Source organism: uncultured Methanobrevibacter sp. (assembly GCF_947170395.1).
Classification (GTDB): domain Archaea; phylum Methanobacteriota; class Methanobacteria; order Methanobacteriales; family Methanobacteriaceae; genus Methanocatella.
In genome coordinates, this window is sequence record NZ_CAMVTE010000013.1 from 1 (window position 1) to 57,671 (window position 57,671).

At 37.0% G+C, this 57,671-nt stretch carries 50 protein-coding genes (1 of these 50 running past the window's edge); 37 read left to right on the forward strand and 13 right to left on the reverse strand.

Annotation, left to right across the window (positions count from 1 at the left end; genetic code table 11):
• Positions 1-221: 221 nt before the first annotated feature.
• From Q0W04_RS04900 to Q0W04_RS04935, 8 genes are all read left to right on the forward strand, one after another.
• Complete coding sequence (locus tag Q0W04_RS04900) at positions 222-1,145, forward strand: SseB family protein (protein ID WP_298500937.1); 924 nt, start codon at positions 222-224, stop codon at positions 1,143-1,145.
• Positions 1,146-1,217: 72 nt separating this feature from the next.
• The gene (locus tag Q0W04_RS04905) at positions 1,218-2,117 is read left to right on the forward strand and encodes an SseB family protein (protein WP_298500938.1); all 900 of its coding nucleotides are present in this window, start codon (positions 1,218-1,220) and stop codon (positions 2,115-2,117) included.
• Between the two features lie 36 nt (positions 2,118-2,153).
• Positions 2,154-2,699, forward strand: a complete 546-nt coding sequence (locus tag Q0W04_RS04910; protein WP_298500939.1) for a hypothetical protein — start codon at positions 2,154-2,156, stop codon at positions 2,697-2,699.
• 9 nt (positions 2,700-2,708) lie between these two features.
• Positions 2,709-3,038 carry a zinc ribbon domain-containing protein gene (locus Q0W04_RS04915; RefSeq protein WP_298500940.1) on the forward strand — a complete coding sequence of 110 codons (330 nt, stop codon included), beginning with the start codon at positions 2,709-2,711 and terminating at the stop codon, positions 3,036-3,038.
• Between the two features lie 5 nt (positions 3,039-3,043).
• Positions 3,044-4,168, forward strand: coding sequence for a zinc ribbon domain-containing protein (locus Q0W04_RS04920; protein ID WP_298500941.1), 1,125 nt, complete (start codon positions 3,044-3,046; stop codon positions 4,166-4,168).
• An 88-nt stretch (positions 4,169-4,256) separates the two neighbouring features.
• Positions 4,257-4,622 (forward strand): GNAT family N-acetyltransferase, encoded by a 366-nt coding sequence (locus tag Q0W04_RS04925; RefSeq protein ID WP_298500942.1) that lies wholly within the window; start codon positions 4,257-4,259, stop codon positions 4,620-4,622.
• Positions 4,619-4,909, forward strand: coding sequence for a hypothetical protein (locus Q0W04_RS04930; RefSeq protein ID WP_298500943.1), 291 nt, complete (start codon positions 4,619-4,621; stop codon positions 4,907-4,909). Before Q0W04_RS04925 ends, Q0W04_RS04930 begins: the two co-directional genes overlap by 4 nt.
• Entirely contained in the window at positions 4,906-5,202 is a 297-nt protein-coding gene (locus tag Q0W04_RS04935) for a hypothetical protein (RefSeq protein WP_298500944.1), read from the forward strand. Before Q0W04_RS04930 ends, Q0W04_RS04935 begins: the two co-directional genes overlap by 4 nt.
• Positions 5,203-5,220: 18 nt before the next feature.
• Here Q0W04_RS04935 and Q0W04_RS04940 read toward each other — a convergent pair whose 3' ends face one another.
• The 3 genes from Q0W04_RS04940 to Q0W04_RS04950 form a co-directional block, all read right to left on the reverse strand.
• Complete coding sequence (locus Q0W04_RS04940) at positions 5,221-5,574, reverse strand: hypothetical protein (protein ID WP_298500945.1); 354 nt, start codon at positions 5,572-5,574, stop codon at positions 5,221-5,223.
• 34 nt (positions 5,575-5,608) lie between these two features.
• Complete coding sequence (locus Q0W04_RS04945) at positions 5,609-6,709, reverse strand: cation diffusion facilitator family transporter (RefSeq protein ID WP_298500947.1); 1,101 nt, start codon at positions 6,707-6,709, stop codon at positions 5,609-5,611.
• 97 nt (positions 6,710-6,806) lie between these two features.
• On the reverse strand, positions 6,807-7,745 hold the full coding sequence (locus tag Q0W04_RS04950) for a phosphorylcholine transferase LicD (RefSeq protein ID WP_298500948.1): 939 nt from the start codon (positions 7,743-7,745) through the stop codon (positions 6,807-6,809).
• Positions 7,746-7,863: 118 nt separating this feature from the next.
• Between Q0W04_RS04950 and Q0W04_RS04955 the strand changes: the two genes are divergently transcribed.
• The 16 genes from Q0W04_RS04955 to Q0W04_RS05030 all read left to right on the forward strand — a co-directional run bounded on the left by Q0W04_RS04955 (position 7,864) and on the right by Q0W04_RS05030 (position 24,946).
• Positions 7,864-8,295 carry a universal stress protein gene (locus Q0W04_RS04955; protein WP_298500949.1) on the forward strand — a complete coding sequence of 144 codons (432 nt, stop codon included), beginning with the start codon at positions 7,864-7,866 and terminating at the stop codon, positions 8,293-8,295.
• Between the two features lie 9 nt (positions 8,296-8,304).
• On the forward strand, positions 8,305-8,694 hold the full coding sequence (locus tag Q0W04_RS04960; RefSeq protein ID WP_298500951.1) for a hypothetical protein: 390 nt from the start codon (positions 8,305-8,307) through the stop codon (positions 8,692-8,694).
• A 23-nt stretch (positions 8,695-8,717) separates the two neighbouring features.
• On the forward strand, positions 8,718-9,743 hold the full coding sequence (locus tag Q0W04_RS04965; RefSeq protein ID WP_298500953.1) for a glycosyltransferase: 1,026 nt from the start codon (positions 8,718-8,720) through the stop codon (positions 9,741-9,743).
• A 50-nt stretch (positions 9,744-9,793) separates the two neighbouring features.
• The gene (locus tag Q0W04_RS04970) at positions 9,794-10,885 is read left to right on the forward strand and encodes a glycosyltransferase (protein WP_298500955.1); all 1,092 of its coding nucleotides are present in this window, start codon (positions 9,794-9,796) and stop codon (positions 10,883-10,885) included.
• 19 nt (positions 10,886-10,904) lie between these two features.
• Complete coding sequence (locus Q0W04_RS04975; RefSeq protein WP_298500957.1) at positions 10,905-12,011, forward strand: glycosyltransferase family 2 protein; 1,107 nt, start codon at positions 10,905-10,907, stop codon at positions 12,009-12,011.
• A gap of 15 nt (positions 12,012-12,026) precedes the next feature.
• Positions 12,027-14,360 (forward strand): glycosyltransferase, encoded by a 2,334-nt coding sequence (locus tag Q0W04_RS04980; protein ID WP_298500959.1) that lies wholly within the window; start codon positions 12,027-12,029, stop codon positions 14,358-14,360.
• Entirely contained in the window at positions 14,350-15,426 is a 1,077-nt protein-coding gene (locus tag Q0W04_RS04985) for a glycosyltransferase (protein ID WP_298500961.1), read from the forward strand. Before Q0W04_RS04980 ends, Q0W04_RS04985 begins: the two co-directional genes overlap by 11 nt.
• A gap of 62 nt (positions 15,427-15,488) precedes the next feature.
• Positions 15,489-16,811: a UDP-glucose/GDP-mannose dehydrogenase family protein gene (locus tag Q0W04_RS04990; RefSeq protein ID WP_298500964.1), complete on the forward strand. Its 1,323-nt coding sequence runs from the start codon at positions 15,489-15,491 to the stop codon at positions 16,809-16,811.
• A 2-nt stretch (positions 16,812-16,813) separates the two neighbouring features.
• A complete protein-coding gene (locus Q0W04_RS04995; RefSeq protein ID WP_298500966.1) occupies positions 16,814-18,097 on the forward strand; it encodes a glycosyltransferase in 1,284 nt (427 codons plus the stop codon).
• Between the two features lie 160 nt (positions 18,098-18,257).
• A complete protein-coding gene (locus Q0W04_RS05000) occupies positions 18,258-19,088 on the forward strand; it encodes an amino acid ABC transporter substrate-binding protein (RefSeq protein WP_298500968.1) in 831 nt (276 codons plus the stop codon).
• A gap of 32 nt (positions 19,089-19,120) precedes the next feature.
• Positions 19,121-19,771: an amino acid ABC transporter permease gene (locus Q0W04_RS05005; RefSeq protein WP_298500970.1), complete on the forward strand. Its 651-nt coding sequence runs from the start codon at positions 19,121-19,123 to the stop codon at positions 19,769-19,771.
• Between the two features lie 12 nt (positions 19,772-19,783).
• The gene (locus Q0W04_RS05010) at positions 19,784-20,467 is read left to right on the forward strand and encodes an amino acid ABC transporter ATP-binding protein (protein ID WP_298500972.1); all 684 of its coding nucleotides are present in this window, start codon (positions 19,784-19,786) and stop codon (positions 20,465-20,467) included.
• Between the two features lie 247 nt (positions 20,468-20,714).
• Positions 20,715-21,371 (forward strand): zinc ribbon domain-containing protein, encoded by a 657-nt coding sequence (locus tag Q0W04_RS05015; RefSeq protein WP_298500974.1) that lies wholly within the window; start codon positions 20,715-20,717, stop codon positions 21,369-21,371.
• 95 nt (positions 21,372-21,466) lie between these two features.
• Entirely contained in the window at positions 21,467-22,636 is a 1,170-nt protein-coding gene (locus Q0W04_RS05020) for a glycosyltransferase family 2 protein (RefSeq protein ID WP_298500975.1), read from the forward strand.
• Positions 22,637-22,649: 13 nt separating this feature from the next.
• A complete protein-coding gene (locus Q0W04_RS05025; RefSeq protein ID WP_298500977.1) occupies positions 22,650-23,786 on the forward strand; it encodes a polysaccharide pyruvyl transferase family protein in 1,137 nt (378 codons plus the stop codon).
• Positions 23,787-23,791: 5 nt separating this feature from the next.
• A complete protein-coding gene (locus tag Q0W04_RS05030) occupies positions 23,792-24,946 on the forward strand; it encodes a polysaccharide pyruvyl transferase family protein (RefSeq protein WP_298500979.1) in 1,155 nt (384 codons plus the stop codon).
• Here the strand turns inward: Q0W04_RS05030 and Q0W04_RS05035 are convergent, their stop codons facing one another.
• Positions 24,947-26,818 carry a glycosyltransferase gene (locus Q0W04_RS05035; protein ID WP_298500981.1) on the reverse strand — a complete coding sequence of 624 codons (1,872 nt, stop codon included), beginning with the start codon at positions 26,816-26,818 and terminating at the stop codon, positions 24,947-24,949.
• 102 nt (positions 26,819-26,920) lie between these two features.
• Between Q0W04_RS05035 and Q0W04_RS05040 the strand changes: the two genes are divergently transcribed.
• The 3 genes from Q0W04_RS05040 to Q0W04_RS05050 are packed head-to-tail and all read left to right on the forward strand — an operon-like array spanning position 26,921 to position 30,483.
• The gene (locus tag Q0W04_RS05040) at positions 26,921-28,015 is read left to right on the forward strand and encodes an acyltransferase (protein WP_298500983.1); all 1,095 of its coding nucleotides are present in this window, start codon (positions 26,921-26,923) and stop codon (positions 28,013-28,015) included.
• Between the two features lie 8 nt (positions 28,016-28,023).
• Positions 28,024-28,986: a glycosyltransferase family A protein gene (locus Q0W04_RS05045; protein ID WP_298500985.1), complete on the forward strand. Its 963-nt coding sequence runs from the start codon at positions 28,024-28,026 to the stop codon at positions 28,984-28,986.
• A gap of 39 nt (positions 28,987-29,025) precedes the next feature.
• Positions 29,026-30,483, forward strand: a complete 1,458-nt coding sequence (locus tag Q0W04_RS05050; protein WP_298500987.1) for a glycosyltransferase family 39 protein — start codon at positions 29,026-29,028, stop codon at positions 30,481-30,483.
• Here Q0W04_RS05050 and Q0W04_RS05055 read toward each other — a convergent pair.
• Complete coding sequence (locus Q0W04_RS05055; RefSeq protein ID WP_298500989.1) at positions 30,471-31,352, reverse strand: hypothetical protein; 882 nt, start codon at positions 31,350-31,352, stop codon at positions 30,471-30,473. The genes Q0W04_RS05050 and Q0W04_RS05055 overlap by 13 nt on opposite strands.
• Before the next feature lie 36 nt (positions 31,353-31,388).
• Between Q0W04_RS05055 and Q0W04_RS05060 the strand changes: the two genes are divergently transcribed.
• From Q0W04_RS05060 to Q0W04_RS05075, 4 genes are all read left to right on the forward strand, one after another.
• Complete coding sequence (locus tag Q0W04_RS05060; protein ID WP_298500991.1) at positions 31,389-31,967, forward strand: flavin reductase family protein; 579 nt, start codon at positions 31,389-31,391, stop codon at positions 31,965-31,967.
• Positions 31,968-32,035: 68 nt separating this feature from the next.
• Positions 32,036-32,494, forward strand: a complete 459-nt coding sequence (locus Q0W04_RS05065) for a flavodoxin (RefSeq protein WP_298500993.1) — start codon at positions 32,036-32,038, stop codon at positions 32,492-32,494.
• Positions 32,495-32,503: 9 nt separating this feature from the next.
• Positions 32,504-32,977, forward strand: a complete 474-nt coding sequence (locus tag Q0W04_RS05070; RefSeq protein WP_298500995.1) for a MarR family winged helix-turn-helix transcriptional regulator — start codon at positions 32,504-32,506, stop codon at positions 32,975-32,977.
• A complete protein-coding gene (locus tag Q0W04_RS05075) occupies positions 32,970-34,355 on the forward strand; it encodes an MATE family efflux transporter (protein WP_298500997.1) in 1,386 nt (461 codons plus the stop codon). Before Q0W04_RS05070 ends, Q0W04_RS05075 begins: the two co-directional genes overlap by 8 nt.
• 40 nt (positions 34,356-34,395) lie before the next feature.
• Here Q0W04_RS05075 and Q0W04_RS05080 read toward each other — a convergent pair whose 3' ends face one another.
• The gene (locus tag Q0W04_RS05080; protein ID WP_298500999.1) at positions 34,396-35,871 is read right to left on the reverse strand and encodes a hypothetical protein; all 1,476 of its coding nucleotides are present in this window, start codon (positions 35,869-35,871) and stop codon (positions 34,396-34,398) included.
• Between the two features lie 228 nt (positions 35,872-36,099).
• Between Q0W04_RS05080 and Q0W04_RS05085 the strand changes: the two genes are divergently transcribed.
• Positions 36,100-44,694 carry a right-handed parallel beta-helix repeat-containing protein gene (locus Q0W04_RS05085; RefSeq protein WP_298501001.1) on the forward strand — a complete coding sequence of 2,865 codons (8,595 nt, stop codon included), beginning with the start codon at positions 36,100-36,102 and terminating at the stop codon, positions 44,692-44,694.
• Positions 44,695-44,791: 97 nt separating this feature from the next.
• A complete protein-coding gene (locus Q0W04_RS05090; protein ID WP_298501003.1) occupies positions 44,792-45,235 on the forward strand; it encodes a hypothetical protein in 444 nt (147 codons plus the stop codon).
• On the opposite strand, the gene Q0W04_RS05095 is transcribed toward Q0W04_RS05090, so the two are convergent.
• The 3 genes from Q0W04_RS05095 to Q0W04_RS05105 form a co-directional block, all read right to left on the reverse strand.
• Positions 45,220-46,260: a tRNA-dihydrouridine synthase gene (locus Q0W04_RS05095; RefSeq protein ID WP_298501006.1), complete on the reverse strand. Its 1,041-nt coding sequence runs from the start codon at positions 46,258-46,260 to the stop codon at positions 45,220-45,222. The genes Q0W04_RS05090 and Q0W04_RS05095 overlap by 16 nt on opposite strands.
• Positions 46,261-46,336: 76 nt before the next feature.
• Positions 46,337-47,173: a hypothetical protein gene (locus Q0W04_RS05100; protein WP_298501009.1), complete on the reverse strand. Its 837-nt coding sequence runs from the start codon at positions 47,171-47,173 to the stop codon at positions 46,337-46,339.
• Positions 47,174-47,315: 142 nt separating this feature from the next.
• Positions 47,316-48,641 (reverse strand): NCS2 family permease, encoded by a 1,326-nt coding sequence (locus Q0W04_RS05105; RefSeq protein WP_298501011.1) that lies wholly within the window; start codon positions 48,639-48,641, stop codon positions 47,316-47,318.
• A gap of 228 nt (positions 48,642-48,869) precedes the next feature.
• On the opposite strand from Q0W04_RS05105, the gene Q0W04_RS05110 reads away from it, so the two are divergent.
• Positions 48,870-49,421 carry a manganese efflux pump MntP family protein gene (locus tag Q0W04_RS05110; protein WP_298501012.1) on the forward strand — a complete coding sequence of 184 codons (552 nt, stop codon included), beginning with the start codon at positions 48,870-48,872 and terminating at the stop codon, positions 49,419-49,421.
• 48 nt (positions 49,422-49,469) lie between these two features.
• On the opposite strand, the gene Q0W04_RS05115 is transcribed toward Q0W04_RS05110, so the two are convergent.
• Positions 49,470-50,465 carry a hypothetical protein gene (locus Q0W04_RS05115; RefSeq protein WP_298501014.1) on the reverse strand — a complete coding sequence of 332 codons (996 nt, stop codon included), beginning with the start codon at positions 50,463-50,465 and terminating at the stop codon, positions 49,470-49,472.
• Positions 50,466-50,827: 362 nt separating this feature from the next.
• Between Q0W04_RS05115 and Q0W04_RS05120 the strand changes: the two genes are divergently transcribed.
• From Q0W04_RS05120 to Q0W04_RS05130, 3 genes are all read left to right on the forward strand, one after another.
• On the forward strand, positions 50,828-51,580 hold the full coding sequence (locus Q0W04_RS05120; RefSeq protein WP_298501016.1) for a DNA polymerase beta superfamily protein: 753 nt from the start codon (positions 50,828-50,830) through the stop codon (positions 51,578-51,580).
• Positions 51,581-51,584: 4 nt separating this feature from the next.
• On the forward strand, positions 51,585-51,719 hold the full coding sequence (locus Q0W04_RS05125; RefSeq protein WP_298501018.1) for a hypothetical protein: 135 nt from the start codon (positions 51,585-51,587) through the stop codon (positions 51,717-51,719).
• 238 nt (positions 51,720-51,957) lie between these two features.
• Positions 51,958-53,361, forward strand: coding sequence for a hypothetical protein (locus Q0W04_RS05130; protein WP_298501020.1), 1,404 nt, complete (start codon positions 51,958-51,960; stop codon positions 53,359-53,361).
• Positions 53,362-53,968: 607 nt separating this feature from the next.
• On the opposite strand, the gene Q0W04_RS05135 is transcribed toward Q0W04_RS05130, so the two are convergent.
• The 3 genes from Q0W04_RS05135 to Q0W04_RS05145 form a co-directional block, all read right to left on the reverse strand.
• A complete protein-coding gene (locus tag Q0W04_RS05135; RefSeq protein WP_298501022.1) occupies positions 53,969-54,976 on the reverse strand; it encodes a hypothetical protein in 1,008 nt (335 codons plus the stop codon).
• 83 nt (positions 54,977-55,059) lie between these two features.
• A complete protein-coding gene (locus Q0W04_RS05140; RefSeq protein ID WP_298501024.1) occupies positions 55,060-56,142 on the reverse strand; it encodes a tyrosine-type recombinase/integrase in 1,083 nt (360 codons plus the stop codon).
• A 646-nt stretch (positions 56,143-56,788) separates the two neighbouring features.
• On the reverse strand, positions 56,789-57,671 hold the 3' portion of the coding sequence (locus Q0W04_RS05145; protein ID WP_298501026.1) for an ATP-binding protein. Its footprint extends 569 nt past the window's final position; the window shows 883 of its 1,452 coding nt (coding positions 570-1,452); the start codon falls outside the window, past its right edge; its stop codon occupies positions 56,789-56,791.

A 57,671-nucleotide genomic window follows, 5' to 3' on the forward strand; every position in this document is an offset into this window, starting at 1 on the left:
CCATAGTTCTTCTTGTGTGAGTTTAGCCATACATTGTTATTTATATATCGCTTATTTAGTACTTTTATACCAGTTTTAACTATTTATATTGTGTTATCAAGTTTTTCACAGTTTTTTACATTTTTTCATCGCTTTGACCACTCATTAACTATATCATAGATATACTTTAATAGAAATCGTTTAATACTATGAATTTGATATTTAATAATTAAGTGATTATTATGACTTCAGGTGTTTCAAATAATTATCTGGGACAAGCGATTGTTGAACTTAAAAGGGCATTGGAAAACGATGACAATGCGGCTGAAAAAATGACTGACTTCATTTTAGAGCTTAAAGTGTCAAATCTGTTTATTCCAGGTATCGATGAGGGAGAAGAACTTGTTTACGAAACATTCATTTTCGAAGAGGATGATTTGAACGTGCTTCCGCTTTTCACAAGCGAGGAAGAGTTCTTCAAACACTACGATGATAACTCAGAATTCAAACCTGTTTCAAACGAGTTTGAAATCTATGCTGGAATCTCAGATGACATTGACGCAATTGTTATAGACCCTGAAGGGGAATCATTTTTCGTCACACCTGAAATGATCGAGTTTGCAGCCGAAGACTTCTCCATTTCCTATGATGACATCAAGGCCCGTTCCGTTAATGAAATAAGACAGGTATATGACAGCGTTTCAAACGAATCCCTTTGTCAGTTCATACGTGACGAGTCAAATGATGATGATTTGGAAGGCCTTATGGCCGAACTGTCAGGCTCATGGCTTATAAATCTCGTCGTAAGCGAAACTTCACTTGATGAGTTTGCCGATGACGGCATCATCAAAGCCGATGACGTTGACGGATTCAGCCTTTGCGTGATGGAAGATGACGATTCAGGCTATGGAATAGTGTTCACCGACAAAGATGCAATATCTAAAGCTCTTGATGAAGACGGCCTTTTCTACTACGCTCAGCTTACAAGGCTAAGTTCACTGTTTGAGTTTGTCCTGAGAAACGACATGGACGGGGTAATCATCAACCCTGAAAGCGATGATTATCTTATCGAAAGAAGCGCAATACTCGCCCAGGCAAGCGGAATCGACCTTGTGGCTGAAGACGCAAGCTTTAAAAACTGCCTGGATTATGCATTCATATTATAATTTGTCTTTGACAAATTCTTTTTTTATTTTTTTTCAAAACCCTTTTAAGCTTTCAAAACAAAACTACTTTTGATGATAACACACAAACACCTCAGAACTGTCATTGAAGACATATATCTAAACGGCAATGAAATAACCGAGGATTTGCTTTTAAGGCTTATAAATGAATTCAGATACTCCAACCTATACATTCCGGCCAAAAGGCAAGACGGAAAGCTCAACTTCATAATCTATGAGGATGATGATTTGATGATAACTCCCCTTTTTACAGATCTTGACGAATTTCACAAGTTTTTTAAAGGCGATGACGTTGAGGTTTTAAACAACACCTTCGAGCTTTACCAGAACATTTTAAAAAACTCCGAAATCGAAGGATATATCCTCAATCCAGCATCGGAAAAGTATCTCTTCAAAAAGGAGTTCATCTTATCGATTGAAAACCTTCCAAAAACATTTTTCTACTCACAGAATCCTTACACTCCCGGTGAGCTTAAGGCAATCTATGATGCAATAGATAATTCCGACTTGGAGGAGTTTGCAGCAAACCGCCAGAACATCGGTGACTATGAGGGGCTCTTTGAAAGGCTTGCATCATCAGACATTCTCTGTCTCATGGAGTCTGAAAGCAGCCTGGAGGCGTATATGAAAGACGGCATCATCGACATGCAGAAAACCGGACCTCTTGCAAGCATGTTTACCGACAATGTCGGCGGAGTATATGCAACCATTTTCTCATCCCGTGAAAAAATATCAAAAATAAATACCTCAAAGTTCCGCTACGCCCAGATTGTAAACCTTGCAACCCTTGTCAATTTCGTTTTAACCGAGGACATGGACGGCATCATACTCAATCCCGGCTCGGATGACGTTCTAATTTCAAGAACCAAGCTTTTGAACTATTCACTTGGCTTTGAGAGATTTGCAAACGACGAAAGGCTTTCCACATCAATGTACTATCTTTTCAGTGTATGAAAATTTTTAATACTCACAAAATATAAACTATAAACCATGTCTGAATTATCCGAGTTAATAGAAATAAACAGAAACATCGAAAAGCAAAACGAGGAAATCATCCGACTTTTAAAAAAGATTGCAGGTGAGGATGGTTTCACCTACGTAAAGATGGAAAAGGAAGAGGTCGTTTTTGATGAAATCGAAGCCGTTGATCTTTTGAAGACAACACCTGATGTCGGCGAGGTATACTTTGTTGATAATGGTGAGGTTTTTTTCCTAAAAATCGAAAACGGCGAGACTGTAGTTAGAAATCTTTCAGGTAAAGGCGAACCAAGTGATTTTGAAATCCAGGAGCTTGTTGCAGGTGAAACAATAAAAAGGGATGAGGCCATAGGTGAAAACATCGTCGTTTTGGGCGTTGAAAACTCCCAGAACCTGCCGCAGATACTTCAGGTCTGCCATGAACAGGGTGCAGAGAAGGTATACATCCCATGGTATGAGATGAAACAGCTCATAGGAGCTCCTGAGACACTGATGACCCTTTTGAAACTTGACTTTTACAGAACAGAAGAGGAACTCTTGATGAAACTCTTCGCATAAGGTGATAAAATGACAAAATACTGTCCGAACTGTGGAGAGCATCTCATAGACGATGCAAAATTCTGCAAAAGCTGCGGAATGAAACTGGATGGAAGCCAAAAAACAAACCCGTCCGAGTACAAGTTCACACCTCCTGTTGTTGAAAAGGATTATAAATTAATATCACTCATAGGTGGGGCGATAGGATTTCTGATTTTTCCTTTAATCGGAATTATCATTGGAATTTACATTTATACCCGAAAGGACAGCTCAAGGGCTAAAACCTATGGTTCGGCAGTAATAGGGGTATCAGTTTTAAAGGTAATTTTTAACTTCCTTAGAATAATTTTTTACATATGATTTAAATGACTTTTGAAATTCTTGAAAAATATGCAAAAGAAGATGTGGAAAAAACACGGCTGATAGATTCGCTTTTAAATCCTCCACACCTTAATTATTGTCTTAAAGAAATCAGTTTTTCTGATATGGCTTTCGAGCCAAAGTTCGAAGAGCCGCTGATGCAGTGTCCAAGCTGCGGGGAAAAATATCCCGAAAGCGAAATGTTCTGCATGAAATGCGGCGTAAAGCTTACAGACATCGAAGATGTCAATATATATGAGCTTGAAGTATCACATGTCTTTGATGTTGCCGGCGAAAATGTCTATGAAAGCTTTGAGGAAATATTTTCTGAGAACAACATTAAAGCAGTCAGAAAGTTTAATCTGAGGGTAGCCCATTTCAAAAAGATAATCGATGAAATCAGAATGGCCGCAATCGCAAACGTCGATAAAGCCATCAAGGAAAACGACATCAATTTAAAGGAGTTGTCTGTTCTTGAGAAGATTTTGCTTTTTTCAAAGTCATTTGTTGATATCGAATACAAATCACAGGGCTCAGAACTCGGATATTACGAATTCAACAGGATTTATGTTGATGACAGACAGCTTGACGCCCTTCAGATTACAACGCTTCTCCATGAACTTACACATTTTCTAATAAAAGAGATAGTTTGCCGCATTCTCTGTCTGCTTTTGGACTGCGCCAAAACAGCCCAAATCGAATCGGTTGCAACATATATTCTTTCATACTCACAGATAAATCAGTTGATTGACGAGTATGCAGCACACACAGTCGAGGGACGCTTCACACTTATGGGCTATCAGGACTATTCATCATTTCTAAACATCCAAAATTCAATAGACGCACCGGACGAGGAAATAGAGATGATCAAGGCAATCGGAAATACTCTTGCAGACCATATCAAAAAAATCATCGAGGCATACGTTGACCGTGACATGCTTGAAGAGATAAAAAGGCAGTTTAAATCAGACATAATGGAAAGGCCTGATTACTCCAATCTTGAACATGAAAACTGTATGCTTTTAAACGGCAGGGGACTGATTCAGGCACTGAGGCTTGTCATGGCAGATGGATTTGAAATCGCCTGCGATAACATTGACACATTAAAGAAATACAACATGCAATGGTGATATCATTAGGCATATACTTAAGAAATTTGATGAACTGTCATTATATGAGCTTTATGGGATTTTACGCCTTAGAAGTGAAGTCTTTGTTGTGGAGCAGGACTGCCCATATCAGGACCTTGACGGCAAGGATTTGTGCGCATGGCATATGTTTTTAATGGACGGAGACGAGGTGGTTTCTGTTTTGAGAATACTTCCCGAAGGCGTTTCATATGATGAAATGGCAATCGGAAGGCTGATCGTTAAAAAGGACTATAGGGGTCAGGGCATTTCACAGCAAATGATGAAAAAGGCAATCTGTTTCATTACAGATTATTTGGGAAAGGATAAAATCAGACTGTCCGGTCAGGCATATCTTTTGGATTTCTACTGCAGTTTAGGTTTTAGGAAAGTCTCTGACGTCTATCTGGAAGACGGAATTGACCATTACGAATTCTTATATGAGGTAAAAAAATGAACATCAAACAAAAGGTTTTGGAACTAAACTCACAGTACAAAAACGAAAACAAAAACATTGAAGATTTTCTTTTGACAATAATTACAAGATACCAGCTTTTCGAGCCGTGCAGATACCTGGCAGAAGACGACGAATGGGTAAACGTCGCAATGGAATCATTTGAGGATGAAAGCGTTGCCCAGGCAATGTCAATCAGAAAATCCGAAATCGTGATGTTTGCAATATTCAACCGTGAGGAAATCGAGGTTGTCGAGCCTAAACAGGAATCAGAGGTTTTTTATCAATGAAAGAGATTTTCATAGCCGAAGACTTTGACGTTGAGGATGTCTCATCCAGACTAATTTCCATAATGGCATCATGGTCTTCAAGGCTTTTAGACATAAACGGACCAAGCTGGGTTGTCTATAGCTGGGATATGGAAGTCAAATATCTGTTTTTCTTTGAAGTGGACTTCAATGACATTGAAACACGTATAAAATTAGAGGATTTAAAGCTTAATGTCATTCACGCAATCGAATCGCTTAAAGACGAGACCACATACCGCGATAATCTGATAAACGAAGTTTTTCTAAAAAAATAAAAAAAGAAAGAATTAACCCTATTTGTTAATTCTTGTATTGTAGTATCTTACACCTTCATCATCATATGTATACCATCTTTGTACTTCTTCATCGAACTTTTCGCCGATTACGGTAACATATGAATCGGTTTGAGGGTTGTAAACTTTATAAGTTGCATTGGTATTGTTTGTTTCATTGACTCTAGTTGAATTGTCTCCAACAACATTTGTATTTGTAATGTTGTCTGCGTTGATTACAGTTTTTTGAGTTGTATTGTTGGTGATGTCCATTGCGGTATTGTCTGAAGTGTAGACGTATGCTGCAACGCCAACCAGTGCAATGACCAAAATTGCAATGGCAACCAAAATAATGTTTTTCTTATCGAGTGCCATAAAATATCACCTGTTAATATATTAGTATCTTATCCTATTTATTAATATCACTCACGTCGTAGTCATCTATGATTAGATAGTCATATTCGGAATGTTTTTGCTTGATTTCGCCGATTACCTTTGCCTTGATATCTTCCCGGTCATAGTCAAAGTCAACAATCATGTCAACAGTAACGAGCTTGTCCTCCTCATAGACAATAAATCCGTGGGTTTCAATGATTCCTTCGTATTTGGCACATATTTCAGCCAAGTCATCCTGAATTTCGCGATATCCTTCCTGCTTTGCATAGATTCCGACGGTTACAGCGATTGTAAACTCCTCATAGATTTTACCGGAAATAAGTCTTGAAAGCTTCTGGATTTCAACGGCCGTAAGTGAATCGTCAACCTTTACGTGGATAGATCCGTTCATGCTTTCAGGTCCGTAGTTGTGAAGCACCAAGTCATATACTCCATAAACCTGCGGAAACTCCATAATTGATTTTTTGATTTTTTTACTTAATTCGGTATCGATTCTTTTGCCTATGAGGCTGTCGACGGTTTCGCGAAGCATGTCAATACCTGCCTTGATAATGACGGCTGAAATTATTACGCCTAAAATTCCCTCAACGGAAATTCCCCAGATGTATGATATTATTGCTCCGACGAGTGTTGCAAAGGAAAGTATAGCATCAAAGTATGCATCGCTTCCGGATGCCACAAGTGCCTGTGAGTTTATGGTCTCACCAACGCTCTTGACATATCTTCCCAAAACGAATTTCACGCCAACTGCAACAGCAATGATTATAAGTGAAACCACTGAATAGCTTGTAACGTCAGGATTCCATATCTTTGGAGCGGACTCAAGCAATGCTGTAACTCCAGCCCAAAGCACGATTGCAACGATAATGACTGAAGAGAAGTATTCTATTCTTCCGAATCCGTAAGGATGGTCCTTGTCAGGGGCCTTGTTTGCCAGCTTTGTACCTATGATTGTTATTATGGAAGACAAGGCATCGGTCAGGTTGTTTACTGCATCCAATGTAATCGCAATTGAATTTACCAGAATTCCGATAGTTGCCTTAAATGCAACCAGAACCAGATTGACAGCAATTCCGATTATACTGGTTTTAATGATTTTTTCCTGTCTTGTCATAATGTAATGTCTGTTGGGCAATGGTTAAAAATATTGTTATTAAATTCGAAAAAAAGTATGATTGTATTCATTCTCCAATAGATTTTTGGTGATGGGTTTATTCAAAATTTTCATTGATTTTGTGGAGTCTGTCGATTTCACGCTCAAGGATTTCATGAATGTTTTCGGTCTTTAAAAGACGGTGGTGGAAATCATGTATCTCCACTTTCTTTGGAACCTTGAGATAGTCCCCGTATCTGTATTCAAGATAATGAACAGGGTTTTTGGGACATGGGTATTCTCTTGACTCGAAGCCGATTGTGGAGAGCGGAAACATCTCGTCTGTTTCATATACTCCGAATGAAAAGTCGCTGTCCTCGATTGATGTCATTACATGGTCGCACTTTTCGGTTGTAAGGTTAAGCTTTTGGAATGTGGATTTTAGGAGTTCACGTCTGTCGGCTCCGGCGTTTATCTCAACTCTGAAGCGTTTGTGCTCTTCAAGGTATTTTTCCTTTAAATCATCGGTAATCTTTTCAACGTAATCTGTCGGGAAAACGTCAACAAAACCTATCAAATCATCTTCGACCCAGTAGTCGAGCTTGGTGAATGGAGTAATCTTTCCGCCGGCCTTTGCGGTATTTTTCACAAGTAGATTGTCCTCAAGACCGTATGATTTGACCTCCGCTCTGACGACATCGAGGAATTTCTCATAGTCGCATCTCATCATGTTGATGTCGCAGTCATCATCCCACGGGATGAATCCGCCGTGCCTGTATGCTCCAAGAAGGCTTCCTCCGTAAAGCCACCATTCGATGCCGTGCTTTTTGCACACGTTGTCGATAAAGTCAAGCATTTCCAAAACCAGTTCACGTGACTGAACAACCAGTCTTTTTGGGGTAAGTTCATGGAAAACGTAAAGGTTATTGAAAAGAATGTTGTAGGAGTCCAAAATTTCGGCGTTTTCCCTCTCCAACTTTCTGATTCTCATTTCAAGCTCTCTGTTTCCCCTTATGAGTCTGCCTACCTTTGATTTAATTTTTCTTACCTTGTTCATTAAAGACATTGAAAACCACAATCCTTTTTATGATATTCTTTTATGCAGTGAAAATATTTAAATTTATTTAGTATGACATTTAAATATTATATTATAGTAAATTCAAGGTGTATGATTAATGTATCAGAAAATTTTATTACCTACCGACGGATCAGGTTATGCCGAACAGGAAGTTGACAGGGTCACCAAGCTCATTGCAGATGACGGTGAGATAATAGTGCTTTCTGTAGCTGGAAAACTGACTTCCAGTGCATTTCAAAGTAGAAATAAGGTAAGAAAGGTCAATGAAAGACTTTTGAAGGAAGCAAAAACTGCTGTCAAAAGCATGGCCGACAAGTTCGACGATTCCCTTAACGTCAAGACAATCGTAAGGACAGGTTTTCCGGCAGAAACAATCAATGAGGTTGTAGCCGAGGAAGGCGTTGAGCTTATCGTGATTTCAGCTTCAGGTAAAAGCGGTCTTCACAGGCTGATTATTGGAAGCGTTGCAGAAAAGGTTTTGAAAACCGCAGACATTGACGTTTTGCTAATCCACAACAACGAAATCTAAGGTGTATCTATGGACAGAAGACGTACAATTATTATAGCTGTTGGCGTAATAGCCGTATTGGCGATTGCATCATTCATCTTCATTTCAGCAAACAGCCACAATACCAAAATAGAAGTGACAAGCAACTCCACACTTAAAAACGGTGACATTCTGGAGCTTGTGCTTACCGATGAGTACAGAAACGTCTATCCGAATGAAGTCATTGACGTAAAGATATTGGATGATTCAGGATGGGCAAACAAATATCAGGCAACAACCGACGATAACGGTAAGGCAACTGTGGAACTTCAGACATTTGAAAACGGAAACTACACAGTTCACTGCAACTATAACGGTACATTGTTTAACAAACCATCAAGCAGCGTCACAAACCTTGCAATTGATGACGGCCTGCACTGATTTTATTTTTTTTGAGGTTTTGGATGACTAAGGTATCTGTAATAATGCCTGTTTACAATGCAGCCGACTATCTGGTGAAATCCGTTGACTGCATTTTAAACCAGACACTTGAGGATTTGGAACTGATTTGCGTTGATGACGGCTCAACAGATGACTCCTTAGACATTTTAAACGACATTGCTTCTAAAGACTCTCGCGTAAGTGTCTACCACCAGACCAACCGTGGCGGCGGCGCTGCAAGAAACAGCGCACTGAAGCATACCACAGGTGAGTATCTCTATTTTATGGATGCCGACGATGAGCTGGATTTAAATGCATTTTCTGATTTTTATGAAATATCTCAAAAAAACAGTCTTGATTTTATTATTTTCAAGGCAATAAACTATGCCGATGATACCGGCGAGTACTTTGAAACCGACTACTACAACATGGCAAAAATTGCGGAATTCGCACAAGATAAAGTCTTCAGCCCGGATGATTTGGGTGAGCTTATATTCAACATCAGCGTTACTCCGTGGTGCAAGTTCTACAATCTTGAATTTGTCAAAAGAAGCGGCGCAAGGTTTCTTGAAGGATCCATTTTCCACGACAACCAGTTTTTCTGGGAAGTGCTTTTCAATGCAAAAAGAATGTATTTTATTGACAAGGCCTACTACACAAGAAGAAGGCACTCAGCATCATCTACCGGAGCCGGCGATGAGAGATACGTAAACATCATAAATGTGGTCAACAACATCATACTGCTTTTTGAAAAATACGAAAAGCTTGATGATTTCAAACATATCCTCTACAACAAGAAGGTATTGTGGACATATACACGCTACGTTGAAATCAAGGATGAATTCAAGGATTTATTTTTTAATGAACTTAAAAAAGACTACTCAAAAACACCAGAGGATTTCACAGCCTATCTTGACGGTGAAAACCTTTTCATTTTCAAAAGCGTTCTCGACTCAAAAACACCGGCCGAATTTGACAAAACCATCGAAAGCCATAGGAATAATTTCTCAAGAAAACTCAAAAATAAGCTTAAAAGCCTTTTAAAATAACATTTAACTTTAAATACTTTTTAAAACATAATTATTAAATGAGGATTTATATGGTTAAAGTATCTGTTGTTATTCCCGTTTATAATGTAGAAGAATTTTTGGGCGAATGTCTTGACAGCATAACAAATCAGACATTGGATGACATTGAAATAATATGCGTCAATGACGGCTCAAAGGACAAATCCCTGGAAATTTTAAATGAATATGCCGCAAAGGATGACCGTATCACCGTAATCGATCAGGAAAACGGTGGTCATGCTGTTGCAACAAACAATGGTATGAAACTTGCAAAGGGAAAGTACCTGTTTTTGATGGACTCAGACGACATTCTGGATTTGAAGGCACTTGAAGAGTCATACAATGTGGCAGAAGAAAAGAACGTTGATTTTGTGATTTTCCAGGCAATAAACTACTACATGGATACCGGTGAGCTTGTGGAGGCTGAAAACTACAGCATGAATGAGATAGCTGACCACGTGAAGGATTCGGTTTTCAGCTACAAAGACGTGAAGGACTATGTCTTTGACTTTACCGTAACCCCATGGTCCAAACTCTACAACAGGGAATTTATCGAAAAAAACAGCATTACCTTTCCCGAAGGGCTTGTATTTGACGACAACGTATTTTTCTATGACGTGCTCTTTGCGGCTGAAAGGATTACATTTCTCAAAAAGCATCTATTCAAGAGAAGATGGTACTCATCATCCTCAACAAGGTCCGGTGCAAGGCACTTCAAGGACTACATTCACATATGCGATTTGATATGGCAGGTATTCATCAAGTACGGCGTTTTCTGGGAATTTGAAAAGGAACTCTACTTCAAGAAGGTAAGTACAGTATACTACTGGTACAGACACATCAACGATGAGTTCAAAGACATTTTCTTTGAGGAAATGAAGGAGGACTACATGAAGATTGCAGCAGATAAGGAATTTTGCCAGAACTTTCTGGATAAAAGCACAGCTTCAAACAGAATTATCTTTAAAAATGCAATAAAATCCAAAAACAACGATGAATTCAGCCTGCTTATGGAGAATTTTGAACTTAAAAGGGAAAACGAAAGGCTTAAAAAGAAGATTGAGGAATATGAATCCTCAAACAGCTGGAAGATTACAAAGCCTTTAAGGTCAATAAGAAAATAGTTTTTCCGTGCGTGATATTATGGTTAAGGTTTCTGTTATTGTTCCGGTATACAATGCCGAGAAATACTTAAAAGAGTCAATCGACGGTGTCCTGAATCAGACATTGGATGATTTGGAGGTTTTATGCGTTGATGACGGCTCAACAGACAGGTCACTTGAGATTTTACAGGAAATTTCAAAGCGTGACAGTCGTGTGAAGTTCATCCACCAGGAAAACCGTGGCGGAGGGGCCGCACGTAACGTGGCAATTCCCCATGCAAAGGGAAAATACATCTATTTCATGGATGCCGATGATATACTTGACAAAACCGCTTTAAAGCAGTTCTATAAAATAGCCGAGGAAAAGAATCTTGACTTTCTTCTCTTTCAGGCAACAAACTACGATGAGGATACCGGCGAGTACTACGAAACCGAGGACTATACTATGGCAGAGCTTGCGGAATTCGTGGGAGATTCCATATTCAGCTGGCAGGACATAGGAGATTTATTATTCAAGATGTCAGTTACACCGTGGAGCAAGTTCTACAATACCGAATTTGTAAAAAGGTCAGGAGCACAGTTTGCAGAAGGCCTGATTTTCCACGACAACATATTCTTTTTTGATGTGATATTTGAAGCCGAAAGGATTTACTTTTACAAAAAATGCCTCTATACAAGAAGAAGACATTCCGCATCATCAACAGGTGCAGGAGACAGGCGTTTTATAGATTTCGTTACAATCTCAGACATGATATGGGAGAAGTTCTTCAAGCATGATGTCTTTGACAGATTTATAGTTGAGCTTGCATTCAAGAAGGTGAACAAGGTATATGCAAGATACAAGGGCATCAGAGACGAATACAAAAAAGATTACTTCATTGCAATGAAAAGGGACTATGACAGGATTGCAAGTGACGAAAGGTTCTGCAGGTTCTTTTATGATGCCTTGAACAACAACGACAAGAGAGTATTTACGGTAGTCATCAAATCCAAGGATTTCGATGAGTTCCAGCTCAGGATAAAAAATTACGAGCTTAAAAAGGACAATGAATGGCTCACCAATGAGAATTTGAGATTGAACAAGCTAAACAGCCAGCTTAGAAATTCAAACAGCTGGAAGCTTACCCAAAAATTAAGGAGAAACTAGATTCGGTGGTTTATTATGGTTAAAGTTTCTGTTATCATTCCGGTTTACAATGCCGAAAAATACCTCGAGGAGTCCATAAACGGAATCCTCAGCCAGACACTGACAGATCTGGAAGTTCTGTGTGTCGATGACGGTTCGGTCGACAGCTCACTTGAAATGCTGAACGAGTTTGCAAAATCAGACAGGCGCGTAAGGGTTTTCCATCAGGAAAACAGAGGCGGCGGAGCTGCCCGTAACACAGCCCTTCCCCATGCAACCGGAAAATACATATACTTTATGGATGCGGATGATTCTCTTGACTCAAACGCCCTGCAGGAGTTTTATGAAATCGCAGAGGACAAGAAAGTCGACTTTCTCATTTTCCAGGCAATGAACTACGCCGAAGATACAGGCGAGTACTATGAAACCCAGGACTATACGATGGCCGAGCTTGCAGAGGCAGTGGGCGATAAGATATTCAGCCATGAGGATATCGGCGATTTGATATTCAAGATGTCCGTTACACCGTGGAGCAAGTTCTACAATCGTGAGTTTGTCGAAAGCACAGGGGCTAGATTTGCCGAAGGTCTTATTTTTCATGACAACATATTCTTCTGGGACACACTTCTTTATGCAAAAAGGATTTACTTTTATGAGAAATTTTTATATACAAGACGCAGACACTCCGCATCATCAACAGGTGCAGGAGACAGGCGCTTTTTCAACTCAATAATCATCAACAACATGATTACACAGATTTTCATAAACCACGGACAGTTCGAAAAGCACCGCCACAGACTGTACAACAGAAAGCTCAATCTTCTCATCTTAAGATATACTACAATTCAGGAGGAGTACAAGGAGGAATTCTACCATCTTTTAAGGGAGGATTTCTTCAAGATGCTTGATGATGAGAGATATGATGACTTTATAGGTTGTCTTTGGAAGAAAAACAAGGTGTTTTTCAATTGCGTTGTCAATATTGATGATTTTGAAACCTTTGACGTTACCCTTGAAAACGGTCTTTTGGAACTGGACAATGAGGATCTGGAAAGGCGAAACGCCATTCTTGAAGAAATTACTACTGATTTGATGTCATCAAACAGCTGGAAGGTTACAATGCCTTTAAGGGCAGCCGGCCAGGTAAAGCGCAGGGTCGAAAGGCTTTCAAGGGACAAACTTGAAATGCGTCCTAAAGAAAAGTTCAGAGTGCTGTTTATACCTTCAGACAACAACCGCTCATCAGGAGCATTCCTTTCAATGAGCTATCTTGCAGCAAAGCTTAAAAACAAATACGGCATGGAGCCGTTTGTCATACTTCCAAACAAAGGAAACGGTGAGGAGATTCTAGACTCGTTATACATAAAACACATGCTTATACCGTCTGAAGACTGGGTCATACCGATGGACCAGGTTAAGGACGAGACCTATGAAAAGGAAGTTGAAAGAAAGAAAAAGGTCAACGAAAAGGCAATCGAGACAATATCCAAGTTCATCAAAATCAATGACTTTGACATTGTACATATCAACACCACATATTCATATGTAGGTGCAGAAGCGGCTCTTGAATGCGATGTTCCGTTCGTATGGCATTTGAGGGAGTTTCTTGAAGAGGATCAGGGAAATACCCTATGGGACCGTGAGGATGGAAACGCCCTAATCAATGAGGCAGACCGTGTAATAACAATATCAGACAGTCTCTATGACAAGTACAGAAACGTCATAGACAACAACAAGCTTGTAAGAATATACAACGGTATCGATTCAAGGAAATTCTACAAGCCAAACAGATCTCTTTTCCGCCATGACCGTGTCAAGTTCATAATGGTTGGAGGATTTGAGGAATATAAGGGCCAGATTGAATTTGCAAAGGCATGCGTCAAACTCTATGAAAACGGATTCAGGGACTTTGACATTGCATTTGTCGGAAAGGGCAAAAAGGCCATAAGAAAACTTGTAAAAGACATTTTCAAAAAGGCAAAAATGGACAATGTGGAATATCTCGGATACAGACAGGACGTTGAAAACTTCTACGCACAATCTGACATTTCATTTACATGCGCCAAATCAGAGGCGTTCGGAAGGACAACCGTTGAGGCAATGCTTTCCGGAAATCTTGTAATCGGAGCGGATTCAGCAGGAACCCGTGAACTTATTGATGACACAAAAACAGGAATACTCTACCGTCAGGGGGATGTGGTTGACCTTGCAAGCAAGATGTCATGGGCCGTAAACCACATAAGCCAGTCCAAAAAGATTGCACGTGCCGGATGCTATTACATGGCAGACAACATGACATCAGATATCAACGCAGATAACGTTTACAGATTATACAGTGAAATTACAGGTTATGAATACCATGAATCCTAAAGTATCGGTAATAATGCCGTCACTCAATGTGGCAGACTATATCGAAGAGTGCATTAAAAGCGTTGTCATGCAGACTCTAGGAGACATTGAGATAATCTGCATCGATGCCGGATCAGATGACGGAACACTTGAAATCCTTGAAATGTATGCTGATAAAGATGAAAGGATTCGTCTTCTTCACAGTGACGTTAAAAGCTACGGCCATCAGATGAACGCTGCAATCGCCGAAGCAAAAGGGGATTACATTGCAATAGTCGAAACCGATGACTACATAGCTTCCAATATGTTTGAGTCACTTTTCGATTTATCCGAAAACGGTTCAGTTGATGTCATAAAGGGCAATTTCTATCACGTATCCGAAAGAGAAACCAGAAAGGACACTGGAAAAAAGGGTCTTGTAAAGGAAAATGTGAAATTTACAATTGAGGATTATCCTGCAATAATAAAGGCGCATCCCTCAATATGGGCTGGAATATACAGAAGAGAGTTTCTTTTAGACAACAACATAACTTTTATCGAGGAGCCGGGCGGTGCATGGGTCGACAATCCCTTTTTTTATGAAACCTCATTTGCCGCTAAATCAATAAAATACACCGATGAGGCATATTACTATTACCGTGAGTTCAATCCGACCTCATCGACAAACAACCTTTCAGATTATACAATACCGATAAAAAGAATGCTCGACAATCTCGATGTCGTAGACAAATACAACAAAAAGTCCGACGCAATTCTTTCCATGGTATATATGAGGGCCTTTGCCTATCTGAGAAACATCGAAAGGCGTGAGTATTTCACCGAAAACCTTCCTGAAGTTAGGCCGCTTCTTTTTGAGATGATGAAAAGGCTTGATGAAGCACATATCAAATCAAAAAGGGATAAGACAGAATACTATAAGTACTTATCACCCTTAAGGCTTAAAAGGCAATTCAGCGATGAGGAGTATGAATATCTTCTTCGTGAAAATGACTTTCTCTATGAATCCTTAAGCCAATGCGAAAATAGGAAGGAAGATAAACAGAAAGAGCAATCATCATTTAAAGGAAAACTGAAAAAGTTTTTTTAGATAAACTATTATAAATAAAAAAAACATAATTTTATTATTAAATTTTAAATTTTTGGGATATTATGAATATTACTGTTATTGGAACTGGTTATGTAGGGCTCGTTACTGGAGCTTGCTTTTCTAAAATGGGAAATAAGGTATACTGTGTAGATATTGTAGAGGAAAAAATCGAAGGGCTTAAAAACAACATTCTGCCTATATTCGAACCTCATCTTGAAACTCTGGTGAGAACCAGTCAGGAAAAGGGAGATTTGATATTTACAACAGACATTAAGGAAGCTCTTGACGATACAAACATAATTTTCATTGCCGTTGGAACTCCTATGGCCGAGGACGGAAGCGCAAACCTTGACTACATTTTCTCAGCCGCTTCAGACATTGCAAACAACATTACAAAGGATTCGCTTGTGGTAATCAAATCCACAGTACCTGTCGGAACAGGATTTAAGGTAAGAGATCACATTAATGAAATATTGAAAGAAAGAGATTCCTCAGTTAAAATCAGCATGGCATCCAATCCGGAATTTCTAAAGGAAGGCCACGCAATCGAGGACTGTCTTCACCCTGACCGTGTCGTAATCGGAGCCGAGGATGAAGAGGTATTTGAAACCCTAAAGGATTTGTACTCAACATTCGTTTTAAACCATGACAGGTTCGTTTTGATGGACATCAAGTCATCTGAAATGACCAAGTACGTTGCAAACGCAATGCTTGCAACCAAGATATCATTCATGAACGAGATTGCAAACATCTGTGAGGTTACAGGTGCCAATGTCCAGAACGTAAGGCTTGGAATAGGTTCAGACAAAAGAATCGGTTATGATTTCATATATGCAGGATGCGGATATGGGGGAAGCTGTTTTCCAAAAGACGTTCAGGCATTAATCAACACTGCCGAAACACATGGTTACGAACCTAAAATATTGTCAAACGTTGAAAGCGTTAACAAAAAGCAGAAAACCGTTCTGGTTAAAAAGGTTATGGACAGGTTCGGTGAGGATTTAACCGGCCGCACATTTGCCATTTGGGGTCTTGCTTTCAAGCCGGGTACCGATGATGTAAGGGAGGCGACATCACTTGTTGTGGCATCCCACCTAATCAGGATGGGTGCCAAAATCAGGGCATATGACTCACAGGCAACAGAAGAGTTTAAGCGTGCAATCGATGACAAATACCTTGATTCCATTGAGTTTTGCGACAGGAGATATGATGCGCTGGATGGAAGCGATGCGCTGATACTCATTACCGAATGGAAGGAATTCAGAAACCCTGACTTTGATTTGCTTGCTGAAAAACTGACAGAAAAGGTAATATTTGACGGAAGAAATATTTACGATAAGAAAATAGCCAAAAAAGGATTTGAACTGTACCAGATAGGGTGTTAGATTTGCCTAAGTTAACTGTAATTGTTCCTGTTTACAATGTTGAAAAATACTTGAGAGAATGTCTTGACAGCCTTCTCAATCAGACATTTGACGATTTTAATATAGTATGCGTCAATGACGGCTCAACAGACTCATCACTTGAAATTCTTGAGGAGTACAAATCTAAAGACGACAGGATTACAGTTATATCACAGGACAATCTGGGCGTTTCAAAGGCACGTAATGCTGCAATGGGCCATATCACTGGAGAATATACATATTTCATGGACTCCGATGATGTCATTGAGCCTGATGCATTCGAGACATTATATAAAATAGCCGAAGACAAGGCTCTTGATTTTGTAATTTTTAAGATTATCAATTTTGACGATGAAACAGGCGAAAAGCAGCCGAACAAGTATTATGACATGCCTTATTTAAAGGAGTCTGTCGGTGAGGACATTTTCTCACATGCTGACATCGATCCTCATGACGTATTCAGGATTGCCGTTACGCCTGCAAGCAAATTCTACAGAAGCGATTTAATAAAGGATCTCAGATTTCCTGAAAATCTGATTTTTGAAGACAACGTGTTTTTCATAGAGTCATTTTTCAAGGCCGAAAGGGTTTATTTTTATGATGAATATCTAAGCAACAAGAGAGTCAGAAAGGGTTCAATCACCCATTCTCCCGATGCATCATTTATGGACTACATTGCCATTTCAGACAAGCTTATTGAAGTGGCTAAGCAGTATGGCCTTTATGATATATACAGAAAGGAACTCTACTTCAAGACCCTCAACAACATATTCTTCAGGTTTACTCAGGTCGATGATGACGTGAAGGTTGAATTCTTTGATAAAATCCAAAAGGATTTCAAATCCAAAAGGGATGAATACGCAAACGATGAGGATTTCCGCAGTTCCCCTGAGAGAATCAAAAAGATATTCTATGAGGGCATCGAATCACAGACCTACAGGGAATATGAGCTTTCAATCAACGTGTTTGATTTGGAAGATAAAATCGTAAAACAGCAGGATAGATATGAAGAGCGCATCACTCATTACCGTGGAAGAATTGACAGGCTCAACGATGACATTTCAAATAAAAGAAACCAGATCAAATCCCTTAAGGGTGACATCGCCAAAAAGAACAAACAAATCAAAAGGCTCAACGGAAAAATCGATAAACTTAATGAAAGAAACGATGCGCTTAAAAAGGTCAATGACGATTTGATGAATTCCACCAGCTGGAAGATTACAAAGCCCCTTCGTAAGGTTGGGGATTTCGCAAGAAGACAGAGCTGAATTTTTTAATAATATTTTTCTTATTTTTAATAATTTGTTTAAGGTATGCCACCTCGCCCGGAATATAATATAAACAAATAAATAGTGCAATGGTATAAAATATAATTGTAGATAAATTCTACACTATTTTAATATAGTTATAACTATTTGGTGTTTAAAAATGAATAAAAAGATAGGTTTTATTTTAGCTATAGTCCTCGTATCTTTAATGATGGTAGGTACTGTTAGCGCAGGTTTATTTGACTTTTTGGGGGGAAGTGACAATACTAACCAAACCGCAAACGATAACGATACCTTTATCGTAGGTTTCGATGCTGAATTCCCACCATACGGATTCAAGGATGACAGTGGAAACTACACTGGTTTCGACTTAGAACTGGCACAGGAAGTTTGTAAAAGAAACAACTGGACATTCAAGGCCCAGCCGATTGATTGGGATACCAAAGATGCAGAACTTGACTCAGGTTCCATTGACTGTATCTGGAACGGATTCACAATCGACGGAAGGGAAAATGACTACTTATGGTCTGACCCATACTTTGACAACAAACAGGTATTTATTGTAAAATCAGACTCAGGAATCAACTCCATTGCTGATTTGAAAGATAAAACCGTTGAAACACAAAAAGATTCTTCTGCTTTAGCTGCTCTTCAAGGAGACAATAAAACTATCGCAGACACTTTCAAAACTTTAAATGAAGTAGCTGACTATAACACTGCATTCATGGACCTGGAATCAGGTGTATGTGATGCTGTTGCTATGGATATCGGTGTTGCAGAATACGACATCCAAAACAAAAACAATTCAGCTGATTTCAAAATATTGGATGACTACATCACTACCGAAAAATACGGTATCGGATTTAAAAAAGGCAACGATGCATTGAAAAACCAAGTACAGGAAACCTTAAACGAAATGTTTGAAGATGGTACTGTTGCTAAAATCGCTGCAAAATACGGTATTTCCGAAGATGCTTTAATCCATCCATAAATAGACTGGTTTAAGAGGGGAGAATTAGTTATATGATATTGAGTACAGTAATTGAACAATTGCTTAACGGTATGGTTACCTCAATTGAGATATTCTTGCTTACTCTTTTATTCTCCCTTCCTCTCGGTTTAGTCATTGCTGGAGGAAGGATGAGTAGGTTTGCACCCTTAAGATGGTTGATGAAGATTTACATCTCAATCATGAGAGGTACTCCATTGATGCTGCAGTTGATTGTCGTATTTTTCGGACCGTACTATGTATTCGGTATGACCCTGTCACCTGATTACAGATTCATAGCAGTTATCATAGCATTCACAATTAATTATGCTGCATACTTTGCTGAAATATATAGGGGAGGAATTGAATCAATCAACAGCGGACAGTATGAGGCCGCACAGGTATTGGGTTACAGTAAACTTGAAACATTCTTCATCATTATCATGCCGCAGGTATTTAAGGTAATTCTTCCTTCAGTTACCAATGAAGTAATTACTCTTGTAAAGGATACTTCTCTGTCATTTGTAATTGCAATTCCGGAAATGTTTACAGTAGCAAAACAGATTGCAGCTGCAGATGCATCCATATCAGCGTTGCTTGTTGCAGGTATTTTCTATTATGTATTCAACATTGTCGTTGCATTTGTAATGGAATACATGGAGAAAAGATTGGATTATTATGAATAGGGGGAGTATTTTATGAGTTTGCTTGAAATAAAAAATCTAAAAAAGAGCTTTGGAGACAATGAGGTTTTAAAGGATATCTCTCTCAATGTCGAAAGGGGTGAGGTATTGGCAATAATCGGACCGTCAGGTTCCGGAAAGTCTACATTGCTTCGATGCATAACCGATTTGGAGACCGAAGACAGCGGTGAAATCAATTTCGACGGAACATTCGGACTTGTATTTCAGAACTTCAATCTGTTCCCGCACCATTCAGTAATGAAAAACATTACAAACGCTCCGATTCGTGTTCAGAAAAGAAAAAAGGAAGAAGTTATTGATCATGCAAGACACCTGCTCAAACAGATGGGTCTTGAGGATAAGGAAGACGCTTATCCTTGTGAACTTTCTGGAGGTCAGCAGCAAAGGGTTTCAATTGCAAGGGCATTGGCAATGAATCCGGATATTCTGTTTTTTGACGAACCGACATCAGCTCTTGATCCTGAGCTCACAGGTGAAATTCTCGAAGTTATCAAGGATTTGGCAGAACAGCGCATGACCATGGTCATCGTTACTCACGAAATGGCATTTGCACGTAATGTTTCAGATAAAATCTTATTCATGGACGAAGGTGTGATTGTAGAGCAGGGTACTCCTGATGAGGTATTTTCATCAGACAACCAGAGAATGAAAGATTTCCTTGGAAAATTCTACGACTGAATTTTTCCAACCAAATTCTTTTTATTTTAATTGATTTTACGATTGATTTAATTGAACTTTTTTTAATAACCGTCAATATTAACATTCATTATTTAAATTTAATAAAACATCATCATAAATTTAAAAATTAGTTTCCGTCCAACCTATATCTCGCCGCAGATTAATGCGATTTTCTGATTTTTCAATAAATATATTAAAGATTGTGAATAAAATAGTATTATCTAAATATAATTTTTAGGTGTATTAAATGAAATGTCCGAATTGTCAAAGTGAAAATTCAGAAACTGCTAAGTTTTGCAAAAAATGTGGGGCAGCACTTGAAAAAAACACTATCAGCCATGAAAGCATGATCAATTCCATGAGCGGCAATAAACCAAAAAGCAGCAATGACACCACTAAGATTATCATTATCGCATTGGCCATTGTTGCAGTGGTTCTCGCAGGCGCATTCATATACCTTTACGCATCTGGAAATTCTAGTTCAGATTCAAACAGCGCAAGTGCAGATGACAGTTCATCACAGGTGGAATCAACTCCGACACAGGCTTCCCAACCGACACAGGCCTCAAAACCGGCCTCTACATCAATGTCAATTCTGGGAGGAAGTTTTTCAACTGGTAGTGCGGAATCAGACAAGACATATGCTCAAATTTATGTAGGAACACAAAACGCAGGTAAAAGCGTTATTGTTCAAATATTCTATTCAAGGGATGGAAATGCACTGAATAATGGTAATATGGTACCGGCATCCGTTCACTCCGATGGATATCTCTACATAACAAGTGCAGACGCATACCACTATTATCCGGATTACGCTACAATTAATTTATATGATTCAAACAGTAACCTTATGGATACTCAAAGCGTTTCACTCACACCAACCAGTGGAACACAATACTTCTAAAATCATATAAATTCTTTTTTTATTTTTTTAATGCCATTTCAAGCAATGATTATTTATAGTAACAGTAATATAATTTAACCCATAACGGTGTTTTTATGATAGATGTTTCTTTAATTGTTCCTGTTTATAACGTATCCGAATATCTGCCCGAATGTCTTGACAGCCTAATCAATCAGACCTTTGAAAATATTGAAATTATATGCGTCAATGACGGGTCAACCGACAACTGCCTTGAGATTCTGGAAGACTATTCAAGAAAAGACGAGCGCATAAAAATCATTTCCCAAAAAAACAGTGGTCTTGGCGCAAGCAGAAACGTCGGAATGAAGCAGGCATCAGGCAAATACATTTTCTTTATGGATTCCGATGACTTTTTGGAACTTAACGCAATAGAACTGCTATATGAAAACATCACAAAAAACGAATCTGACGTGGCATTCTACCGAGGATACAAATACACAGACGGCAACAGAACCGATTACGCGATGCTTAACTTCAACAAGGTTTTTGGAGGCTGTGACTATCACGATTTCACATTCACATACAGGGACGCCAAGGGCTATGTTTTAAACAACGGCTACAATGCCGTTTTGAAACTTTACAGAAAGGAGTTTCTTGATTCATATCCCGATTTCTATTTTCCTGAAGGAATAGCTTTTGAAGACATTCTCTTTCACGTAAAGATGATGGTGAGGGCATCCAAACTGTCATTCATTCCAGACAGGCTCTATTATTACAGATACAATGAAAGTTCAATCGTAAACACTCCTGAATATACATTCGACATATTTTTAAACATTGATATGGTCGAGGAGTTTCTCATTAAAAACGGTCTGATGGAGGAGTTTGCAGAGGATTTTGAATACTTCAAGATGAAAAGGCTTGACTTTCACCTGATGAAGTCAAATTCAGAGGAATTTTTCCGAATGACCAAGGAGTGCTACAGCCATATTAAGCCGAATGATCTTTTCAAACCAGCCGAGCTTGAAAGGTTCAACATACTTCTTGACAGCGGCAATTTTGCAGAATACCTGATAAGATTATACAACAATAAGGACAAGGATTTGGCAAAGCTTAGAAAAACCAACAGGGATTTAAAAAACAAAAACAACAAGCTCAAAAAGGAAAATGATGATTTGAAAAGCAAAAACAATAAGCTTAAAAAGGCCAATGATGAGCTGGACAGCCTTAACAGTGAAATACTTTCTTCAAACAGCTGGAAGATAACAAAACCTTTAAGGTCATTTAAAAAGTCATTGAAATAGTCATGGTGATTTGATGTTGTACGGACTGATGAGCTATAAATATACTATAAATCTCGGAAATGAGATTCAAAGCATTGCCGCAAGAAGATTCCTTCCAAAAGCGGACTTTTATATTGACCATGAAAGGCTTCATCTGTTTAAAAACCCCGAAAAGGTAAAGATGATTATGAACGGATGGTATCTCGACTGTCTTGAGGCATGGCCGCCATCCCGTGACATCGAGCCCCTTTTAATATCCATGCATTTCAACAGCTCAATAAATGAAACCAAGGACGTGATACTTTCCGATGAAAGCAGGGACTATTTTTCATCATACGGTCCTGTGGGATGCAGGGACTATCCGACACTTGAGCTTTTAAGCGATAACGGCATCGATGCATATTACTCAGGATGTCTTACACTGACATTTCAGGGCTCAAAGCCTAAAAAAGACCACAGATACGTTGTGGTAAACTCCAACAACTCACAAAACATTATTGATTACATTAAGACAAAAACAGATCTGCCGGTTTATGACATAAATCAGGTGACCACACTTTCATATGACGGGAAATATCTCAAAAACCCGAAGCTTGACCAGAAGCTGACGTCATTTTACAGCGTTGATGAAAAGTTTCTGATGGCTGAAAATCTTTTGGACATCTACGACAATGCAACATGCGTCATTACAGACAGGATGCATGCCGCACTACCTTCACTTGGACTTGAAACTCCGGTGCTTTTCATCAATGATGCAAGCTGGGGCCTTGAAAGGCTTGAAGGAATATCCGAGCTTGTAAGGGAGACAACATTGGAGGAATACATGGATGACTATTCCGTTTTTGATGTTGAAAACCCTCCGAAAAACCCCGATGACTATATTAAAATTAGAAATGATCTTATAAAAAAGGCCGAAAAGTTCACAGGCCATATAAATGATGACTACACTTCACACTCCCAAAGCGAGAAGGATTTGAAAAACAAGCTTCTGATTTCAAGAACATACCATGAAACCAAAAGCTACATGAGTGAGGTCAACCACATTAACAGACAGAATGCCGGAAAAATCAAATCACAGCAGGAAAAAATAGCTTCACTTGAAAAGAGAATCAAGGAACTTGAATCAAAAAACGGCAACGGCATTTTGGGATTTTTAAAAAAGGATAAATGATGCATATGAAATTCGGCTTACTGACATACAATTATACTATTAATCTGGGCAATGAAATCCAAAGCATAGCTGCAAGAAGGTTTCTGCCGAAAATAGACTACAATATAGAACATCACAAGATTCATGAATTCGATAAGGACACAGACGTAAAGACAATCATGAATGCATGGTATCTAAACTGCCCTGAAGCATGGCCGCCGTCTGAAAACATTGATCCTCTTCTGGTTTCAATGCATTTTGCATCAAATGACTTTACACAAAAGGCTGTCGTATCTGATGAAAGCAAACAGTATTTTGAAAATCACGGTCCTGTTGGGTGTCGTGACGAATACACAATGGATTTTCTAAATAAAAACGGAATTGATGCGTATTTTACAGGATGCCTTACACTGACACTTGACACTGCAGGCAAATACAACCCGGCAGATGAGGACAGCGAATACATTCTTTTAAACTGCGACAGTTCCAAAAAGCTTATTTCATATCTCAAGGACAAAACCGATAAAAAGATTTATGCAATTAACCAGGATTATGCACCTTCATTTAAAAAGGCATGGCCGGGAATGATTCCAAAGACATTGTACAACCACACTTCATATTGGGACAGTCAGGAAAAGCTCTTTCTGGCAGAAAATATGATTAGATTATATGAAAATGCAAGCTGCATAATAACAGACAGGCTTCACTGCGCTCTTCCTGCACTGGCGCTTGAGACTCCTGTAATGCTTTTCAACTCAAGGGCAAAACAGGACCGCTTCAACGGTTTATACAGATTGCTTCTGGTTTCCAATTTAAAGGAATATCTCGATGATTTCTCAATCTTTGATGTTAATAATCCCCCTGAAAACTCAGATGAATATATCCCTCTGAGAAAAGATTTAATCAACAAATGCCGCAAGTTTACAGGTCACATCAATGATTCATGCTACAAGACCAGAACCTACAGTGAACTTCTTGAAAAAAACGCATTATTGTTTTCAAAGCAGGCACAGGATACAAGGGATTATATTGTTGATGTGCTGAATAAATCAGAAGAGTATGAAAAGGAAATTTCACGCCAGGCTGAAATCATTAAAAAACAGGAAAAAATAATCACAGAAATGCAGAACTCCAACAGCTGGAAGCTGACAGGACCTTTAAGAAAAATAAGGAAAAAATAATTATTTTCCCCTAAAGATTTGCATTATCCTTCTGAGGGGCTTTGTAATTTTCCAGCTTGTTGATGATAAAATTTCACTTTTGAACTGCTTTAACTTTCTGTTTTCCAAAAGAGCATCATCGAATTGTTTTTTGAATTCTACTTCTTCAATGAAATCGTTTATTTCACATTCGACATATATGTCAATAAACAGTTCCTCCCACATCGGAGCGATTTGTGATAGTGTATAGTGATTGATTATTTTCTCTTTTCCCTTTTTTCCCATCTCGATGGCAAGTTCCGGATTGTCAAGCAATTTCAGTATTGACTCGGCCAGTTTCTGCTTGTCGTTTTGTTTGATAAGAATTCCGTCAACGCCATCGCTGATAAGTTCACTTGGACCGTAATAGCAGTCATAGCTGATTACGGCAGTTGAATTTGTCATTGCCTCAAGAATTGACAGCGGCAGTCCCTCATGCTTTGATGTCAAAAGCATTACAAGTGATTCCTGCATCGGACCTCTTATATCTGATGAGAATCCCATAAATTTAACTCTCTCTTCCAGCTTCAAATCGATGACCAGTTTTTTGAGTCTGTCATCTTCCTTCTGTTCATATGCGTTTGAAGCTCCGCCGTATATTTCAAGGACTGCATCATCGTTTTGTCTGCACACAATTTCAAATGCTTCTATTGCCTCTGAAATTTGCTTTTCAGGTGATATCCTTGAAAACATTGAAATCTTGTTTAAATCCTTTTCAACATCGCCGTATTCAAGATTGTCTTCAAACACAAAATTCGGAATGACGACAAGCTTGTCGGGATTATATAAATCCTTCAGGTCATTTTTAAGGTCGTTTGTAAGTATGACTAGCCTGTGTATGCTGTTAAAGTTTTGAAGGTGATTGATTTTAGGGCTGATTTTGTTTTTCGGATTGAAGTTTATAAACGGACTTCCATGCATGGAACCTATTTTATATGCATCTTTTGTTGAAATTCCGTTGGCGTCATACCAGTGTGAAGTGGAATCGCATATTATAAATGGCTTGTCCTCATTGAGACATATCTCATCAAGGAAATGATATAAAAATTTGTTCTGGTCAGCAAATTCACATGTGATGTTGGAAGATCTTTCTTTAAGGGTGAAACTGTCATCTGATTTGTCGTGTGTAAGATAGTTGAAGCCGTCTTTTGTGAAGTATTTTTCAAATTCCTCGCACTGCTGGTATACCAGACATCCGTCAATATATGTTTCGGTTCTGATTTGGCCAGATTCGTCAAAATAGCTTAATGTAGTTGATTTATCATTGTTTTCCTTATGCACAATGTCATCGGAAATGTCTGATGTTAATGTCGGCTTATTTTCACCAAGAGTGTTTTTGCGGGAATAGTATTCATAGATATTGATAAACTCAAGGTTATCTGAAAACAGGTTCTGAGCCTTAAAGAACTGTTTGATGAAGTCATAGTTTTTTACAGGACCAATGTTTAATAGTGTGATTTTATAGCCTTCCTCAGCAAGGAAATTGGCTCTGTATAAAACGGTACGTCCAAGTCCGCCCATTTCGATTTCAAGTTTGGGAGATAAAAAATAGATGTTTTTGTCTTTAATGATGTTTTTTATTTCATCCTTTTTGGACGGTAACTCAAAGGATAGCAGTTCACACAATTTCAATGCACTGTTGTACTCGCCTGAGGCGATTAAATCAAGCAATGTTTTATGTTTGACGCACAAACTTTCATAATCGAGATTTTTAACTTCAGGAGCAATATATTTCATCACGTCGATCTTTTCGCTTCTTGTGGTGCTGCTTGATATCAAACCGTCAATCCACACGCTAATGTTGGATTCATCCCATCCGTCGATTAGGTCAGTTTTGTTTTTATTCCCGTTCATGTTATTACCTGATTTAAAATTTGTTAAATCTGATTTATATATTATTGTTTGGAAAAAATATATTAGATATTTCAAATAACATATAATTTAAGAATTAGTGGAGTGATTGGAATTTATAAAAAAGAAAGAATAAAATATTATGACCTGTTAAGGACATTGGCGATTTTCGGGGTAATCATATCCCACGTGTTTTTGATATTTCCGAATGCTGAAGTAATGCATTTCAAGATAGTTTCGTTCAGGCAGGTATTCATGTATGCCGTGCCACTGTTTTTGATGATAAGCGGTGCTCTGTTGTTGAACAGAGACATTGAAATAAAGGAATTCTTTAAAAAGAGACTTTCAAGAATCATCACTCCGTTTGTTTTTTACATGATTGTCCATGTCATTGTGCTGTGTTTTGTACTGACACTCTTTTTTGACTTTAAGCTGATATCATGTTATCTTGCGCTGGTTCCATTTGAATACAACTGGTATTTCTGGCTTATTTTGGGCATATACATTACCGTTCCGGTCATAAACAAGTTTGTCCAGCATTCCTCATTAAAGGAAATCGAGTATTTCATTGCCGTTCTCTTTTTGGGGTCAATCTTTTATCAGATAATGTTTATCCTCAACATCACACACTACGTCAACCTGAATCTGGTGCTGTGTCCTGTGGCATATCTTGTTTTGGGATATTATCTTTCAGTCAGGGACTTTGACATGAGCCCAAATAAAATAATTGCAATATCCATATTGCTTTTCATTGCCATAACCGCTATCAAGGTGCTGTCCGTTGACGGCTATCTTCCGTTCGAATATGTGACTGGCTATGACATCACAACCTCTCCAAGGGTTGCAACAAAAGTTGATTTGGGAATATTTGAACTCATAAGGGTTTCATCCCTGTTTTTAATGGTAAGATATCTGTTTGAGTCAAAATCAGGAATAGGCAAAAAAATCAGAAACGTCTTTGAAAATAGCTCCATTGTTAATGCATACACTTCCATAAGCAGGGCAAGCTATGGAATGTATCTTGTAAACAGGACAGTTCTCATTCCCGTTGAGCTGATGGTTGCCACCATGGCGCTGAGCGGAACCAGAACATGCATTTTCATATTGATTTTAATGGTTGCGGCCAATCTCATAGCATACATTGTAGTAATTATCTTCAACAGGATTCCGTTTATCAAAAGGTTTTCAGGATACCATTAGGTGGCATTATGAAGCTTTCAGTGATAATGCCCGCTTTCAATGCTGAAATGTATATCAGAGAAGCCATTGAAAGCGTTCTTGACCAGGATTTTGATGATTATGAGCTTATCGTTGTCGATGACGGTTCAACCGACGATACATTAAATATAATAAATTCATTTGATGATTCAAGAATTAACACAATCACTCAAAAAAGATGTGGTCCCGGAGCTGCCAGAAACGTGGCATTGAAAATGGCCAAAGGTGAATATGTAATGTTTCTTGACAGCGATGACTTTTTTTTGGATGATGCTTTCAGGACTGCCTACAGTGAGGCAAAATCAAATGACACAGACATTTCCATTTTTCAGATTATAAAATATCATGAGGGCACATTCAGCCAGAACGACTGGTTCAATCTCGATAACTTCACAGATGATTTTGAAAACAGGGTATTTGCACCTGAAGAGTGCTGTAACTTTCTTTTTGACATTTCAGTAAGTGCCTGTCAAAAGATTTTCAAAAGGCAGTTTCTTGAAGACATCGGCGCCGAATTTCCTGAAGGAATATACTTTGAGGACATGCCCTTTTTCTTCTATACTTTTTTAAGCTCAAAAAGAATTTCAATCATTAAAAGGCATCTTTATGCCCGAAGAAAACATTCCGGATCCATTACCGAGTCAGTTGATGAAAAGTTTCTTGACACCGTCGAGGCAGGCCAAATCATGATGGACATCTTTACTGAAAACGGATGGTATGATACATACAAATTTGATTTGATTGCCTTTAAAATCAATGGTCCTCGATATGCTTTAATGGGCATTGAAGAAAAATACCAGAAGGACCTTTATGATTTAATTAAAACGGACTACGAATCAATTAAATCAGGTCCGTATTATGAGGACTATCTCAATAATCTCGGACCCGTCAAAAGAAAGTTCTTTCATGACATCCTTATGTCAAAGGACTTTGAAGATTTTAAATCACTTTAAATATTTTCAAGGACAATATATATCCAAGAGGTATTGACTATGAACATAAATGAATATAAGGGTCATATCGGAAAGATATTGTTTGGTTTAAGTGTGCTGATTTTTGGCGCAATGATTTTTACGCCGTTGAATAACGTTTTCATTCACGCAGATGAATATTTTACTCTTTTTGTCGTTAAGTTTTCACTTTTTGACATCATAAACATTAACGTTCATGACGTTCACCCGCCGCTGTACTACATTATCGTAAAGGCAGTCGAAAAGCTGCTTGGTGCAATGAACGTTTCATACAGCAGTCTGTTTTTAATCAAGATAATGTCAATCATCCCGTACGGTTTGATATTGGTTTTCTCAGCACTGCAGCTGAGAAAGGAATACGGATGGCTGAGCGTTGGAATATTCACATTCGCCCTCGGATGCATGTCACAGTTTTTCATGCATTTCATACTTGGAAGGATGTACAGCCTTGGAATTGTTTTCCTTCTGATTTCATTTTACTTCATGAAAAACATACTGAAGGACTGCGATACCAAATCATGGATATTCTTTACAGTGTTTTCAGTACTGGGCGCTTATACTCATTACTTTGTAGCGATATCTGCAATTGCCCTGTATCTGATGGTTCTCATATATACTCTTTTAAACAAGCAGTCACTTAAAAAATGGCTGATATCAGTTGCATGCGGAATTGTAATGTATCTTCCGTGGATTTATTCACTCATAAACCAGCTTGCAAAGGTACACAAATCATACTGGATTAAGAATCTCACATTCGGCTATTTCATAAAGTGTCTCGGATATTTTTCAACAAACAGCGATGCCGTAATCATACAGATTCTCGCAATTGCGGCACTGGTATTTTTCATTTACGCGCTCTTTAAAAACACAGACGGCATTCTGGACAGTGAAAATTACTTCATCCTGAGCGGTATTGCAGCGTTTGTTTTGACACTTGTTATCGGAAGCGTTGTTTCAGTTGTCTTCAAGCCTATTCTTGTTGCAAGATATCTCATTCCGGCCTCAGCCATACTCTGGTTTGCAGTTTCAATACTTGTTGGAAAGATAGAAAACAGCAGAATACTGACCATTTCAATAGTTTTAATCATGCTTTTAAGTGTCTGTGCAGTTGCAGATACCGTAAGCTACAACGACACACTTCTTCATGACGGTACAGACCATGCAAAACTTCTGGATAAAATAAATGAAGGAGATATTGTAATATTCAACTCAGGTGTCGGGCTTCTTGAATTTGCAGACTATGTAAATGCCACAGACATATATACAATAGAGCTTGACGAGCCTTTGGGTCTTTCAGATGATGCAATGCATCAAAGATATGACTTTAAGGAACTTAACGCTACAGGTATCGAGAATCTTGTTTTGGAAAACCCCGACAAGAAAATCTATCTCGTCGATGCATGGGGAGATGAGAAATTCGACAATCTCAACAAAACAGATGCGGGCAAAATCGTTAACGTCAAATTCTATGAGGTCTGAAAAAGAATCTGATTCCAAATAAAATCGCAGCCTGCAAAATAGCTGATAAGAACTGATGTGACAGTTAAAACAACAAATATATAAAATACTTGAAGGGGTGCAAACATGATGAATACTATCGCCCCTATTATTTCAGCTACTGCAAATATTGTTCTTTTGTTTTTTATATCTATATAGCTCAATACGCCAAGCACGACAGGTGTGAATATGATTGCCAAAATGTAAAGACAGGACATCTCAAGGCTTATTATGCCGTAAAGCGGTTTGTTTAAAAGATACATATAGAGATACATTTCAATGACTGTGAGGAAAAATCCCTGAACCCCTCCGCAGATTGCCTGTGAAAGAGTATGCTTTTTTAAAAGAACCCTTGACCAAATTACAAAAGGATAGATGATGCCAAAAAGAGCACCCAAAGGGCCTAAAAGTAATATCAATGCGCCGATCGGTCCGCTTATGCCTGTGGTGTGAACACTAATTTTCCATTTTGATGTGATAATCAGGACAACTCCCGTATTTACGCAGTAGCATAAAAGAAGGAGCGCCAGAAAGTTATCCGCATCAGCAAAAAGACACACCAGAAATCCGATGAAATATGATATGATGCCGACAACGAGTGGGGCAAATCTGTCCTGGCGGTTTGAAATGTCAAAGTCGGTATTGAGCCTTTTTGCCCAAAACACAATAATTAGGATAGGCAATATTGAAGTGAAAACAAGTGATATTGCCTCCATGACAATGAACTTTCCTAAATTAAAAATGCCGTTTTCAAAGGACAGTATCACACAGATTATTAAAAATAACGGTATGGTAATTATCGGTGGCTGTGTCAAATCGGAAATCCTTTTTGCAATTTTTAATTTATTCATAAAACTATTTATTTGATATTTTAATTAATAAGTATTATGAAAATCAATCAAAAACCAAGAGCAATGATGTTTCCCGCACCTGCAGTGGTTGCAAGTGCATATGACGAAGATGGAAAAGCGGACTGCTGTACACTGGCATTTGCAACAATGTGTTCCCATCACCCGCCGGCAGTAATGATAGCAATCAACACCACACTTAAAAGAAAAACCCTGAAAAGCATTCTCCACACAGGGGAGTTCTGCATAGGTTTTCCAAGCGTTGAACATGTGGCCGAAACAGATTATATGGGAATAGCTTCAGGATATGATACAGACAAAATCAGGGATGTGGGATTCACGTTTTCCGATGGGAAAGTGGTAAATGCACCAATCATAAATGAATTTGCAGCATCACTTGAATGCAGGTTAATTCATACGGCAGATGTCGGAAGCCATACTCAACTTACAGGTGAAATCGTCAATGTCCGGGCAGAAGAGGATATACTGGATGAGAAAGGCAAAATATCCTATCAAAAACTAGACCCGATATGTTATGATGACGTTTCACACACTTACTTTTCAATTGGCAGCCATGTTGGCGATGGTTTTAAGATAGGGCTTAAATTCAGGAAATGATTTAAATTGTTGCAGTGTCAATAGTTGTCAATGCAACATTTATATATGATGAAGATATATCTATAATAATGAAATCATTAGTAGTATATTATTCAAGATCAAATATAACAAAAAAACTTGCAGAAGAAATAGCCCGAAAAACAGATTCAGATATAGAAGAAATTAAACCTAAAGTAAATTATCACGGTAAATTAGGATACGCTCGAGGTGGAAAACACGCAATCCAGGAAAAAATAATCGACCTGGAGACTTTGCAGTATGATCCGGGTGATTATGATCTGGTATATCTTGGAGCACCTGTCTGGGCATCCAAAGCGGCAAATCCATTAATAACCTACATAAAACAGAATGAAGGAAAATTCACAAACGTCAAATTCTTCATCACCGCAGGTGGAAGCGGATTCGATTCAACTTTAGAACAGCTCGAAGAAAAGGTAGGAGTCAAACCGCAAAAAACTCTTGCATTAACAACAAAAGAAGTCAAAAAGGATTTATTCAACTCCCAACTTGAATCATTTTTGGAATAGCGGATAAGAATGTCATTGGAAGAGTTTAAAAATACCGAAGCTTCTAATCTTTCTGTGGGAAAACTGATTTCGATGATTGCAAGAGGTCATGCAATCTACATCAATCACCACATTGCAGAATATGATATAAACTCAACACAGCTGCATCTGCTTTACGAAATATCATACAAGGACAATATCAACCAGGAACAGATATCCAGAAGATGCAACATCAACAAGGGAGCCGTTGCCAGGTCAATTAAAAAGCTGGAAGATAAGGGATTTGTCATAAGGCAGGTGGATGAAAACAACCGCCGCCAGAATAAGGTTTCACTTACTCCAAAAGGAAAGGAAACCCTTGATAAAGCAAAGAAAATCATTGAAAAATGGGAAAATGAAGTGATTCTTGAAGAAGGGTATATTAAAAAGGAACTTCTGCAGCAAATTTTAAAGGAAATAGCTGTCAAAACAATAGAATTAAATCAGGGGAAGAGAAATGAGTAAAAGCAAAAACATTGAAATGATAACAGGAGATCCGAAAAGGGCAATCAGGAAACTGGCATGGCCTATGATGGTTTCCATGCTTCTGATAATGTTATATAATCTTGCAGACAGCATATGGGTAGCGGGACTTGGAGCTGACGCTCTGGCTGCAATAGGATTTATCACACCGCTTTTTATGGTGCTTATAGGACTTGGAAACGGTATAGGTGCAGGTGCAAACTCACTTATTGCAAGAAACATAGGTGCAAAAAGGTATGATGAAGCAAACAATTCAGGTCTTCATGCGGTGGTGCTGTCAATTATCGTTTCAATCATATTCACAGTTTTAATTGAGGTCTTTATGGTGCCTATCCTTCAGTTTATGGGAGCAGGTAAAACAATAGGATATGCAATGGACTACAGTTACATCATATTCGGATTTCTGTTCGTATTCGTTTTCTCAGGTGTTGCATCAGCAATATTCAGGTCCGAAGGTGACATGAGACGTGCAACAATAGCAATAGCAGTTACCGCAATTTTAAATATTATTCTGGATCCCTTATTTATCTATATATTAAATCTCGGAATTGCTGGAGCAGCATGGGCAACAGTAATATCAGCAAGCATGTCATGTATTGTAATGAGCTACTGGATATGGGGCAAAAAGGATTTATACCTTGATTTGTCACCTAAAAACTTCAAATATTCCTCAAGAATCATGATTGACACACTGCAGGTTGCAATTCCTTCAACACTGGAAAACGTTATTTTCTCAGCATTGGCCATTATCATCAACTCACTTCTTGTAATGGCTGCCGATACAACTGCGGTTGCGGTATATACCGCATCAATGAGGATTGTTCAAATGGCAATGATTCCGCTTTTGGGTATTGGAACTGCAGTACTGACAGTTTCAGGCGTTGCATATGGTGCGCACAATCACGTAAACCTCAAGACTGCCCATTCCTATTCAATCAAACTGGGTTTTCTCTTCTCAATTTCAATAGGAATCGTGATGTATGTATTTTCATCCCAGATTGCAACAATATTTTCATACACTGCAGCAAGTGCTGCAATGGCGCCTCAAATTGCAACTGCAATATCCGTTCTTACCCTCTTTGTGCTTGCAATTCCTCATGGTATAATGTCATCCATGATGTTTCAGGGTGTCGGAAAAGGAGTATATTCTCTAATAATTACTCTTTTAAGGTCACTGATACTTGAAAGCGTATTCGCATATCTTTTTGGATTCATATTCGGATGGGGAGTGGTTGGTATATATGCCGGTGTGGTATTCGGTTGTTTTGTCGGAGGAACCCTCGGTTACATCTGGGCGAAATTCTTTATCCGTGAATTCAAAAAGATTTCCATCAGAAAATACGTACCGCAAAATGAATGAATAAATAGTCCGAAAACGGACTATTTTAAAACTTTTTTTTTTAACTGGCCGAATTGACCTTAATGAATATGCAGTTTTTGAGTTCTCCGACTTGTGTGGTGTTCAAATCGTCAGGAAGTTCTATTTTTGAGTTTTTATCGACAATGAAGTATATGTCCTTGTCGCTGTTTTCTGCAACGTCCTCATTGAATTTGAAATTATAGTTAGGAAGATTCAATGTGGTAATGTAGTCGGGCCTGTAGGTTTTGTTGTCTATGGTGAACTTGTAGAACTGCTGTGTTTCGTTGAGCTCATCAAAGAAACGGACGTATTTGGTCATCATATCAAAAATGACTATTGTGTTATTGTTGTTCATGTCATCGAGAAGGTTCTGGATTTCAACTGTCTTGTCATAGGTATCTGAAATCTCACTGTACTGATTGGCAATGCCCGCACATCCGATTACAAGAATAAGCAGTGTTACCAGTATCATTGACTTGTTGAATGTGAACTTTGACATGAGTATTGAAAAAGCAAGCCAGAATATGCCTGCAGCAGGAACCAGAATTCTTGGAAGCAAGATAGGTTTAAACAAAAGGGATACGATAATGCTTAAAACCACGGTTGCGATGAATACGAAAACTCCGCTTAATATATAATAATCATCACTTTCATGATTTTCATAGTATCTTTTAGCTGCAAATGCCCCGACAACCAGAATAATGACTGAAAAGATGCATGCAATTGCAAATCCGAATGATGGAAACGCTGATGCAAATGATGTGATTGAGCTTTCAACTGTAGGGGTTTTAATCCAGTATGACTTGTGAACGCCTGATACCTGATTTATCAATGTGAAAAGCCATGGTAGATACAGGATGACGTTCAGGGCACATGAAATGATGAAATTTTTAAGCTCTGATCTGTCTTCAAATATGATGTGCAGTAAAAGGAAGAGGTAAATGCATATTGAGGTAATCGCTGTTGCATAAAAGCAATAGGCTCCCAGAACTGAAAATACGGACAGTAAAACCCAATATTTAAGACTTGGTTTGTTTAAAATGTCGAGAGCATAGATGAAACTTATCACTATAAACAGCAATCCCCAGCTGTACATTCTTGCTGTGAGATAGAAGGTAAGGAAGTTTGCCATTGCAAGAACGGTAAATGCAAACAGTCCGCCTGCATACCAGCCGTATTCCTTTCTGATTTTGGTAAGTGAAAATCCGAGAAGCACAATGTAAGGAATTAGTGAAATGAATTTTACAAGTATGACTTCATTGAAAGGTATGTTCAATAGCATGAAGACTTTTAAAACCGCTTTAACGATAAAATAGTACAATGGAGGGTGCACGTCGGCAGAGGTAAGTGAAATGATATTCATGAACCCCAGCTTTACCAGACCATTTGTAAACCATTCATCGATTGAGAGAAACGGCTTTGCAAAAAGCAAATAAATCATCAGTCCAAGTCCTGCAAATGAAATTAGAAACAGTATCTTTCCCGTAAGTTCCTTTTTATTTTCATATTTATCCATAATATCCCATTTAAAAATAATTGACAAGATTATATTTATTTATTATAATATTTAAAATCTTGAGATGTCAATTTTTCAATTAAATATATTAACATTATTTTTCATATTTAATAATGTAGTAAGGATTTAAAACACGAAATGCGCAAATAATTCTTATTACATGACATGTTATGTAAAAAAATTTTGACAAAATATATTTTTGTTCAAAAAATGCGAGTTGAATTTTAAATGGATAAGTTGAAAACTAAAATCTTGTTGATTTCATTATTGTTGTTGTTGCTGTTTTCTGTTCAGTCAGTAGCAGCGGTAAGTGATAATGATGGAAACCTAACAAGCGAAAGTATTGATTTATCTATATGTGATAACGAAGACTATATCAGTCCTGATGATGTTTTAAGCGCATCAGATAATTTGGATGAATTGGGTGCTGATGAGATTTCATTCACCGTATTAGCGGATGAGATTTCTCGTGGCGGAAATGTTGAATTGCAGCATGATTATTACATATGTTCTGATTCTGAGTCCACTATTACTATCATAGGTGATAATAGAATTATTGATGGCAGAGGTGCGGTAATTGATATGGCAGGAACAACTATTCAAGCATTTTATGTAGAAGATTCTGGTGTAACAATTAAAAACCTAACAATCAAAAATGCTAACTTTAATGGTAATGGAGGAGCTATTTACTTCTATAGTTCCGGTACTGTTGAAAATTGTAATTTTGTTAACAACACTGCAACTGAAAACGGTGGTGCAGTTTTCTTCAATAAACGTGGTAATGTGGCAAATTGTAATTTTACAGATAACACTGCTGGATATGCTGGTGGTGCAGTTTTCTTCCAGGATAACAATTGTGAAGTAACAAATTGTAATTTTGCTGATAACACTGCTGAAATTAGTGGTGGTGCTATCTATATGGTGTTGGGTAGTGTTGAAAATTGTAGTTTTACTAATAACTCCGGTGAATTCTATGGTGGTGCTATCTATATGAGGTTTAGTAGTGTTGAAAATTGTAATTTTACTAATAACTCTGCTGTGTATGGTGGTGCAATCAATATGGAGTGGGGTAGCTTTGAAAATTGTAATTTCACTGGCAATAATGCGTCTGCTGGTTCGGCTATTTTCTTTTGGGATACATCAGCCACTAAAACTGTTTCCAATTCTATTTTCTTAAACAATAGAGCGAATGCAGAAACATTAGAAGTAACCAAAAATGAAAATAACATTACAATTACTTTCACAGGTAACAATAACCTTCTAAACGCAATCTATTCCAGAAATGATGGCGAAGTTACCTTTACCAATGTGACCTATTGGAGTGCAAACGGAATCAACAGCACAGGCAATTTCCCTATCAAACCACCAAGATCCAACAGGCAAGCCGGTCAAAACATCACTTTAGAAATTTTTGATTCTGATGATAAGCTTGTTGAAAACGTTACTTTAGTAACTGACATTAACGGTCAGGCCATATATGACTTAGCTAAACTAGGCAACGAAAAATACAGATATAATGTCTATCACTTTGAAGACAGCTATTACACCTATGCTGAAAGCAACGGCACATTTACCAATAGTCTGGGTGATTTCAATCTATTGCAAAGGGATATCAATGGAGCTGCTGAAAATTCAGTGCTCACTTTAAACCGCAGCTACACATTCACTGTAGGCATGGATGAAAATCTCGCCGACGGCATTGTCATTGACAAGCGAATTACAATCAACGGTAACGGCTACACTATCAATGCACTTAATAAGGCCAGAATCTTCAAGGTAACTGCAGGCATTGTGGTGTTAAATAACATTACATTTACAAACGCCAATGCTTCAGGTGATGGTGGTGCAGTTTACTTTTATGGTAATGGTATTGTAACTAATTGTAATTTCATTGATAACTCTGCTCAGCGTGGCGGAGCATTTTATTTAATAGGAAATGTTATTGTAACAAATTGTAATTTTGTTAATAACTCCGCTTCAGTTGATAGTAGTGCTATTAATATAGGTTTCGGTACTGTGACAAATTGTAATTTTGTTAATAACTCTGCTTTTGGTGATTTTGGTGCTATCTGGATTTTTTCTGGTAATGTGACAAATTGTAATTTTGTTAATAACTCTGCTCGTTATGGCGGTGCAGTTTACTTCCGTGATTATGGTACTGTGACAAATTGTAATTTTACTAACAACACTGCAACTCAAGATGGTGGTGCAGTTTACTTCAATGGTTTTTATCATCGAGGTTCTACTGTGACAAATTGTAGTTTTATTTCTAACAATGCAAAATCCAATGGTGGTGCTATCCGGATGCTTTCTGGTAGTGTTGCAAATAGTAATTTTACTAACAATACCGCAACTCAAGATGGTGGTGCAGTTTACTTTGAGAGTCATTTTCGTCTAAGTTCTACTGTGACAAATTGTAATTTCACTGGAAATAATGCGACTACAGGTTCTGCTATTTACTTCGGGAATAATTTAGAAACTAAAACTGTTTCCAATTCTATTTTCTTAAACAATAGGGCAAATGCGGAAACTTTGGAAGTAACCAAAAATGAAAATAACATTACAATTACTTTCACAGGTAACAATAACCTTCTAAACGCAATCTATTCCAGAAATGATGGCGAAGTTACCTTTACCAATGTGACCTATTGGAGTGCAAACGGAATCAACAGCACAGGCAATTTCCCTATCAAACCACCAAGATCCAACAGGCAAGCCGGTCAAAACATCACTTTAGAAATTTTTGATTCTGATGATAAGCTTGTTGAAAACGTTACTTTAGTAACTGACATTAACGGTCAGGCCATATATGACTTAGCTAAACTAAGCATCGGAAAATTCAGATATAATGTCTATCATTTTGAAGACAGCTATTACACCTATGCTGAAAGCAACGGCACATTTACCAATGGCCAAGGTGATTTCAACCTCTTGCAAAAGTATATCAATGTGGCTGCTATAAATTCAGAGCTCACATTATACCGCAACTACACATTCACTGTAGGTCTGGATGAAAATCTCACCGACGGAATTGTCATTGGCAAGCCGATTACAATCAACGGTAACGGCTACACAATCAATGCACTTAATAAAGCCAGAATCTTCAAGGTTACTGCAGACAATGTTGTGTTAAATAACATTACATTTGCAAACGCCAATTCTTCTAGGAGTAATGGTGGTGCAGTTTACTTTAAAGAAAAAGGTAATGTGACAAATTGTAATTTCATTAATAACACTGCAACAGAATATGGAGGCGCTATTTACTTCCACGATTTTGGTACAGTTGAAAATTGTAATTTCACTAACAACATTGCAATTGTTGTTGCTGGTGGTGCAATTTACTTCTATAATGTCGGTGAAGTGACAAATTGTAATTTTATTAATAACTCTGCTTATTATGGTGGTGCTATTAGGATGGTACTAGGCAGTGTTGAAAATTGTAATTTCACTAACAACACAGCAACACATGGTCAGGCTGGTGCTGTCTACATGGATTCTGCTAGTGTGATAAATTGTTGTTTTACTAACAATATTGCAACTTATAATGGTGGTGCAATTTACTTCAATAGTAATGCTGATGTGACAAATTGTAGTTTCACCAACAACATTGCTTCAGGCAATGGTGGTGCAGTTTACATTGGACGTAATGCTACTGTTGAAAATTGTAATTTCACTGGTAATAATGCGACTAATGGTTCTGCTATTTACTTCTTTAGTATTCCAGCCACTAAAACAGTTTCCAATTCTTGTTTACTAAACAATAAAGCGAATGCAGAAACATTAGAAGTAACCAAAAACGAAAATAACATTACAATTATTTTCACTGGTAACAATAACCTTCTAAACGCAATCCAATCGAGAAATGATGCTGAAGTTTCATTTACCAATGTGACTTACTGGAGTGCAAACGGAATCAACAGCACAGGCAATTCCGCTATCAAACCACCAAGATCTAATAGGGAAGCGGGTCAAAACATTACTTTAGAAATTTTTGATTGCGATGATAAGCTAGTTGAAAACGTTACTTTGGTAACTGACATTAACGGCCAGGCCATATATGACTTAGCTAAACTAAGCAGAGGAAAATTCAGATATAATGTCTATCACTTTGAAGACAGCTATTACACCTATGCTGAAAGCAACGGCACATTTACAAATGGCCTGGGTGATTTCAACCTATTGCAAAAGGAAATCAATGCTGCTATAGATTCAGTGCTCACCTTAAACCGCAGCTACACATTCACTGTAGGTCTGGATGAAAATCTCGCCGACGGCATTGTCATTGACAAGCCGATTACAATCAACGGTAATGGCTACACAATCAATGCACTTAATAAGGCCAGAATCTTCATGGTTACCGCAGATAATGTGGTGTTAAATAACATTACATTTACAAACGCCAATGCTTCAGGTGAGGGTGGTGCAGTTCACTTCTCCGAATATGTTGAAGGTAATGTAACAAATTGCAGTTTTAATAATAACTCTGCATATACGGGCGGTGCTATCATTTTCAATATTGGGTCATTTGGTAGAGTGGTAAATTGTAATTTTACTGATAACACTGCTGGAAATGGTGGTGGTGCAGTTTACTTCAGAGTTGATAATTGTGAAGTAACAAATTGTAATTTTGCTGATAACACTGCTGGAATTAGTAGTGGTGCTATCTATATGCTATCTGGTAGTGTTAAAAATTGTAATTTTACTAATAACTCCGGTGGAGTCTATGGTGGTGCTATCGATATGATATCTGGTAGTGTTGAAAATTGTAATTTTACTAATAACTCTGCTGAGTATGGTGGTGCAATCCATACGGACTGGGGTAGCATTGAAAATTGTAATTTCACTGGCAATAATGCGACTACTGGTTCTGCTATTTATTTCTGGGATACATCAGCCACTAAAACTGTTTCCAATTCTATTTTCTTAAACAATAGAGCGAATGCAGAAACATTAGAAGTAACCAAAAATGAAAATAACATTACAATTACTTTCACAGGTAACAATAACCTTCTAAACGCAATCTATTCCAGAAATGATGGCGAAGTTACCTTTACCAATGTGACCTATTGGAGTGCAAACGGAATCAACAGCACAGGCAATTTCCCTATCAAACCACCAAGATCCAACAGGCAAGCCGGTCAAAACATCACTTTAGAAATTTTTGATTCTGATGATAAGCTTGTTGAAAACGTTACTTTAGTAACTGACATTAACGGTCAGGCCATATATGACTTAGCTAAACTAAGCAAAGGGAAATACAGATATAATGCCTATCATTTTGAAGACAGCTATTACACATACGCTGAAAGCAACGGCACATTTACAAATGGCCAGGGTGATTTCAACCTATTGCAGAGATATATCAATGAGGCTGCTGTAAATTCCGTGCTCACCTTAAACCGCAGCTACACATTCACTGTAGGTCTGGATGAAAATCTCGCCGAAGGCATTGTCATTCACAGGGGGATTACTATAAACGGTAACGGCTACACAATCAATGCACTTAATAGGGCAAAAATTTTCATGGTCAGTACAGACAATGTTGTGTTAAATAACATTACATTTGCAAACGCCAATTCTTCTAGGAGTAATGGTGGTGCTGTTTCCTTCCCTAGTTTTGGTAGAGTGATAAATTGTAATTTTATTAATAACACTGCAACCAATGGTGATGGGGGTGCTATTAATATGGGTTCAGGTACTGTAACAAATTGTAATTTTACTAACAACACTGCAACCAATGCTGTTGGTGGTGCAGTTTACTTCAATTGGGATGGTACTGTAACAAATTGTAATTTTGTTAATAACTCTGCTGACTATGGTGGTGCTATCTCCATGGAGTTAGGTACTGTGTCAAATTGTAATTTTACTGCTAACCAAGCTTCTGTTGATGGTGGTGCAGTTTACTTCAATTGGGAGGGTACTGTAACAAATTGTAATTTTACTAACAACAATGCAGAAGACTATGGTGGTGCAGTTTACTTCGATGAGGAAGGTACTGTAACAAATTGTAATTTTACTGGCAATAATGCGACTACGGGTTCTGCTATTTACTTCTGGAGTACTTCAGCCACTAAAACTGTTTCCAATTCTTGTTTCTTAAACAATAGAGCAAACGCAGAAACTTTAGAAGTAACCAAAAATGATAACAATATTACAATTACTTTTACAGGTAATGATAACCTTTTAAACGCAATCTATTCCAGAAATGATGCGGAGGTTACTTTTTCCAATGTTACTTATTGGAGTGCAAACGGAATCGCAAAAACTGGCAGTTCCGCTATCAAACCTTCAAGATCCAATAAGGAAGCAGGTCAAAACATCACTGTCAGCATATTAGTAAATGATAAAATTGTTTTAAGTGAGGTTTATCTCACAAATGAGAATGGTACAATTGTTTTGGACATAAAAGCTGGAGATAATTATTTCATTGGTGTTCGCCACGACACAGATTCATACTACACTGAAGCTGAAAAAACAATCACAAACATGACATTCAATGTGAATGTCACCTCCAAGACAACCACTAACAAGACTGTCAACATCACTGCAAAATCCAATATTTACAGTGAGGTCATGCCAGGTAAATTACTGTTTATCCTTCCAAACGGTGATGAAGTGAATGCAAGTTATGCAGGTAATGGAATCTGGTGGACAAAATATACATTTGACGATTACGGAGTATATGAAATAAATGCTTCATATTCCGGATTGGATAATGTAAGTGTCAACAACGGAACTGTTACTTTCACTAAAGCCAACTCTACAATCAGTGCGGGCAATAAAACAGTCACTTACCCAAGTGATATTGTTTTGGTGACTAGCGGTGAAAACTCTACTGGAATAAACAAGTCCAGCGTTGTAATCCGCAACCCTGACGGCACACTTGCAGATGCTAATGTCGTTGTTGACGGATTCAGCATAACAATCAGCGGTTTAGGTGCAGGCAATTACACAGTTTACTATAACAACACTGTAAACTCTGATTGCAATGGTGCAGGCAACTTTACAGGAATCACTGTCTTAAAAGCAACATCATCTGTCAGTGCAGCTGATGTTAATGTTACATACGGCGATTCCGTTGTGGTTGTTGTAGACTCAAAGAATACAACTGGAGTTTCATATCAGATTATCGGTTCCGGTGCTGTTGTTAAAGAAGGACTTGTTAATGTTGGTGAAAACATAACTGACATTGATTTGGCTGCTGGTGAATACACAGTCAACCTGACAACTCTGGTTAATGCCAACTACACTGCTTCTAGCTATAAATCCAAGATTACAGTTAATCCGGCAAGTTCATATGTCAGTGCCGAAGATGTGGAAGTTACATACGGCGAAGCAATAGTCATTCCTGTTTCAACTGTCAATGCCGTTGCGATTTATTATGAGGTCATTGATGAAAACAATACTGTTGTTGTTTTTGATATCATAGAATCCGGCTTAAACATTACAGTTAACGGATTGTCTGCAGGCCGTTATAATGTAACTTACATTACAGGTGTTGATTTAAACCACACTTCTGTGAGAAACGCTTCCAAAATCACAGTTAACCCTGCGGGATCCTGTGTAAGTGCTTCTGATGTAGCCGTTAACTTTGGCGAGGCCATATCAATTGTGGTTTCATCAGTCAATGCAACAGAAATATCTTACTCAATCCTTGACAGTAATAAGAAATCTGTTGTAAACGGCAGTGTAAAACCTGGTGAAGCAATCAGCCTTTCTGATTTGGCTGCAGGAGATTACACTGTAAGCCTAAATACAGTCACCGACGCTAACCATACAGCTATATCAAACAGTTCCAAACTGCACATCAGACATGTTGTTACAGTTACTGTTGAACCTGTAACCGGATATGCTGGTGAAGTTGTCAGCTTCACTGCAGAGATCAAATACGAGAATGGGGAATTGGTAAATGAAGGCACTGCTTATTTAACCATCAAATATGATGAAAGAGAAGTGCTTGCCGCTTCCATATACTCCATCTTAAGTGCAGATGAATCCGTTCCTGTTTCAGACGGTAAGGCAACATTCAATGTTAAAATTGGCAATTCGGGCATCTACCCATATGTTGTGGCCTATTCAGGTGAAGATGTTGATCCTGTTCAAGCGGAATCAACACTTACCATTCTAAAAGTGAACACTACTGTTTCATGCTCTGACATATCCGGAAAACCAACCGATAAAAAGGACGTTACTGTTACAGTTTCAGATCACAACAACAAATCAGTTGAAAACGGAACTGTCACACTGACATTAAACGGAAAAACATACAACGCTACTGTTGAAAACGGTAAGGCAGTATTAAGTATTGAATTGCCAAATCCTGGAGAATATAATGCAACCGTTACATATAACGGCAATGAATATTATAACTCCACTACCTCTTCAATTGGTGTAAACGTCGAAAAGATGAACACCAAAGCTCCTATGGCTGGTGACGTCACCGGTAAAGCCGGTGAGAAAACTGACATTACAGTCAAATTTGTTGATGAGAAAGGCAATCCTGTCAAAAACGGTACTGCTACATTGACCATTGATGGTAAGACATATACTGCAGATGTCATAAACGGCGCTGCAACATTCAAGGATGTTGTGCTGCCTGAAAAAGACACTGTGGCGGATGTTTATTATCAGTCAAATGACTACTACAACGCAAGCTCTGCAACATTTTCCGTTAAAGTCAAACATGACAGCAACAATAGTGATGAAAACAAAACCGCAAAACACGTATCATCCAAGGCTGCTGACACCCGACAAACAGGTAATCCGATAGCTATGATGTTATTGGCATTGCTGGTGATGGTTATCACATATCGCAAAAAATAAAACTTTAAAAGAGAATTTTAATATTCTCTTACATTTTCTTTTTTTAATATTCAATTGTTTGTGAAAACTTATTAACACATTTCTACAATATTTAATCATGGAATTCATCCTCAACAGCAAAAAGTATTCTATTATCAATCATGAATTGTATATTAACTACCTGATGGTTGACAGCTATTTCAGGGACGGTCATTCAAAATATGACTATGATATCAAATTTGATTTCATAACTCCTCTTTTAAGTAAGAAAAAAATAGAATTCAGCGACATTCTTGAAGGAACAAAGGTTTTAGAAGATCTGATTGAACAAGAAAAAATCAATTTCATACCTGCAGGCACATATATTGATGAGCATGTAAACGGTAACTTTAAAATAACATATCAGAACTTGGAATTCGTTAATGTTCATGTAGGTGAGGCAATTCCATTTCTAATAGCTCTCAACAGCCTTGTTGAGTATAAGCCAATCGTTACATTAGCACAAATTGAAGAGGAAATGAACTACTTTTTGGACAGGTTCAGAAGCTATTCTGAGGAATAGTCAACGTTCAATTGGGCTTCGGGATATATGAAACAGGTTGAAGTCTTTTTCCAGTAGCAGTTGTTGCATGTTCTGCATTTAACTTCCCCTTCACCTTCGATTTGCCAGTCCACAAGAAAGCTTGGATCTGCAACAAAAGGCCTTTGCATGGAAATGAATTCAACGTTTGTCTTGTTGATGATATTGTTTGCCTGTCTTAGGCTTTTGACACCGCCGCCCATTATAACGGGAATATTAACGTTTTCAATTATGGAATTGCAGTCACCGGCAAGTATCTTTTTTTGATAGTTTTCACGTGAAAAGTACTGTGGAGACCTTGGGCGTGTAATCTGAAGTGAATCAACACCATGCTTTTCCAGAAGTTTGGCTATCTTAATGGTTTCATTAATAGTAAGTCCGCCCTTTTGAATGTCAAATGCGTTCAGTCTGCAGTTTATGTGGAGATTGGTATTTTGTTTGATTACCTTTATGATTTCAAGAACGATTCGAAGGCGGTTCAATGTGTTTCCGCCATACTTGTCTTCACGTTTGTTGAAATATGGGCTTATGAATCTTGTCAAAAAATAGTAGTTTCCCAAAGCTATCTGGATGCCGTCAAAACCTGCATAGTCCATCTTTTGCGCCGCAATGATGAAATCTGTCTGGATTTTTCTTATATCTTCAATTGTCAAATCCTCAATTTTCACATTCTGCTCTGCATGCTTGTGGTACTGTACAAATCCGAGCTGTGCAAAAATCGGAACGTCATATACATGAACGAGATCGGTCAGATCTTTTGCCTCCCGTACAAAATACTTGTAGTTTAGTGTATTTGAATATTTGCTGAATACATCCTGAGGATAAAGTGAGTACAATTCAGTAATTATCAAACCTACGCCACTTGCGGCTATGTTTTCATATCTGTTATATATCTCAGGAGTCATATTTCCAGGCTGTTCTCTTTGTGATTCCCACAAACCTGTTCTGATGACACGGCTGTTGAGTTCAAATTCTCCAAATTTCACATAATCAAACAAATCTTTCATGATATATATTAATTTAAAAATAATATAAATCTGTTTTCATTTGATTTAAGAAAAATAAAAAAAGATGGGAAAATGTCTATAAAATGTATAATAAGCTAATCAATACAGCAAACAATACTGATATCAAATCGTCTCCTGATTCAGTTATATTTGCAGTACTGTTTTGTGGATTGTTAATGTCCCTATTGTTTTTGAAGATATCTTGAGGCATTTCAGCGAGATTGTTATCACCTGTCATACCGTCTAATGCACAGCTAGGGCAGTTGAATGCTAATGAAAAGCATTTGCAGACATCATCCCAGTCTTCATCCCATTCGGATTCATCTTCCCAGTCATCAAAGAAGGTATCCCAGTCAGTATCATCAAGATCTTCGCCATCCCAATCGTCAAGGTCTTCATCATCTTCCCAATCATCAAAGAAGGTATCCCAATCGATATCGTCTGAGTCATCTTCCCAGTCATCAAAGAAAGTGTCCCAGTCGATATCGTCTTCATCATCTTCCCAGTCATCAAAGAATGTGTCCCAGTTGATATCGTCTTCATCATCTTCCCAGTCATCAAAGAATGTGTCCCAGTTGATATCGTCTTCATCATCTTCCCAGTCATCAAAGAAAGTGTCCCAGTCGATATCGTCAAGATCTTCATCGTCTTGCCAATCAATATCGTCTGAGTCATCTTTCCAGTCATCAAAGAAAGTGTCCCAGTCGATATCGTCTGAGTCATCTTCCCAGTCAAGCTCATCATCCCATTCGTCAATGTCATCATCAGATTCCAAATCTGCATTGTCATCTGAAATGTAAATTTCATAACTCTCACTATTTAAATCATCAACGTCTGATGCGGATATTGCGCCGATGCATGTAAATAGGACTATTGAAAGCAGTAATATTGCAAAAATTTTTTCTGGTTTCATTTTTTACCTCATTATCTTAAAAATTTTTACAAGTAATAGTTTGACATGACATATAATAAATCAGTGAAAGTGTTTTCTTTATGGGTGATTTGAAAAGTTAAAAAAAAGAGATAAAAAAATAGAAAAAATAGAGGAAAAACCTCTATAATCCGAAGAACAGATATATTAAGAATACTATAAAGAGTACCCATACCAATGGGCTCATTTCTTTAGCTTTACCGGTTGCAGCAGCAACGATTGTGTATGTGATGAAACCAAATGCAATACCAAGGGATATTGAATATGATAGAACCATCATGATGATTGTCATGAATACTGCAGCAACGATTGCAAGGTTGTCCCATTCGATGTCTTTAATTTGAACAAACATCAATATACCTACGGTTACCAAAGCTGCTGTGGTAACAGAAGATGTAAATAATGCAAGAACGGTAGGAGCAAAGAATACTGAAAGGATGAACAAGATTCCAGTAACGATAGCTGTAAGACCGGTTCTTCCTCCAAGACAGATACCTGTTGCACTTTCAACATATGCGGTAATGGTACTTGATCCGAATATTGCACCAACGATTCCGCCTAATGCGTCGCTGATGAAAGCTCTGTTGATTCCTTCGGTTGTTCCATCTTCTTTTTCATATCCACATTCTTTTGCAAGAGGAATAAGTGTTCCTGTAGTATCAAAGAATGTAACGAAAAGAAGGGAGAATAAAATCATTATTAAACTTGGAATGTTTTGGAAAAGTTCTCCGAATCCTGATGCGAATCCTGCAAATACGCTGAAATCAAGGTCAAATGATATCCATTGAGCCGGTAATGATGGCAGTACTCCATCAGCAGTGCCTAATCCTGCAAGTGATAGGATAACACCTATAATGGCAGTAATAAGCAGACCGACAAATACGGATGCAGGAACTTCACGTACATATAAGATTAATGTGATTGCAATACCCACTAATGCAAGCAATATTGGTGCGGAGGTTAAAGGACCTAAAGTAACAAGAGTTGATGGGCTGGCGGCTATGATTCCGGCATTTGCAAGACCTAAAAATGCCAAGAAGAAACCGATACCTGCACCGATAGCGAGTTTCAAGTCTTTAGGAATAGTGTTTAGAATAGCTTCCCTTAATCCGACAAGAGTAATGATTAAAAAGAGTACGCTTGATAAGAATACTGCAGCGAGTGCTGCTTGCCATGAAAGACCCATACCTAAAACAATAGTATAGGTGAAAAGTGCGTTCAGTCCCATTCCCGGAGCAAGTCCAACTGGATAATTGGATAATAGCCCCATTATTATACAGGCTATACCTGATGCAAGAGCAGTTGCAATAAATACGCCTGAAAGTGACATTCCGGTTTCAGACAACATTCCTGGGTTTACACCTAAAATATAGGACATAGGTAGAAATGTTGTGATACCTGCTATAATTTCAGTTTTAAAGTCAGTTTTATTTTCATCTAACTTAAACAATTTATTTAACATATAACATCTCATTTTCCTATAGTATTACTTTCATCGTTATGTAAATATAAAGTATTCGATATGAAATTCAATATATATCATTTTTAACATAATTTCATTCGAAAATAACTGATATTGTTGATGCAACATATTAGTATAATCATGTAAGTTGAATATTATTAATTTGAATAGAATTTTTCAATAATTATTTAAGATTGTTTAACAAAATAATAAACAATGGCATTCAATTTAATATCAACATTTCTAATTGCAATAGCGCTGGCAATGGATGCATTCAGTGTATCTATGACGAAGGGTTTTACGCAGAAAAATCTCACCGCTTCACAAATCTTATTTTACGGTTTATTTTTCGGTGGGTTTCAGGCTTTCATGCCCATTTTAGGATACTTCTTTGGCAATTTCATATCAGCATTCATCGCATCACTTGCTTCAGTTGTTGGATTTGTTCTTCTTTTGGCCATCGGACTTAACATGATTCGTGAAAGTCTGGGCGATGATGATGAAATCACTGATAATTTTTCCTTTAAGGAAGTCACACTTTTGGCTGTTGCAACAAGCATTGACGCATTTGCGGTTGGAATTACAATAGCTTTAATAAAAGATCCGATTTGGATATCTGCTCTAATTATAGGCATTGTGGCGTTTGCATTCAGCATTGCAGGAATATTCATCGGCAAAAAAATAGGCGATTACGTCGGAAACAGATTCCAGATATTGGGTGGAGTCATTCTGATACTAATCGGAATTAAAATTCTTTTAGGATTATAAAAAAAGTTGTTGTTCACCGGCTTGCGCCAGTGAATGAATTAAAGTTTTTTATTTTTTTCTGATTTTTCTTACAATATAATATGACGCATATGCCACAGCTGCAACAACAATTGCCACTATAACAAAGCTGACCATAGTAAGGAAATTGAATGAACCCAGGGTCTTTTGGCTGTCAAATGTGATGTTTCCCAAACTTGTGTAGTTGGGAGCAATCGGAATGTCCCCAGCTTGGATTACATTTCCTGTGAAATTGACGTTGTCTGCAAGGTCTCCTGTAGTCATTCCCCAGTAGGAGCCGTCATCGTTTGAAAGATAGACATTTGTTACGTTCTTATCGCCTTCGCAGGTAAACTCAAAAGTTGTAACGTCCCTTCTTGTAAGACCGAACCCATCGGAAATTGCCAGTCTGTTCATGGTTGCGATTTTATCGGTTGCATTGGCAAGAACATCACCGGATCTGAAGTAAGTGTATCTGTTCGGAATTGAAATGTAGTCATTCGGCTCCAGTTTTCCTGTAAAGTGGGTGGTTGCTGTTGCAATACCGTAGTTTCCGTTAGGCGCCTTGATGACAACGTGGCCCAGTTTGTATGCTGCCTTGATTTCCTGAATCTGTTCCAGGCCGTCTTCCGGAATGCTGTTGTCGTCTGTAATCATTCCTGCTGTGATGTTTTCAATCTTTTCATTGTCAACACCGTCATCGATTCCGCCGTAACCGATTACCCAGCCATCACTGGTAATGATTACCTGGCAGAAATAACCTCCGGATGTCTTATACTGTTTGATGGCTTCCTTTCCGTGCCAATCGATTTTTTCTATATAGATGTCAGCATAGTTTTCTGCATCTCTTCTAAATGACATTATACTGTTGTTTCCCTCCAACTGCAATACAACAGAACAACATCCTGTCATGTCTGATTCATTGTTATTTTCTATTATGCTTTGTATGTCATGGATATTCTGTTGTGAGGATGTTGCGCTTACAGCTATTAGGGAAGAAAACAATACTATTATGCCTAATATTAATATACTCTTTTTAAAATTCATAAAATCCTCTTAAATAACCAAATTTTAATAAAAAAGATAACTAACGTTATACTAATATATTGCTTTAATTTACTATATAAAGTATTGTATTTTTCAGATTTCCGTAAAATAGACATGCTAAAATTATGGGTTTGTTTAAAATTTTTGTCCTGAAATTGCTGTTTTTGCAAGTGTTTAAATATTGCGGTTAATACCATCTGTTGTGCAGGTCTGTAAAATTGCTTTGAGTATGTAAAATTGTTCCCACATAAAAGTGCTTAATTTAAATAATAAGACAAACTAACACTTTATTTAGGAAATTAAGTAATTTCAAATCATTTTGAGGTAAATATTGTTCTAAGCGTGTAAAAAAGATGATTGAAATGTTGGAAAAATCACAAATTATAGATATATTGAATGATCTTGAGATGGAAGAGGAAATTGAAATACTCTATGCCTGCGAAGCCGGAAGCAGGATATGGGGATTTGCAGGCGAAGAATCGGATTATGACGTCAGATTCATATACAAAAAAGCCAATGCAAGGGATTATCTCTCACTGAAAGATGACCGAGGAGTCATTGAACTTGCAGGTGACGGGATTGATATAGTCGGATGGGACATTAAAAAGGCATTGAAGATGCATTTCAAAAGCAATCCCCAGTTAAGGGAGTGGCTGATTTCACCTGAAGTCTACATTGACAATGGAGTTGAAGGGATTTTTGATGATTTGGGAGGATTTGATACAAATATCCTGAAAAATCATTATTTAAATGTGGCACTAAAGCATTGGAAGAGATATTCAGGTCTTGAATTTGGTAATGTTAAAATCAAAAAGTATCTATATGTAATACGTTCTATACTGTCATGGAATCTGCTGAATAGCAGAATAGATCCTCCACTCAGCATTCAGGATTTGTTGGATAATCCCCATTGTGAGGTCAGTTCAGACATTAACGAAGCAATATTTAATCTGATAGAATATATTCAATATGGCTCTAAATTCAGTGAACAGACAATTTTTAAATTGAATAATTTTATCCTGAATTCACTTAATAGCATGAATAAAGTTAAAAGTGAATCTGTAAAAGACATTGATATGTATGATGAAAGGTTTAGGCTTTTGATGTACAGGTGATGACATGATTGATTTTGATAAAATTGCTGAAATAACATTCTTGGTTATGGACCAAAATCAGGTATTGATTTTTGACAATGGCATGATAGTTGATAGAAATAATCTGGGCGAATTCATAAATTACCAGTTTGATGCATAAAAATAACGTATTTGAATTTAACCATATATATGGTGCATAGTAAATTTAGGAACTTTTTATTTTTCGTTTGATGTTAAAAATATCTGGAGCCTATGATGCTATAAAAATATTAAATAAGCACAAAAATAGATTATATAATATGAATATATATGATAATAAACGAAATGAATTAATCGGAAAAATCTTATTTTTACTAAGCATTATAATTTCGGCAGTAATGATATGTATAATTTTCAAAATGCCATTTTTGGAACATGATGAATGGTTTACAAAAGGAATTATACAATTGTCATTCAAGCAAATGGTTAGCATTACCGCAATTGATGTCCATCCGCCGTTATTTTACATAATCTTAAAGATACCTATGAAAATTTTGGCTATGCTGAATATCAGTTATGATCTTGTAACCCTAATGAAATTCATGTCTGTTTTACCCTTGTTTATTTTATTTGTAATTGGAGCAACAAAGATCCGCAGGGATTACGGATGGCTGACAGCCGGATTTTTTACTTTTACACTGGTGTCTATGGCAAGTTTTTTTAGGGTATTTCTAATAGCAAGGATGTACAGCTGGGCAATACTGTTTTTGGTCTTATGTTTTTTATGCGTATGTAACATTTTAAAAGAATCTGATTACAAGTCATGGATTTTACTTACAGTATTTTCTGTTTTAGGAGCGTATACTCATTATTTTACTGCAATATCTATAGTTTTAATATATCTGATATTGTTTGTAAATATTCTCTTTAACAAAAATCTGGGATTTGACAAGAAAGAGGATTTGAAAAAATGGTTTGTTTGCGTTGTTTTAGGAATCATAATGTATGTACCTTGGCTAGTTAGTCTTTTTGGACAATTAAAAAGTGTTCACAAAAGTCATTGGCTTCCAAGTGTTGACATCAATCTGGTAATTACTTCACTGTCATCAGTATTTACCAATAATCTGGAGCTATTTTTGTTAAATGTAGTATGTGCTATAGTCATATTGGCTGTAACAGTGTTAGTTTTAAGTAAATATCTAAAATCACCTTCTAAAAAGAATTTTTATCTGCTTATGGGTATGTCCGTGTTTATTACTACATTAGCATTGGCTATTGTGATATCATTGGTATTTAAACCTATAATTTTGGAGAGGTATTTTGTTCCTTCAATAGCACTTGTTTGGCTAAGCATTTCAATATTGATGTCTGAAATTGATTTCAAGAAGTTAGCATTGCCTATTATAATTGTTGTACTGCTATTTGGTGCTTATAATATTATGGATGAGATTTCTGTAATAGATGAAAATTACAATAAAACACTAGAGACTTATGAATTTTTGGACAGTATTGATAACAACAATTCAATAGTTATTATTGATGGTATGCAGAAATATATGAGATTTGACAATGAAATTAACAATGCCACCAAATTTTATGCATATCAGATGAATAATGAAACACATAAATCGCCTTACATCAAACTGCTTAAAATTAAAGATAAGAAGTTTAATATTCCTGATGATATAAATTCAAGCGGCGGTAAAGATATTTATCTTTTGGTAGATGGAAGTCGGAAATTAAACAATACTGATGTGGAATTTGACAGACTATTCAATATTCACAGTTCCACGTTCTATAAAATCAAAACAAAATCTGTTTAATCCGGAATTTGTTTTTCCGGTTTAAATTTTTATTTTATTTTTTTTTAAATTTTATAAAAATTAATAAATTTTATAAAAAATACCTATTTTTAAGGGTTATTTAATAATAAAAAAGTATAATATCCTCTAAATTTATTTTATTTATTCTTATAATTTGTTATATTATATTTAACTGTTAAATTAATGGTTATATCATTATTAAATGATGTAAATTGATTTTTTTTAGTAAAATTCTTGTTAGTGTGATATTACTATAGTCGGAAAAGTATTTCCGTATATTATCCATAAATATGTATTAATGTATATAATAGTTATAGTAGTATTTTATCTATTATAACTATTAATATTATAATTATATATTTGAGTATTATAGTAATATTACCACTAATTGTATTATTAGATAAATCCATATTTACAGTTATACAGATAATTTATATTTAACTTATTTCTGTAAATACAGAAACATATATTAATACATATTTTACTATTTATACTCAAGTAATATTAAGAAAATGCTATAAATCAACTGCTACATATATATCAAGCTAGTGATTTTTGCTATTTTCTTCAATAATTACGATTTTTTTATAAATTTTCATGAAATTTATTAATTTTTATCTTTAATTTTAAATTTTATAAATCTTACAATTTGATAAGAAATGAAAGATAAAATTCCCACAAACACAACAAATGAAATTATGATAATCCAGTAGATTAATTTGCCGAATGGGTTGGTATCGTCAATGAATGATATTGAACCAAGCTTTTTGTAGTCAGGAGCGATTGGAATGTCTTCTCCTTTTGTTAAAGTGTCATTGAAGTACACGTTATCAATATAAATGGAATTGTCAACACCTACAAGTGATCCGTCTTCATTTGCAACATAAATGTCTGTAGTATTATTGTTTTCGTTAATGTTAATGTCATATGCAATAATTTCTCTTCTGTCAAGTCCATACTTGTCGGATTGGGATAATTCCATCATTACTGAGATGTTATCGTTATTGTCAAGAGAAATATCGTTTGCTCTGGAATATGCATAATCATTAGGTATTGATATGTATCTTCCAGGATACAATTGGCCAGTTTTAATCTTATCTACTGTAGCAAATCCATAATTGCCGTTAGGAGCCTTGATTACTACATGTCCTTTACCATAAGGCTTTTTGATTTCCTGTATTTCGGCCAATGCACTTTCTGAGATGGTGTAATTGTCATTAATCATTGTGGCAACTATTTCTTCAGCCTTTTGGTTGTCTACGCCATCATCTGTTCCACCCAATCCGATGACCCATCCGTCACTGGTAACAATAACATGGCAGAAATACTCTCCATCAGTCTTATATTGCTTGATTGCCTGTTTTCCGTACCAATCTACTTTTTCAATATGAACGTCAGCATCATAGTCAGAATCACGCCTGTAGGACATTAAAGTGTCGTTTCCAACAAGTTGAAGAATTATTGAACAGCAGCCAAAAGAGTCAGTTTCATTATTGTTTTGTGCCATTACAAAAGCATTGTCAGTGTTTTGATAATTAATTGCATAATATGCGCCAAATAATGAAATGACAATTAAAAAAATAAACAATATAAAAATATTCCTCTTAAAATTCATATAAATCAATAATAAACTTGTAATATTATTATATTGGATAATATGATATTTAAATTGAATTATTTTTATATCAAATGAGAAATTCAGCGATTAAATCTCATGTTGTTGGCCCTTAATTTCTGTTTCATTTGCTCACGGTCAATGTGGATATATTTGTCTGTTGTCTGTGAGTTGGAATGACCTGCAATTGACTGGACCTCAGCAACAGTGAGGATTTCAGCATAATGGGACAGTGCGGTGTGTCTTAGAATGTGAACACTGACATTTTTGCCGTAATTTACAGGACAGTCAATGCCTTCACTTTCTATTCTCCTGTCACATTCATGAGCATATTTCTTTACAATATCCTGAACTCCACGCTTTCCTATTCTATTTCCTTTGATGTTGGTAAATAGCTCTTCACGAGTTACCTCTTCAGCAGCTTTATTTCTCTGAATTACTGGTCTGTAAACGTTGTTGGTGTTTTTTCTAAGTTTTGTGATGCGGTCTTCCATCATCTCATTTAAACTTACAAGAGTATCAAAGGTTATAAAAGTAGTTCTGTCCTTAAGCTCACCTTTTGTAGTCTCTGCACGTAAATTGACATCAATGAATTCATTGTGGTCTTCAGGAAGTTCATAAAATCCTCTCTCATCCAAAGGGACCTGAATGTCAGTCTTATTTAACAGGACAAGTTCCTTAAGCCTCATGCCAGAATCAATGAATGTCCTGCAAATCGCATAATCTCTTCTGTTTCCGCTTTCCTGGATTGTATCTAAAAAGAAATCGCTTTGCTGCCAAGTCAGACTAATCTTTTCAATTCTTTTTTTGGCAGTTTCAGGATCTTCTGCCTTAACTTCAATAATATCCTTCATTTTAATTGGATCGTGCTGGATTTCTTCCTGAACATCTTCTGAGTTGATGAATTCCAATATGTTCATCATGTATGTTTTGACTGTGGTTCTTTTGTTTCCACGTTGTTTTAAACAGTGTCTACGGTAATGTCTTAATTGTTTTTTGACATTTGTACTGTTCAATTCATCTATTCCTTCAGATTCCAGATATTCAATGAATTTGGATATATTGAATGTTTGTTTTTTGATGGTTTCTTCAGTTAAGTTTTTTACCTCTTGCTTTTCTTCTAAGTATTCATCTAGGTAGTCTGTTAGCTCATCAACTTCTATCATAAGCTTTTCCATCTCCTAAAATTTTATACCTAACCCTTGTTATACTATTGATTTTATTAGTATATAAAGACTTCGTATCTTTTCTTTTTTAGTGTATATTATTACATAAAATATACGTTCTCTTTATATATTAAATTTGGATAATTTGGAGTTTTTTTGAGAATTGTTGAAAGTGCAGTAGGACACCTACATCAAGTGGTTGAAATATGGTGATTTCGTTAAATTTTGGATTTATAATAAAAATTTTTACAAAAGTAATAAAATAATTTTGAAATATTTATCAACATATAGGAACTAAAATTTTGTCAAAAAATTTTTCTTCTGAAAAGGAGGTGAACTGCATGATGAAGTACATATTTTTTGTGGTTTTCTACACTATATATTTGTGGTTTTTCATACTATATTTTTGTGGTTTTTTACAGTATATATTTGTGCTTTTTCATTTAATCATTTTCTTAGTAAGTCTGGATAGCAATTTCAAAACAAACAGGAAAAATATTGAAAGAATCCTACAGTATTATGGAGTTCAAAAATCCAGAGTTCATTATATGCAGGGGATTTGAACGATAATGAAAAAAAGAATGGAGTGAAAAATCTCAAAAATATAACTAAATAAGTTAATGGCTACAAAATGTTGCCGCTTCAATTACATAAAACCGAACAATTCACAAGGGATGTAAATGAGGTTATCTTTTTTAACAATATTCGGATATGTATTTGAGATAATTACTCCATGTGGGGATTGATATTTGCTGATTGCCCTTTTAATTTGGCTTTTATCTTTATCGCCCCAACTTACCTCAATCGGAATAGGTTTTTCCATTCCTCTTTGAACAATGAAATCAACATTTTTTTCACTATTCCTATTGGCATCATCATAATATATTTTATAGGAAGTGATGTTTCTGTTATCCAAATTATGAAAGCTTGATGCCACATAAGTTTCAAAGAGCTTTCCCATATATGCTGTTTCATCTTCAAGTATTGCAGCTCCCATGTCTAAAGAGAGATTATGTTTTAAACTGGATGTCGCAAAAAAATATTCATTTGGCTTGGTTGTTCTTTTAACTGATGAAGTAAATGGTTCAATATGGAAAATTAATTGTGTTTTTTCAAGGATATCCAAAACTTTACTGACTAACAGCTTTTTTGCATCAAAAATATTTGAAAGAGAACCTTTAGAAACTTCACCAGGATTCTGGAAAGCAAAGTAATTCAGAATCTGAAAGGCAAGATCCTGTGTACCATTGTTGATGCCTCCAATATTGTTCATATCAGTTGTCACAACTTTTTCAACCATATTGACAATTTTTTTTGTTATTTCACTGTTATTTTGATAAAATGATGATGGAAAACCCCCATATAGTAAGAAATTATTCCATTCGGAAACATCATAGTTTGTGAAATTTAAATAAATATTAATCATTTCCTTATCCGCATCTGCATTATTTTGTATTTTTCCATCAAAAATTAAATTAGTAATGGAATTAGAAATAATATTTTTAAAATTGCCATATTTTAATTTTAAA

Excerpts from the sequence above, each read along its gene's own strand:
- Q0W04_RS04900 (WP_298500937.1), top strand. The coding sequence starts at position 222 with ATGACTTCAGGTGTTTCAAATAATTATCTGGGACAAGCGATTGTTGAA.
- Q0W04_RS04905 (WP_298500938.1), top strand. The coding sequence starts at position 1,218 with ATGATAACACACAAACACCTCAGAACTGTCATTGAAGACATATATCTA.
- Q0W04_RS04910 (WP_298500939.1), top strand. The coding sequence starts at position 2,154 with ATGTCTGAATTATCCGAGTTAATAGAAATAAACAGAAACATCGAAAAG.
- Q0W04_RS04915 (WP_298500940.1), top strand. The coding sequence starts at position 2,709 with ATGACAAAATACTGTCCGAACTGTGGAGAGCATCTCATAGACGATGCA.
- Q0W04_RS04920 (WP_298500941.1), top strand. The coding sequence starts at position 3,044 with ATGACTTTTGAAATTCTTGAAAAATATGCAAAAGAAGATGTGGAAAAA.
- Q0W04_RS04930 (WP_298500943.1), top strand. The coding sequence starts at position 4,619 with ATGAACATCAAACAAAAGGTTTTGGAACTAAACTCACAGTACAAAAAC.
- Q0W04_RS04935 (WP_298500944.1), top strand. The coding sequence starts at position 4,906 with ATGAAAGAGATTTTCATAGCCGAAGACTTTGACGTTGAGGATGTCTCA.
- Q0W04_RS04940 (WP_298500945.1), bottom strand. The coding sequence starts at position 5,574 with ATGGCACTCGATAAGAAAAACATTATTTTGGTTGCCATTGCAATTTTG.
- Q0W04_RS04945 (WP_298500947.1), bottom strand. The coding sequence starts at position 6,709 with ATGACAAGACAGGAAAAAATCATTAAAACCAGTATAATCGGAATTGCT.
- Q0W04_RS04950 (WP_298500948.1), bottom strand. The coding sequence starts at position 7,745 with ATGAACAAGGTAAGAAAAATTAAATCAAAGGTAGGCAGACTCATAAGG.
- Q0W04_RS04955 (WP_298500949.1), top strand. The coding sequence starts at position 7,864 with ATGTATCAGAAAATTTTATTACCTACCGACGGATCAGGTTATGCCGAA.
- Q0W04_RS04960 (WP_298500951.1), top strand. The coding sequence starts at position 8,305 with ATGGACAGAAGACGTACAATTATTATAGCTGTTGGCGTAATAGCCGTA.
- Q0W04_RS04965 (WP_298500953.1), top strand. The coding sequence starts at position 8,718 with ATGACTAAGGTATCTGTAATAATGCCTGTTTACAATGCAGCCGACTAT.
- Q0W04_RS04970 (WP_298500955.1), top strand. The coding sequence starts at position 9,794 with ATGGTTAAAGTATCTGTTGTTATTCCCGTTTATAATGTAGAAGAATTT.
- Q0W04_RS04975 (WP_298500957.1), top strand. The coding sequence starts at position 10,905 with ATGGTTAAGGTTTCTGTTATTGTTCCGGTATACAATGCCGAGAAATAC.
- Q0W04_RS04980 (WP_298500959.1), top strand. The coding sequence starts at position 12,027 with ATGGTTAAAGTTTCTGTTATCATTCCGGTTTACAATGCCGAAAAATAC.
- Q0W04_RS04985 (WP_298500961.1), top strand. The coding sequence starts at position 14,350 with ATGAATCCTAAAGTATCGGTAATAATGCCGTCACTCAATGTGGCAGAC.
- Q0W04_RS04990 (WP_298500964.1), top strand. The coding sequence starts at position 15,489 with ATGAATATTACTGTTATTGGAACTGGTTATGTAGGGCTCGTTACTGGA.
- Q0W04_RS05000 (WP_298500968.1), top strand. The coding sequence starts at position 18,258 with ATGAATAAAAAGATAGGTTTTATTTTAGCTATAGTCCTCGTATCTTTA.
- Q0W04_RS05005 (WP_298500970.1), top strand. The coding sequence starts at position 19,121 with ATGATATTGAGTACAGTAATTGAACAATTGCTTAACGGTATGGTTACC.
- Q0W04_RS05010 (WP_298500972.1), top strand. The coding sequence starts at position 19,784 with ATGAGTTTGCTTGAAATAAAAAATCTAAAAAAGAGCTTTGGAGACAAT.
- Q0W04_RS05015 (WP_298500974.1), top strand. The coding sequence starts at position 20,715 with ATGAAATGTCCGAATTGTCAAAGTGAAAATTCAGAAACTGCTAAGTTT.
- Q0W04_RS05020 (WP_298500975.1), top strand. The coding sequence starts at position 21,467 with ATGATAGATGTTTCTTTAATTGTTCCTGTTTATAACGTATCCGAATAT.
- Q0W04_RS05025 (WP_298500977.1), top strand. The coding sequence starts at position 22,650 with ATGTTGTACGGACTGATGAGCTATAAATATACTATAAATCTCGGAAAT.
- Q0W04_RS05030 (WP_298500979.1), top strand. The coding sequence starts at position 23,792 with ATGAAATTCGGCTTACTGACATACAATTATACTATTAATCTGGGCAAT.
- Q0W04_RS05035 (WP_298500981.1), bottom strand. The coding sequence starts at position 26,818 with ATGAACGGGAATAAAAACAAAACTGACCTAATCGACGGATGGGATGAA.
- Q0W04_RS05045 (WP_298500985.1), top strand. The coding sequence starts at position 28,024 with ATGAAGCTTTCAGTGATAATGCCCGCTTTCAATGCTGAAATGTATATC.
- Q0W04_RS05050 (WP_298500987.1), top strand. The coding sequence starts at position 29,026 with ATGAACATAAATGAATATAAGGGTCATATCGGAAAGATATTGTTTGGT.
- Q0W04_RS05055 (WP_298500989.1), bottom strand. The coding sequence starts at position 31,352 with ATGAATAAATTAAAAATTGCAAAAAGGATTTCCGATTTGACACAGCCA.
- Q0W04_RS05060 (WP_298500991.1), top strand. The coding sequence starts at position 31,389 with ATGAAAATCAATCAAAAACCAAGAGCAATGATGTTTCCCGCACCTGCA.
- Q0W04_RS05065 (WP_298500993.1), top strand. The coding sequence starts at position 32,036 with ATGAAATCATTAGTAGTATATTATTCAAGATCAAATATAACAAAAAAA.
- Q0W04_RS05070 (WP_298500995.1), top strand. The coding sequence starts at position 32,504 with ATGTCATTGGAAGAGTTTAAAAATACCGAAGCTTCTAATCTTTCTGTG.
- Q0W04_RS05075 (WP_298500997.1), top strand. The coding sequence starts at position 32,970 with ATGAGTAAAAGCAAAAACATTGAAATGATAACAGGAGATCCGAAAAGG.
- Q0W04_RS05080 (WP_298500999.1), bottom strand. The coding sequence starts at position 35,871 with ATGGATAAATATGAAAATAAAAAGGAACTTACGGGAAAGATACTGTTT.
- Q0W04_RS05085 (WP_298501001.1), top strand. The coding sequence starts at position 36,100 with ATGGATAAGTTGAAAACTAAAATCTTGTTGATTTCATTATTGTTGTTG.
- Q0W04_RS05090 (WP_298501003.1), top strand. The coding sequence starts at position 44,792 with ATGGAATTCATCCTCAACAGCAAAAAGTATTCTATTATCAATCATGAA.
- Q0W04_RS05095 (WP_298501006.1), bottom strand. The coding sequence starts at position 46,260 with ATGAAAGATTTGTTTGATTATGTGAAATTTGGAGAATTTGAACTCAAC.
- Q0W04_RS05100 (WP_298501009.1), bottom strand. The coding sequence starts at position 47,173 with ATGAAACCAGAAAAAATTTTTGCAATATTACTGCTTTCAATAGTCCTA.
- Q0W04_RS05110 (WP_298501012.1), top strand. The coding sequence starts at position 48,870 with ATGGCATTCAATTTAATATCAACATTTCTAATTGCAATAGCGCTGGCA.
- Q0W04_RS05115 (WP_298501014.1), bottom strand. The coding sequence starts at position 50,465 with ATGAATTTTAAAAAGAGTATATTAATATTAGGCATAATAGTATTGTTT.
- Q0W04_RS05120 (WP_298501016.1), top strand. The coding sequence starts at position 50,828 with ATGTTGGAAAAATCACAAATTATAGATATATTGAATGATCTTGAGATG.
- Q0W04_RS05125 (WP_298501018.1), top strand. The coding sequence starts at position 51,585 with ATGATTGATTTTGATAAAATTGCTGAAATAACATTCTTGGTTATGGAC.
- Q0W04_RS05130 (WP_298501020.1), top strand. The coding sequence starts at position 51,958 with ATGCCATTTTTGGAACATGATGAATGGTTTACAAAAGGAATTATACAA.
- Q0W04_RS05135 (WP_298501022.1), bottom strand. The coding sequence starts at position 54,976 with ATGAATTTTAAGAGGAATATTTTTATATTGTTTATTTTTTTAATTGTC.
- Q0W04_RS05140 (WP_298501024.1), bottom strand. The coding sequence starts at position 56,142 with ATGATAGAAGTTGATGAGCTAACAGACTACCTAGATGAATACTTAGAA.